Source organism: Staphylococcus sp. CoH_129_LAB_1, assembly GCF_058191515.1.
Window position 1 is genome coordinate 29,719 of record NZ_JBXWKZ010000004.1, and the last position, 57,671, is coordinate 87,389.

At 30.5% G+C, this 57,671-nt stretch carries 56 protein-coding genes and 3 pseudogenes (1 of these 59 running past the window's edge); 44 read left to right on the forward strand and 15 right to left on the reverse strand.

Features of this window, described 5'->3' with window-relative positions:
* Window positions 1-1,201: SdrH family protein (locus AC2FB1_RS02240; RefSeq protein ID WP_490673652.1), on the forward strand; the 1,201-nt coding region annotated here is incomplete at its 5' end.
* 346 nt (window positions 1,202-1,547) lie between these two features.
* On the opposite strand, the gene mroQ is transcribed toward AC2FB1_RS02240, so the two are convergent.
* Window positions 1,548-2,288: an intramembrane glutamic endopeptidase MroQ gene (gene mroQ / locus AC2FB1_RS02245; RefSeq protein ID WP_490673653.1), complete on the reverse strand. Its 741-nt coding sequence runs from the start codon at window positions 2,286-2,288 to the stop codon at window positions 1,548-1,550.
* Between the two features lie 172 nt (window positions 2,289-2,460).
* Here mroQ and groES point away from each other — a divergent pair, with 172 nt between their 5' ends.
* From groES to AC2FB1_RS02265, 4 genes and pseudogenes are all read left to right on the forward strand, one after another.
* Window positions 2,461-2,748: a co-chaperone GroES gene (gene groES, locus AC2FB1_RS02250; RefSeq protein WP_490673654.1), complete on the forward strand. Its 288-nt coding sequence runs from the start codon at window positions 2,461-2,463 to the stop codon at window positions 2,746-2,748.
* A gap of 58 nt (window positions 2,749-2,806) precedes the next feature.
* On the forward strand, window positions 2,807-4,426 hold the full coding sequence (gene groL, locus AC2FB1_RS02255; protein ID WP_490673655.1) for a chaperonin GroEL: 1,620 nt from the start codon (window positions 2,807-2,809) through the stop codon (window positions 4,424-4,426).
* A 607-nt stretch (window positions 4,427-5,033) separates the two neighbouring features.
* A pseudogene (locus tag AC2FB1_RS02260) lies at window positions 5,034-5,312 on the forward strand (NAD-dependent epimerase/dehydratase family protein); the annotation flags it as partial.
* A gap of 370 nt (window positions 5,313-5,682) precedes the next feature.
* Window positions 5,683-6,354: a type 1 glutamine amidotransferase gene (locus tag AC2FB1_RS02265; RefSeq protein WP_490673656.1), complete on the forward strand. Its 672-nt coding sequence runs from the start codon at window positions 5,683-5,685 to the stop codon at window positions 6,352-6,354.
* A 50-nt stretch (window positions 6,355-6,404) separates the two neighbouring features.
* Here AC2FB1_RS02265 and AC2FB1_RS02270 read toward each other — a convergent pair whose 3' ends face one another.
* Window positions 6,405-7,691, reverse strand: coding sequence for an aminotransferase class I/II-fold pyridoxal phosphate-dependent enzyme (locus AC2FB1_RS02270; RefSeq protein ID WP_490673657.1), 1,287 nt, complete (start codon window positions 7,689-7,691; stop codon window positions 6,405-6,407).
* A 192-nt stretch (window positions 7,692-7,883) separates the two neighbouring features.
* Between AC2FB1_RS02270 and AC2FB1_RS02275 the strand changes: the two genes are divergently transcribed.
* The 10 genes from AC2FB1_RS02275 (at window position 7,884) to AC2FB1_RS02320 (ending at window position 14,159) form a co-directional block, all read left to right on the forward strand.
* A complete protein-coding gene (locus AC2FB1_RS02275; RefSeq protein ID WP_490673658.1) occupies window positions 7,884-7,979 on the forward strand; it encodes a Trp-rich small protein in 96 nt (31 codons plus the stop codon).
* 181 nt (window positions 7,980-8,160) lie between these two features.
* Complete coding sequence (locus tag AC2FB1_RS02280) at window positions 8,161-8,337, forward strand: SE1626 family protein (protein ID WP_002455099.1); 177 nt, start codon at window positions 8,161-8,163, stop codon at window positions 8,335-8,337.
* 188 nt (window positions 8,338-8,525) lie between these two features.
* On the forward strand, window positions 8,526-8,906 hold the full coding sequence (pmtR, locus tag AC2FB1_RS02285; RefSeq protein ID WP_490673659.1) for a PSM export ABC transporter transcriptional regulator PmtR: 381 nt from the start codon (window positions 8,526-8,528) through the stop codon (window positions 8,904-8,906).
* Complete coding sequence (gene pmtA, locus AC2FB1_RS02290) at window positions 8,903-9,802, forward strand: phenol-soluble modulin export ABC transporter ATP-binding protein PmtA (protein WP_490673660.1); 900 nt, start codon at window positions 8,903-8,905, stop codon at window positions 9,800-9,802. The genes pmtR and pmtA overlap by 4 nt, the downstream gene beginning before the upstream one ends.
* The gene (gene pmtB, locus AC2FB1_RS02295) at window positions 9,799-10,461 is read left to right on the forward strand and encodes a phenol-soluble modulin export ABC transporter permease subunit PmtB (protein WP_490673661.1); all 663 of its coding nucleotides are present in this window, start codon (window positions 9,799-9,801) and stop codon (window positions 10,459-10,461) included. Before pmtA ends, pmtB begins: the two co-directional genes overlap by 4 nt.
* Window positions 10,462-10,477: 16 nt before the next feature.
* Window positions 10,478-11,350, forward strand: coding sequence for a phenol-soluble modulin export ABC transporter ATP-binding protein PmtC (gene pmtC, locus AC2FB1_RS02300; protein WP_490673664.1), 873 nt, complete (start codon window positions 10,478-10,480; stop codon window positions 11,348-11,350).
* Entirely contained in the window at window positions 11,351-12,079 is a 729-nt protein-coding gene (pmtD, locus tag AC2FB1_RS02305; RefSeq protein WP_490673665.1) for a phenol-soluble modulin export ABC transporter permease subunit PmtD, read from the forward strand.
* A gap of 149 nt (window positions 12,080-12,228) precedes the next feature.
* Window positions 12,229-12,714, forward strand: a complete 486-nt coding sequence (locus tag AC2FB1_RS02310; protein WP_490673666.1) for a hypothetical protein — start codon at window positions 12,229-12,231, stop codon at window positions 12,712-12,714.
* A 48-nt stretch (window positions 12,715-12,762) separates the two neighbouring features.
* Window positions 12,763-13,317, forward strand: a complete 555-nt coding sequence (locus AC2FB1_RS02315) for an HAAS signaling domain-containing protein (RefSeq protein ID WP_490673667.1) — start codon at window positions 12,763-12,765, stop codon at window positions 13,315-13,317.
* Window positions 13,317-14,159: a DUF4097 family beta strand repeat-containing protein gene (locus AC2FB1_RS02320; RefSeq protein WP_490673668.1), complete on the forward strand. Its 843-nt coding sequence runs from the start codon at window positions 13,317-13,319 to the stop codon at window positions 14,157-14,159. Before AC2FB1_RS02315 ends, AC2FB1_RS02320 begins: the two co-directional genes overlap by 1 nt.
* 63 nt (window positions 14,160-14,222) lie before the next feature.
* Here AC2FB1_RS02320 and AC2FB1_RS02325 read toward each other — a convergent pair whose 3' ends face one another.
* A complete protein-coding gene (locus AC2FB1_RS02325) occupies window positions 14,223-15,263 on the reverse strand; it encodes a C45 family autoproteolytic acyltransferase/hydrolase (RefSeq protein ID WP_490673669.1) in 1,041 nt (346 codons plus the stop codon).
* Between the two features lie 251 nt (window positions 15,264-15,514).
* Here AC2FB1_RS02325 and AC2FB1_RS02330 point away from each other — a divergent pair, with 251 nt between their 5' ends.
* Together AC2FB1_RS02330 and pglS are read left to right on the forward strand one after the other, a co-directional pair.
* Window positions 15,515-15,688, forward strand: coding sequence for a hypothetical protein (locus AC2FB1_RS02330; RefSeq protein WP_490673670.1), 174 nt, complete (start codon window positions 15,515-15,517; stop codon window positions 15,686-15,688).
* 123 nt (window positions 15,689-15,811) lie between these two features.
* Window positions 15,812-16,858, forward strand: a complete 1,047-nt coding sequence (gene pglS, locus AC2FB1_RS02335; protein ID WP_490673671.1) for a 6-phosphogluconolactonase — start codon at window positions 15,812-15,814, stop codon at window positions 16,856-16,858.
* A 58-nt stretch (window positions 16,859-16,916) separates the two neighbouring features.
* Here the strand turns inward: pglS and AC2FB1_RS02340 are convergent, their stop codons facing one another.
* The 3 genes from AC2FB1_RS02340 to AC2FB1_RS02350 form a co-directional block, all read right to left on the reverse strand.
* Window positions 16,917-18,335 (reverse strand): aldehyde dehydrogenase, encoded by a 1,419-nt coding sequence (locus AC2FB1_RS02340; RefSeq protein WP_490673672.1) that lies wholly within the window; start codon window positions 18,333-18,335, stop codon window positions 16,917-16,919.
* Window positions 18,336-18,455: 120 nt separating this feature from the next.
* Window positions 18,456-19,385 (reverse strand): manganese-dependent inorganic pyrophosphatase, encoded by a 930-nt coding sequence (locus AC2FB1_RS02345; protein WP_490673673.1) that lies wholly within the window; start codon window positions 19,383-19,385, stop codon window positions 18,456-18,458.
* 48 nt (window positions 19,386-19,433) lie between these two features.
* Window positions 19,434-19,994 (reverse strand): cysteine hydrolase family protein, encoded by a 561-nt coding sequence (locus AC2FB1_RS02350; protein WP_490673675.1) that lies wholly within the window; start codon window positions 19,992-19,994, stop codon window positions 19,434-19,436.
* Between the two features lie 141 nt (window positions 19,995-20,135).
* On the opposite strand from AC2FB1_RS02350, the gene AC2FB1_RS02355 reads away from it, so the two are divergent.
* Window positions 20,136-21,218: a glycosyl hydrolase family 28-related protein gene (locus tag AC2FB1_RS02355; protein WP_490673676.1), complete on the forward strand. Its 1,083-nt coding sequence runs from the start codon at window positions 20,136-20,138 to the stop codon at window positions 21,216-21,218.
* Window positions 21,219-21,432: 214 nt separating this feature from the next.
* A complete protein-coding gene (locus AC2FB1_RS02360) occupies window positions 21,433-22,992 on the forward strand; it encodes an SLC13 family permease (protein WP_490673677.1) in 1,560 nt (519 codons plus the stop codon).
* A gap of 270 nt (window positions 22,993-23,262) precedes the next feature.
* Here the strand turns inward: AC2FB1_RS02360 and AC2FB1_RS02365 are convergent, their stop codons facing one another.
* Complete coding sequence (locus AC2FB1_RS02365) at window positions 23,263-24,063, reverse strand: prephenate dehydratase (RefSeq protein ID WP_490673678.1); 801 nt, start codon at window positions 24,061-24,063, stop codon at window positions 23,263-23,265.
* 30 nt (window positions 24,064-24,093) lie between these two features.
* Window positions 24,094-25,161, reverse strand: a complete 1,068-nt coding sequence (locus AC2FB1_RS02370) for a nitric oxide synthase oxygenase (RefSeq protein ID WP_490673679.1) — start codon at window positions 25,159-25,161, stop codon at window positions 24,094-24,096.
* Between the two features lie 178 nt (window positions 25,162-25,339).
* Here AC2FB1_RS02370 and AC2FB1_RS02375 point away from each other — a divergent pair, with 178 nt between their 5' ends.
* The 11 genes and pseudogenes from AC2FB1_RS02375 to AC2FB1_RS02425 form a co-directional block, all read left to right on the forward strand.
* On the forward strand, window positions 25,340-26,809 hold the full coding sequence (locus tag AC2FB1_RS02375) for a nicotinate phosphoribosyltransferase (protein WP_490673680.1): 1,470 nt from the start codon (window positions 25,340-25,342) through the stop codon (window positions 26,807-26,809).
* Entirely contained in the window at window positions 26,802-27,638 is an 837-nt protein-coding gene (gene nadE / locus AC2FB1_RS02380; protein WP_490673682.1) for an NAD(+) synthase, read from the forward strand. Before AC2FB1_RS02375 ends, nadE begins: the two co-directional genes overlap by 8 nt.
* Before the next feature lie 82 nt (window positions 27,639-27,720).
* Window positions 27,721-28,326, forward strand: a complete 606-nt coding sequence (locus AC2FB1_RS02385; RefSeq protein WP_490673683.1) for a DUF2179 domain-containing protein — start codon at window positions 27,721-27,723, stop codon at window positions 28,324-28,326.
* The gene (locus AC2FB1_RS02390; RefSeq protein ID WP_490673734.1) at window positions 28,307-28,489 is read left to right on the forward strand and encodes an NETI motif-containing protein; all 183 of its coding nucleotides are present in this window, start codon (window positions 28,307-28,309) and stop codon (window positions 28,487-28,489) included. Before AC2FB1_RS02385 ends, AC2FB1_RS02390 begins: the two co-directional genes overlap by 20 nt.
* Before the next feature lie 231 nt (window positions 28,490-28,720).
* Window positions 28,721-30,016, forward strand: a complete 1,296-nt coding sequence (gene purB, locus AC2FB1_RS02395; RefSeq protein WP_490673684.1) for an adenylosuccinate lyase — start codon at window positions 28,721-28,723, stop codon at window positions 30,014-30,016.
* A gap of 105 nt (window positions 30,017-30,121) precedes the next feature.
* Window positions 30,122-30,424 carry a YerC/YecD family TrpR-related protein gene (locus tag AC2FB1_RS02400; protein WP_490673685.1) on the forward strand — a complete coding sequence of 101 codons (303 nt, stop codon included), beginning with the start codon at window positions 30,122-30,124 and terminating at the stop codon, window positions 30,422-30,424.
* Window positions 30,425-30,583: 159 nt separating this feature from the next.
* On the forward strand, window positions 30,584-31,276 hold the full coding sequence (gene pcrB / locus AC2FB1_RS02405) for a heptaprenylglyceryl phosphate synthase (protein WP_490673686.1): 693 nt from the start codon (window positions 30,584-30,586) through the stop codon (window positions 31,274-31,276).
* Complete coding sequence (pcrA, locus tag AC2FB1_RS02410) at window positions 31,276-33,468, forward strand: DNA helicase PcrA (RefSeq protein WP_490673687.1); 2,193 nt, start codon at window positions 31,276-31,278, stop codon at window positions 33,466-33,468. The genes pcrB and pcrA overlap by 1 nt, the downstream gene beginning before the upstream one ends.
* A gap of 3 nt (window positions 33,469-33,471) precedes the next feature.
* Window positions 33,472-35,475 (forward strand): NAD-dependent DNA ligase LigA, encoded by a 2,004-nt coding sequence (gene ligA / locus AC2FB1_RS02415; protein ID WP_490673688.1) that lies wholly within the window; start codon window positions 33,472-33,474, stop codon window positions 35,473-35,475.
* A gap of 12 nt (window positions 35,476-35,487) precedes the next feature.
* On the forward strand, window positions 35,488-36,687 hold the full coding sequence (locus AC2FB1_RS02420; protein ID WP_490673689.1) for a CamS family sex pheromone protein: 1,200 nt from the start codon (window positions 35,488-35,490) through the stop codon (window positions 36,685-36,687).
* A 289-nt stretch (window positions 36,688-36,976) separates the two neighbouring features.
* Window positions 36,977-37,169: pseudogene (locus AC2FB1_RS02425) on the forward strand (hypothetical protein); the annotation flags it as partial.
* Window positions 37,170-37,206: 37 nt separating this feature from the next.
* On the opposite strand, the gene putP reads toward AC2FB1_RS02425, so the two are convergent.
* Window positions 37,207-38,745 (reverse strand): sodium/proline symporter PutP, encoded by a 1,539-nt coding sequence (gene putP / locus AC2FB1_RS02430; protein ID WP_490673690.1) that lies wholly within the window; start codon window positions 38,743-38,745, stop codon window positions 37,207-37,209.
* A gap of 429 nt (window positions 38,746-39,174) precedes the next feature.
* Here putP and gatC point away from each other — a divergent pair, with 429 nt between their 5' ends.
* The 6 genes from gatC (at window position 39,175) to dinB (ending at window position 46,298) form a co-directional block, all read left to right on the forward strand.
* A complete protein-coding gene (gene gatC / locus AC2FB1_RS02435) occupies window positions 39,175-39,477 on the forward strand; it encodes an Asp-tRNA(Asn)/Glu-tRNA(Gln) amidotransferase subunit GatC (protein ID WP_002450027.1) in 303 nt (100 codons plus the stop codon).
* A gap of 1 nt (window position 39,478) precedes the next feature.
* A complete protein-coding gene (gene gatA / locus AC2FB1_RS02440; RefSeq protein WP_490673691.1) occupies window positions 39,479-40,936 on the forward strand; it encodes an Asp-tRNA(Asn)/Glu-tRNA(Gln) amidotransferase subunit GatA in 1,458 nt (485 codons plus the stop codon).
* A gap of 12 nt (window positions 40,937-40,948) precedes the next feature.
* Window positions 40,949-42,376: an Asp-tRNA(Asn)/Glu-tRNA(Gln) amidotransferase subunit GatB gene (gatB, locus tag AC2FB1_RS02445; RefSeq protein ID WP_490673692.1), complete on the forward strand. Its 1,428-nt coding sequence runs from the start codon at window positions 40,949-40,951 to the stop codon at window positions 42,374-42,376.
* Between the two features lie 315 nt (window positions 42,377-42,691).
* Window positions 42,692-43,612, forward strand: coding sequence for a diacylglycerol kinase (locus tag AC2FB1_RS02450; RefSeq protein ID WP_490673693.1), 921 nt, complete (start codon window positions 42,692-42,694; stop codon window positions 43,610-43,612).
* 121 nt (window positions 43,613-43,733) lie between these two features.
* Window positions 43,734-45,101, forward strand: a complete 1,368-nt coding sequence (rlmD, locus tag AC2FB1_RS02455) for a 23S rRNA (uracil(1939)-C(5))-methyltransferase RlmD (RefSeq protein WP_490673694.1) — start codon at window positions 43,734-43,736, stop codon at window positions 45,099-45,101.
* A 126-nt stretch (window positions 45,102-45,227) separates the two neighbouring features.
* Window positions 45,228-46,298 carry a DNA polymerase IV gene (gene dinB, locus AC2FB1_RS02460; protein ID WP_490673695.1) on the forward strand — a complete coding sequence of 357 codons (1,071 nt, stop codon included), beginning with the start codon at window positions 45,228-45,230 and terminating at the stop codon, window positions 46,296-46,298.
* A 27-nt stretch (window positions 46,299-46,325) separates the two neighbouring features.
* On the opposite strand, the gene AC2FB1_RS02465 is transcribed toward dinB, so the two are convergent.
* Complete coding sequence (locus tag AC2FB1_RS02465; protein WP_490673696.1) at window positions 46,326-46,883, reverse strand: 3'-5' exonuclease; 558 nt, start codon at window positions 46,881-46,883, stop codon at window positions 46,326-46,328.
* Between the two features lie 248 nt (window positions 46,884-47,131).
* Here AC2FB1_RS02465 and murT point away from each other — a divergent pair, with 248 nt between their 5' ends.
* Together murT and gatD are read left to right on the forward strand one after the other, a co-directional pair.
* A complete protein-coding gene (gene murT / locus AC2FB1_RS02470; protein ID WP_490673697.1) occupies window positions 47,132-48,442 on the forward strand; it encodes a lipid II isoglutaminyl synthase subunit MurT in 1,311 nt (436 codons plus the stop codon).
* A 2-nt stretch (window positions 48,443-48,444) separates the two neighbouring features.
* A complete protein-coding gene (gene gatD, locus AC2FB1_RS02475) occupies window positions 48,445-49,164 on the forward strand; it encodes a lipid II isoglutaminyl synthase subunit GatD (protein ID WP_490673698.1) in 720 nt (239 codons plus the stop codon).
* Window positions 49,165-49,209: 45 nt separating this feature from the next.
* Here the strand turns inward: gatD and AC2FB1_RS02480 are convergent, their stop codons facing one another.
* Complete coding sequence (locus AC2FB1_RS02480; protein WP_490673700.1) at window positions 49,210-50,199, reverse strand: FUSC family protein; 990 nt, start codon at window positions 50,197-50,199, stop codon at window positions 49,210-49,212.
* Between the two features lie 173 nt (window positions 50,200-50,372).
* On the opposite strand from AC2FB1_RS02480, the gene map reads away from it, so the two are divergent.
* On the forward strand, window positions 50,373-51,125 hold the full coding sequence (gene map, locus AC2FB1_RS02485) for a type I methionyl aminopeptidase (RefSeq protein ID WP_490673701.1): 753 nt from the start codon (window positions 50,373-50,375) through the stop codon (window positions 51,123-51,125).
* A 133-nt stretch (window positions 51,126-51,258) separates the two neighbouring features.
* Here map and AC2FB1_RS02490 read toward each other — a convergent pair.
* Window positions 51,259-52,019, reverse strand: a pseudogene (locus tag AC2FB1_RS02490) (HoxN/HupN/NixA family nickel/cobalt transporter).
* A gap of 218 nt (window positions 52,020-52,237) precedes the next feature.
* Between AC2FB1_RS02490 and AC2FB1_RS02495 the strand changes: the two are divergent.
* The 4 genes from AC2FB1_RS02495 to vraR are packed head-to-tail and all read left to right on the forward strand — an operon-like array spanning window position 52,238 to window position 55,009.
* Window positions 52,238-52,624 carry a hypothetical protein gene (locus tag AC2FB1_RS02495; protein ID WP_490673702.1) on the forward strand — a complete coding sequence of 129 codons (387 nt, stop codon included), beginning with the start codon at window positions 52,238-52,240 and terminating at the stop codon, window positions 52,622-52,624.
* A 21-nt stretch (window positions 52,625-52,645) separates the two neighbouring features.
* On the forward strand, window positions 52,646-53,347 hold the full coding sequence (vraT, locus tag AC2FB1_RS02500; RefSeq protein WP_490673704.1) for a cell wall-active antibiotics response protein VraT: 702 nt from the start codon (window positions 52,646-52,648) through the stop codon (window positions 53,345-53,347).
* A complete protein-coding gene (vraS, locus tag AC2FB1_RS02505) occupies window positions 53,344-54,390 on the forward strand; it encodes a sensor histidine kinase VraS (RefSeq protein WP_490673705.1) in 1,047 nt (348 codons plus the stop codon). The genes vraT and vraS overlap by 4 nt, the downstream gene beginning before the upstream one ends.
* Entirely contained in the window at window positions 54,380-55,009 is a 630-nt protein-coding gene (vraR, locus tag AC2FB1_RS02510; protein ID WP_490673706.1) for a response regulator transcription factor VraR, read from the forward strand. Before vraS ends, vraR begins: the two co-directional genes overlap by 11 nt.
* Window positions 55,010-55,336: 327 nt before the next feature.
* On the opposite strand, the gene AC2FB1_RS02515 is transcribed toward vraR, so the two are convergent.
* The 3 genes from AC2FB1_RS02515 to AC2FB1_RS02525 form a co-directional block, all read right to left on the reverse strand.
* On the reverse strand, window positions 55,337-56,545 hold the full coding sequence (locus AC2FB1_RS02515) for a YihY/virulence factor BrkB family protein (RefSeq protein WP_490673707.1): 1,209 nt from the start codon (window positions 56,543-56,545) through the stop codon (window positions 55,337-55,339).
* A 90-nt stretch (window positions 56,546-56,635) separates the two neighbouring features.
* A complete protein-coding gene (locus AC2FB1_RS02520; RefSeq protein ID WP_490673708.1) occupies window positions 56,636-56,917 on the reverse strand; it encodes a YtxH domain-containing protein in 282 nt (93 codons plus the stop codon).
* 5 nt (window positions 56,918-56,922) lie between these two features.
* Complete coding sequence (locus AC2FB1_RS02525) at window positions 56,923-57,387, reverse strand: low molecular weight protein-tyrosine-phosphatase (RefSeq protein ID WP_490673709.1); 465 nt, start codon at window positions 57,385-57,387, stop codon at window positions 56,923-56,925.
* A 141-nt stretch (window positions 57,388-57,528) separates the two neighbouring features.
* Between AC2FB1_RS02525 and AC2FB1_RS02530 the strand changes: the two genes are divergently transcribed.
* Window positions 57,529-57,671, forward strand: the 5' portion of a protein-coding gene (locus AC2FB1_RS02530; protein ID WP_490673710.1) for a DUF1128 domain-containing protein. 64 nt of this gene lie beyond the right edge of the window; only the first 143 of its 207 coding nucleotides appear in the window; the start codon lies at window positions 57,529-57,531; its stop codon lies beyond the right edge, outside the window.

Sequence of the window (57,671 nt, forward strand, 5' to 3'; positions counted from 1 at the left end):
AACAGAAGAAACGGATGAAGCAAGTGACGAAACGAACAGCCGAGAAGAACCTACAACAAAAGAAACGGATGAAGCGAGCGACGAAACGAACAGCCGAGAAGAACCTACAACAGAAGAAACGGATGAAGCAAGTGACGAAACGAACAGCCGAGAAGAACCTACAACAAAAGAAACGGATGAAGCGAGTGACGAAACGAACAGCCCAGAAGAACCATCAAAAGAAAAAGTTAATGGTAAGAAACAACAAAATAATGAAATAGGAAATATTAATAAAAAAAATACTTCATCTTTTAAAGAGAAAAAAGATGATAATAAATATAAAACATTGCAAAAAAATAAAAATTATCGAAATGATCATTCAACAACTAAGTCTAATAAAAACAATCAGGATTCAACTGTTTTTAATCAAAAAGAACGTCAAAATGTAACTTCTAAATCAACGCAACCAAAGCAAAATCAGAAGATACTTCCATATAAAGAGAATACTTCATCCAATGTTTACTCGAAAAATGCTAATCAAATGAATAATTCTCAAAATAGTTTTTCGAAAACAATGATTAATCAATTTTTTTCACGACACCAATTTGAAAAAAATCAAAACAATTTTGAAATAGCCCATTCAAAAGAAAATAATCTATATTCCCGAAATGATAGAAAACAAGAATACACTTATTCAAATGTATATCAAATAGAGTCCAGATTTTCAGAAAATATCTTAAATAGATTTAATCAATATGCAAAAGGTGCTTACAAGTATAATCCTTATATTATTAATAAGGTTAGTCATTTAGATGATAATGGTGAAAAGATAACGAATAAAGATTTTCATCATTTAATTAAAAAACAAAAATTTGATAATCAAAATCTAAATACACTACAAGAGAATTCTCAATACTTTAGATTTCAATATTTTAATCCACTTAATGCTAAAGAATATTATAAAAATTTAGATGAGCAAGTTTTATCATTAATTACAGGTGAAATTGGCGCCATGCCGGATTTAAAGAAGCCAAAAACAAATCATAATAATGAAATTGAGGAAGAACAACATAAAGAAGTCATTACTTCTTCTAGTAAAAAAACAGAATCAAAATCATATACAAAAACTTTGAGTATGATTTTGATTCCTACTTTAGTTTTAATATTTTTTACTATATTAATAATTTATGTATATCAATATTTAAAAACGAAAAAAAATTAAAAGGGAATGGGAAAAAATTCATTTTGATTCGTCATCCCACACCGGCTTCGAACCCCAACTTTCGTTGGACGTAGACTTTTTTTAAAAAAGTCATTATGTTGGGGCCCCGAACCCCAACTTTCGTTGGATGTAGACTTTTTTTGAAAGGCTTTATGTTGGGGCTCCGAACCTCAACTTTCGTTGGATGTAGACTTTTTTTGAAAGGCTTTATGCTTGGGAACCACTAGTATTGATGAAAAGATTGATACAAATACATTTAAAACTCAGTCATCGACTGTCGACATAAAAAACGCTTGAAACAATCCATTATGTTCCAAGCGTTTTTTTTAATTAAGATAAAAATAAACTAATTAAAAAAGTGAATAATAAAATGGGCTTGTTGTTTTAAATGATTTAATGTATCGCCAAGGAAAAATTGCATTATTACAACGAAACCATTTTGAAGCATATGAATAAGTATTGGAACAGAAATTCTCTTTGTTAATGTATAGGCTAATGAAAGAATCATTCCCATGCCAAAATAAATAAGAATAAATTTAATATCATTATGGGCTAAAGCAAAGAGTAAAGAACTTATAATAGAAGCAATCAAAAAAGCAATGATTCTATTTCCTTTAATTCGATCATAAAGTTCACCAAAGAACACTTTTCTAAATACATATTCTTCTAAAATAGGGCCTACAAACGAGATTAAAATAATAAAAATAGGGAGCTGTTTTGTTACAGCCATTATTCGTTGCGTATTTGGACTTTGCTGAGGGTGTCCAAAAATCCAAATATTAATTATTCCAGCAATAACTTGATACAACATAACTATGAAAAAGCCAAGTATAGCCCATGGAATAATATAACGCTTCGGTTCTTTATGTCCTTGTTCTAAGTTTGTAGGATTCTTAATGTTGAAATGAAGAGAGATAATTAAAATTGCTGCAATTATAAATAAGATAACTTGAGTATATACACCAGCTCTAGCTAAAGCCATACCTGATAAACGACTAAATATAGGCGTTTGTGCTAGAACTAAGGGTAAAAATTGTGCTAAAGCATATATAATTAATGTTAGTATTGCCACCCAAATTCTTGCCATTTGAAACCTCCAGATTAAATATCAATAATCATTATTTTATCGTAAAAAACTCAGATGTAAAAGTAAGAGAAGTTTTTTACTTGAAATATTGACCAAATTTGATTATTATAAAAATTAGATTAGCACTCATTATATTAAAGTGCTAAATAGACCCTGCTAAGGAGGAACAATCATGCTTAAACCATTAGGAAATCGTGTGATTATCGAAAGAAAAGAACAAGAACAAACAACTAAAAGTGGAATCGTTTTAACTGATAGCGCAAAAGAAAAATCTAACGAAGGTGTTGTAGTTGCAGTAGGCAACGGACGTCTTCTTGATAATGGTGAGACAGTTGCTCCCGAAGTAAAAGAAGGTGATTCAGTAGTATTTCAAGAATATGCTGGATCAGAGATTAAACGTGGAGAAGAAACCTATTTAATTTTAAATGTAGAAGATATATTAGCAATTATAGAAAAGTAAAAATAACAATATAAAAATTGTCAAAAAAACATGATTTATATTATTGGAGGTTGTATAAATGGCTAAAGATCTTAAATTTTCAGAAGATGCACGACAAGCAATGTTACGTGGTGTGGATAAATTAGCAAACGCTGTTAAAGTAACAATTGGTCCTAAAGGTCGAAATGTTGTATTAGATAAAGAATATGTTGCACCTTTAATTACAAATGATGGTGTAACAATTGCTAAAGAAATTGAATTAGAAGACCCATATGAAAATATGGGCGCAAAATTAGTTCAAGAAGTTGCAAATAAAACAAATGAAATTGCTGGTGATGGTACTACAACTGCTACAGTATTGGCACAAGCAATGATTCAAGAAGGTTTAAAAAATGTAACAAGTGGTGCAAATCCAGTTGGTTTACGTGAAGGTATTGATAAAGCAGTAAGAGTAGCAGTTGAAGCATTACATGATATTTCTCAAAAAGTTGAAAATAAAAATGAAATCGCACAGGTAGGCGCAATTTCTGCTGCGGATGAAGAAATTGGTAAATATATTTCTGAAGCAATGGACAAAGTAGGTAATGACGGTGTTATTACAATTGAAGAATCTAATGGACTTGATACGGAATTAGAAGTTGTAGAAGGTATGCAATTTGATAGAGGGTATCAATCTCCATATATGGTAACAGATTCTGATAAAATGATTGCTGAATTAGAAAGACCATATATTTTAGTTACAGATAAGAAAATTTCATCATTCCAAGATATACTACCTTTATTAGAACAAGTTGTTCAATCAAGTCGACCAATTTTAATCGTGGCAGATGAAGTTGAAGGGGATGCATTAACTAATATTGTATTAAATCGAATGAGAGGTACTTTTACTGCTGTAGCTGTTAAAGCGCCTGGATTTGGTGATCGTCGTAAAGCAATGTTAGAAGATTTAGCAATCTTGACAGGTGCCACAGTGATTACTGACGATTTAGGCTTAGAGTTAAAAGATGCTTCTATCGATATGTTAGGTACTGCAAATAAAGTAGAAGTAACAAAAGATAATACAACTGTTGTAGATGGTGATGGAGACGATAACAGTATTGATGCACGTGTAAGTCAAATTAAATCACAAATAGAAGAAACAGATTCGGACTTTGATAGAGAAAAATTACAAGAACGTCTTGCTAAATTAGCTGGTGGCGTAGCAGTCATTAAAGTTGGTGCTGCCTCTGAAACTGAATTAAAAGAACGCAAATTACGTATTGAAGATGCATTAAATTCTACACGTGCTGCAGTTGAAGAAGGTATTGTCGCAGGTGGCGGTACAGCATTAGTTAATATATATAATAAAGTAGAAGAAATAGAAGCAGAAGGTGATGTTGCGACAGGTGTTAATATAGTTCTTAAAGCTTTATCTGCACCGGTGCGTCAAATTGCTGAAAATGCTGGATTAGAAGGATCAGTCATTGTTGAAAGACTTAAACATGCTGACGCTGGTATTGGATTCAATGCTGCTACAAATGATTGGGTAAATATGCTTGAAGAAGGCATAGTCGATCCTACTAAAGTAACACGTTCAGCTTTACAACATGCTGCAAGTGTTGCTGCAATGTTCTTAACTACTGAAGCGGTAGTTGCAAATATTCCAGAACCAGAAAGCAACGATAATGCTGCAATGGGTGGCATGCCAGGAATGATGTAAAAAGACCATTAAACAATGTAAAATCAATGTTTACGATATCCAATGGTCATAATTTGGTCATAGAAAATTTAAAAATATAATAAAATACCGATAGATTCATTCAAACCTATCGGACATTAAAATAATTCTTTATTGACGTTTTCCATGAGTTTCAAAACTTTTGGAAAACGTCTTTTTTTGTATAAGTTCTTAAAAGTTCAATATGGCTTTGAATAAACATTACTTGTTTTAATGACACGCTGTACAATTAATTATATTAATAAACATAAATAGATAGGTGGACAAGGAATCATAGTCAAGATATAGACAATCATATTATCAACGACATTTATGAAGACAGTTCACTTTGTGATATATTTTTGGAGGTTAAAGATAAATTTAATTATATTTTAAAACTGAGTCAGCACATGATTGATAAATTTATTGACAAGTTTATCACGCCACATGTTGTGTTTGACTGATTGAACCAAAACCTATAATAAAATTTCGTAAAATAATCGAGCTTTTTAGTTATATAGAGTGTTAAAATACAAGAAAAATAAAGAGAAATTGTAATGTCAAAAAAATATGAAGAAATATTAGGATGGATCGCAACCACTTTATCTATAATGATGGTATTCAATCATTTATTCACATAGATGATGCAGTAGAAATAGCGATTCAAGCTTTAAACTTTGACTCAGGTGTTTATAATATCGTTGATGATGATCCCGTTGAAGGTGATGAATTTGCTGAATGGTATGCAAATTTATTAAATGTTAATCCTAATATAAATATTGAATCTGCACCTTCTTTCGAACGTGGTGCAAGTAATAAAAAATTCAAAGAACAAGGTGGAACATTGATTTATACTACATGGAAGGATGGAATGAATCCTATTAAGTAGTTTAAAGTCATGTTAAATAAGTAATAATTCTTTATATTAGGAAGAGTAAGACAGAATTCACTTTGAATTGGTCGTCACATCTTGGATTCGAATTCCCAACTTATGTTGAACAGAGATTTTTTTGTTCTTACTAGCATTGAAAAAAGCTTGGTACAAGTGTATTATCAACTCAATCATCGATGGCTAACGTTTAAAAATGTCTAAGACAATTCATTATGTCTTAGGCTATTTTTTATTGATAATTATTTACTAAAATAAACATATGATTATAACGTTTATTAAACAACTAATATATATAAATTAATAAAAATTGAAGTATAATGTAATTAAATGAAGTATTTCGATAATACATTTTAAAGGAGGATCATCAATGAGAATTAACATTCTACAGCACACACCTAATGAGGGTCCTGGAGTAATTAGAGATTGGGCTATTGAGCATCATCATGAACTTTTTACTTACCATCCTTATTTTAATGGTGGCATACTACCTAGTGACGAAGAAACAGATTTACTTGTTATTTTAGGTGGACCAATGAGTCCGAATGATGGTGATAAATGGATTCTTGAAGAAAGAGAATTAATTAGAAATTTAATGCAACAAAATAAACCAATATTTGGTGCATGCTTTGGTGCTCAACAAATTACAAAAGCACTTGGATATACAGTCACTAAATCTCCTGTGAAAGAAGTGGGGTGGGGAAAGGTATATCTCGAGTCATCTATCATTCCTGATATTCCAAAAGAACTGATAGCGTTACATTGGCATGAAGAAACATTTTATATTCCTGAAAATGCTCAATTATTATTTTCAAGTCAATATTTAAAAAATCAAGGATTTATTTTAAATGAAAATATTATAGGCTTACAATTTCATTTTGAGCCAGCATCTAATGATATAAAAGAAATCGTTATAAATGATGCCTCATATGTGGTTGACTCTGTGTTAAAGCAAACACCTGCACAAATTATTAATCAAGAAGTACCAATAGAAAATAAAAAAGTGATGTTTAAAATGTTGGATTTTATTACAAGTCACTAAAAAATAGCGAGAGACATAGTCGAAATGTTTCTCGCTATTTTACTAATTAATTATTTTAAGTCATCAATTGCTTTAGCAATTGAATCAAAAACATGTGGAATATCATTTTTTTCAACGCAACTAAAAGCAATACGAATATCTGTATCATTAAGTGCAATAATACCGATTGAATAGTTATCAATTAAATGAACACGAAGTTCTTCAGGATTAACCCCTATTACTTTAAGTGCCATAAAATATCCAGAATTGAAATCATATGCTTGCCAATATTGTTTATATTTTTTATCGTAAACTACTTCTTTTGTTACTTCATAACGCTCTTGTAATGTTTTTACATTATCTTGAATTTCTTTATCAAATTGTTCATGATTCTCAAGTACATATTTAATTGCACTTTGAGAAGGCATTGCTCCACTTGAGATATTACTTCTAATTAATCCTTTTACTTTAGCCTCTAATACGTCTTTAGCTGTTTGATTACTTAAACCAAATGTGAGGAAGCCAACACGTAACCCCCATGCAAAAAATTCTTTTGTTGCACCGTCAAGGCGTATTGGTAAAATATTTTTTGAATCTAATTGAGTTATAGCAGTGAAAATAGATTGTGAATAGACATCTTCGTAAAATAAACCATAGTATGCATCATCGACAACTGTAATTACTTTAGTGCCTTTTTCTGATAGGCGTTTAATTGCTGAGACAATGGTATGAACTTCATCAGTATTAGGTGTATAGCCTGTTGGATTATTAGGATAATTTAAGATAATAATTGCTTTATCTTGTTTGAAGTTATCTAAAGTAGATACAAGAGAGTTCGTTGTATAATGTCCATCTTGATCAAAAATAGTATAAGTTTCAATATTTGCATTGTGTCTTGTATTAAAAATAAGTTTATAGTTACCCCAATTATGTGTTGGTAATAAAATTGTATCTTCAGCATTGACAAATAAATCAGCAACTAAAGATAAACCATGTGTTAATGCATTCGTCACAATTGGACGGCTTATAGATGAAGCTGTTAAATCAGGATTTTCTTTTAACATTTTTTGTTGCCATACATCTCTTAAAGATTCAATCCCTTGTGGTGGAGCATATGGGAAAATTTCATCAGGAGAAAGATGATTATAGACATCAAATAACGTGTCTGCATACATTTTTCCTTTGTCATTAGTTGCCATACCAATTGTTGCATTGTATTTTGTTGCTTTAGCTTCTGCAGATTGAGACAAAATACCTTTTGGATAGAACATAGATTGACCTAAATCTGATAACATACTTAATATTGCAGGACTTTCGTCGACTAATTGATCATTTAACTTTTGTGCTAAAGGGTTCATATTCATAACCTCGCTTTAAATTGTTATTCACATTATATATTATCTTGAATTTAAAAAAATATAAAGTTTTCTAATAGAAAATAGATAAAAAAAGAATATCATCCAAAATAAGAACATACGTTCTGTTTATATGTTAAAATATATTTAGGTCATCATGAGATATGACACTTTACTTTGTGGAGGTGTAGTGTAATGTCGTGGTTATTAGAAGGTTTAGTTACACTGATAACAGGGAGTATTCTTGTTATATTTAGAGTATGGTTAGAAACAAAGTGGAAAAATAAATAAGATGACCTTACACAAAAAATCCCTAACTTGTTGTGGCGAGTTAGGGGTGTGCCGTTTAATTTATGGATACACATGTATTTTAACATAAGATATATACAATTCAATTTTAATCAAATTAATGATTAATACATAGAAAATAATAAATTTGATATAATTACAATAACGAGGTGACTAAAAAATGATGAAACACCTAACAAAAATTTTTGTAGGTTTAGCTATTGTTTTGTTTGTCATTGGATATTATCTACAAGCTACAGGACACGAAAGTCAAGGTATAAAGTTATTATTAGCTGCCATTATGTTTATGATATGTGCATTTATTAATCGTAGCAATGACAGACGTAAAAATAAAAAGTAATCCATAAAAAACTATGATGCCATTACCAATTTAATGTCGTATCATAGTTTTTTTGTTTAACTGTATTTGTAATATATATACAATTTTTACCACATGAGTACATATTCAATCTTATTTTTATTGTTATTCTTTACAAACCTGTATATACTGTGTATATTAATTATATACAGTTTTTAAGGGGGACATCAATGAAAGTTATTTTGAAAAATACCAGTGAACAGCCCATTTATGAACAAATAAAGCAACAAATTAAAGAAAATATATTAAAAGGTTATGTTGAAGCTGGTAGTCACTTACCATCTATGAGAGAACTAGCTAAGGATTTACAAGTAAGTTTAATTACAACAAAGCGTGCCTATGAAGATTTAGAAAAAGAAGGGTTTGTCACAACAATAAGAGGTAAAGGAACATTTGTAAAAGAACAAGATAGTTCAATTCTAAAAGAAAAACAATTTTTTGTAATTGAAAATCTTGCACGTTCAATGGTAAAAGAAGCCAAAACAATTGGTATGCCTCTAAAAGAATTGAATGAAGTGTTAGCTTTAATTTACGAGGAGGAAGATGAATGAAAGCGATAGAAGTTGAACATGTAAGTTATAACACTAAAACTTTCCAAATTGAAAATCTTTCATTTACTATTCCTCAAGGATTTGTTACAGGCTTTATTGGGAGTAATGGTGCAGGAAAGACAACAATGATTCGATTAATAATGGACTTACTTGAACCTAATACTGGAGAAATTAAAATTTTAGGACGACAAATGAATGAATCAGCAAAATGGATAAAAAATAAAATTGGCTTTGTATACTCAGAGATATATTTTAACCAACAATGGAATATAAAAAAACTAGAAAATATTATTTCTCCTTTTTATTCTAGGTGGGATAGTCATATATTTCATCAATATTTAAAGCAATTCAATATACCAAGTCATCTTAAAATTAAACATTTCTCTAGTGGAATGAAAATGAAGTTATCTTTAGCAATTGCTTTAAGTCACCATGCCGAGTTATTTATATTGGATGAACCAACAGCAGGTTTAGACCCCATTGTAAGAAATGAAGTCCTAGAAATACTTCAACAAGAATTAATAGATGAAAATAAAACTGTTTTTATTTCTACCCATATTATTTCTGACTTAGAAAAAATAGCTGACTATCTTGTATATATAAAAACAGGTAATCTTGTACTTGAAGGTTATTGTGATGATATAAAAGAGGATTATTTTATTATAAAAGGCGATACTAAGGATTTAGATGATGAATTAAATCAACTCCTTTTATATAAAGAAGAAAAACATACAGGTTATGTTGGTTTTACAAAGCAAGGCCAAGTATTTAAGGAACTATTTGGAAATCAAGTAGAAATAAAGCATCCAACAATTGAAGAACTAATGATTTATCTTGAGAAAATTAAAGAAACCAATGACGTTCAAACTCAAAATAGAAATGGGTTGATGGCATGAAGCAACTTTTAATAAGAAATTTTAAGTTAAGGTATTGGACACTTATCATTTATTTAGTGCTTATTGTTATTAATCCTATTTATACACTATTTTTTTCAAAAACAAGTTATGGCTTTGCTTTTTATATACCACTTGCCATTACATTAATGATTATAAGCATCTTAGATTCAGGTCAATTATTTAGAGTACATAGAAGGTTAGGTGGAAAAGAAGCTTATCTTTTCTATGAAAGTTTGCCAATAACTAAGAAAGAATTGCTTAATGCGAATTATTTAACATGTATAATATTAACGGTTTTAGGAACATTGATTATTGGATTATATAATTTTCAATCAACAAATATTCAGGTAAACGAGTTGCGTTATTCAACAGCACTTTCATTTTTGAGTGTAAATTTATTTAGTATTCCTATTGCCTTTAGTAAAAGTACAGAAAGAAAAAGAGAATATATTTCATACACTGTTTATATCATTTTAATGATGCTGGTTATACCGATGGCAATTGCATTTATCTTTTTAGCTATTAATTTATTTATCTTTCATAATGCACTTGATTTAAATATATTTAATAAATATTTAAGTATTGGATTGGTTATTATAAGTGTGATTTGGCTAGTTATAAATTATTTTATTCAATTAGCACGCATTAATCGTAGTTAGAATAAGGAGGGCTTTTATGAAATTAGAAAATATTACTAAAACGTATGGTAATAATAATGTATTAGACCATATAGATTTTGATTTTGGAGATAGCAAAATTGTAGGACTCATTGGTAAAAACGGTGTGGGTAAAACTACACTAATGAAAGTTATGAATGGAAATATTATTAATTACAAAGGTAAAGTTAATTTAAAAGATAATGAAAATATTGGCTATCTCATTGAACATCCAAAACTTTATGATAATAAAACGGGTCTTTATAATTTAAGACTCTTTGCTCAAGTGCTCGGTCAAGGATTTGATAAAGCATATTCAGATAAAATTATTGATGCTTTTGGCATGCGTCCTTATATTAAGAAAAAAGTTAAAAAGTATTCAATGGGTATGAAACAAAAGTTAGCGATTGCCGTCTCATTAATGAATAAACCAAAATATCTTATTTTGGATGAACCTACAAATGGCATGGATCCAGATGGTTCAATTGATGTTTTAGAAACTATCCAATCTTTGGTAAATGAATTAGATATGAAAATTCTTATCTCAAGTCATAAATTAGAAGATATTGAATTAATTTGTGATAGAGCTGTCTTTTTAAGAGATGGAAATTTCGTTCAAGATGTCAATATGAAAGATGGTAGTACAGAAGAAAGTACTTCTATTACATTGGGCAATGATGATTTTGATCATGCGTTGAATTATTTAAAAGAACATTTTAATGTTATTCATTCTTATAAACAAAATGGAGTAATTCTTATTAAAGCTCAACGAGATTATCAAGCATTGCTTAAATCGCTTGCACATATTAATGTGTATCCTAAATATATTGAAACACGTAAAAGTTCCCTTCGAGATACGTACTTTAATATTAATCAAAGAGGTGACCATTAAATGAAAAGTTTACAATTAGTTAAATATGATATTTTAAGTTTCTTTAAAAGTTATTTAACATACATCGCGCTTATATGTATCTGGGGTATCATAATAGCGATGACTGTGTTATTAGCCAAAAATAATGATAAAGTCGATTATTCTATGATATTACCAATGGCAAATTGGATGTTTCTATTCTTTGGTTTACTTGTTGTTATTAAAACAATTACACGTGATTACTCTCAAGGAACGATTCAACTTTATATGAATAAAGTGAAAAATAGAGTAGGTTATGTGATAGCAAAAACAATTTCAATTATTATCTTTTCGTTCATATTTACACTGATTACGTATATTACCCTTGTAGTTATTCAAGCTTTGACAGATGGTAAAAATTTAAATGGAGATAAATTCTTAACGAATATTTGGTTCTATCTTATCTTTTTACTATTTTTTGGGCTATTATTGTTCTTAATTACTTTAATTGTTCAAAAACCAGCAGTGATTTTTACTTTAGGTATTTTTTTAGTATTTATCGTACCATTTTTACAGCCATTTTTAGGTTTAATTCCTGAATGGGGAGATAATATTCAAAAATCACTTAAATATATACCTTTTAGTTACTTAACAGAAAAATCATCATCAGATACTATTAAATTTACGAATTGGCAATGGTTCATCTCTATTGCATCTATCGTTATCTTATTTATTGCTAATGTACTTTATAGTGCTAAACGAGACATTTAATTTAATAAATTTTTTAATTAAACTGGCGACAATATATTTAATTTTTGTTGCCAGTTTTTATATGCATTGTAAGAGGATTTAATAATTTTTGTGAAGATAATCTTAGTTATGATATATTTAAAAAAACAAGTACATAAGTGGTGATCCTATTGCATATTAAAAATAGATGGGTTATCTCATTTTTATTTATTGTCATTTCTTTTTTAGTTGTCCTAGGATTGACAATTTATAACAATGAAAAAACGGTTGATTTAAGTGACGTAGAAATAAATCATTTGAAGCTTAATGAAACATTTGATAACTCAGAATATAGTTTAAATAAGCATGTGAAAATAGATAGATATGTTTTTTATAATCATAAGAAACACACAAATTTAACCATAAAAGTGAAGGAAAAGCATCATAAAGTTAAAGGAATTATATTAGTTAAAGATACTTCTGTTAATACAAATTTTGGTGTTCATATAGGAGACCAAATTGATGTAGTTATAGATAATCTAGGAGATAATTATGATAAAGATAAGATAGGTAAAGGTTATGATGCTTTAGTATATCTTGATAAAGAGCATCACATGAAATTATCAATTTTATATAAAGATAATATCGTTAAGCGAATTGAAATCTTTAGTCGTTGATAGCTAATAAAATTAAATTTATATGTTAAGAAAGTATGTGAAATAGAAATGGACAAAATTACTTTTTTGAATGAACTAGAAACGGAGCTTGATGATTTACCACGTAAAGAAAAAGATAAAGTGATGAATGAATATGAAGATATTTTCTATAATCAAGAAACAAAAGGCAAAACAGATGCTCAAATATTAGATGATTTAAAAAATCCTTATGCTATTGGAAAAGAAGTAAAAGCTAAAGAAGCAATCTCACATGCTAAAGTTACACCTAGTTTTCGCAATATTATAAAAGCTATTATGGCATCATTAAGTTTGGGTGTTATTTCGTTTTTTCTAATTGTTATTCCAATCGTTATATTTTTAATATTTTTAGCCTTTATTTTCGTCATTTCAATTGTGCTTACGTGTTTACCTATTTTATTAATTATTATTAGTATTCTTAAAGATACTCCTGACTCATTTAGTAATTTTCTTTACAGTATTTCTTATGCTGGTATAGGTATTCTAGTGTTAGTTGCAATAATAAAGATTGTTCAAAATTTATATAAACTTGTTTTGAAATATTTGTCATGGTATATAAAAATAATTAAAGGAAGAATCCAATGATGAAAAAATTAACAATAAGTGGATTAGTTATATTTGTTGGTTTTTTTATAGCAGCAACATTAGTATGGTTTGTTCATGATAAAGGTATATATAAACGACTAAAATATAATGAAACGTTTCATCAGTCAGCTATCTCAAAATTAAATATAGATAGTTATAGTTCTGATATCACTATTAGTCAAGGACCTGTATTTAGAGTGAAATATTATGGGGACAATAGTATTAAAGTGAACACTCAAAAAAATAGCTTAAATGTTAAAGAATCACGTTCATCTAAAAGAGGATATAGTTTTAATTTAAATCCTTTTAAAAGAAGTAAGTTCAACATACATATAACCATTCCACCTGATAAATTAAAACAGTTAAACATTGATGCTAAGTTAGGAAAATTAAATATCAATAATATAGATATTAAAAAAGCTAGAATTAGAAAAGATGGAGAAAATTTAAATATTAAAGAAGCTAAGCTAGATCATATAGATTATTATAGTGATCATGGAAGAATTAATATTATGAATAGTGACATTAAAAATAGTCAATTTAAAGTAAAAAACTCTAATATTTTGGTGAATAATTCTACGTTAAAAAATGGATTATTCATTTCAGACGAAGGAAAACTTGATTTTAAAAACATGCCAAGTCAAATTGATATGAAGTGTTCAAGTAAAAAAGGTGATATAAATATTGATTATAAAACTAAGCCTGAAGACACCTTGTTAAAACTACATCCTGGAATGGGTGAAAGTAACATTAAGAATCCTTATTTTAAAGATAGTAAAGTAGGTAATAGTCGTAATATTATAGAGTGTTACAATATTAAAGGTGATATAAATATTAAATAGTATGAAAAAGATTAGACAAACGTTTACTAATTAAAATTTAAAACGTTTGTCTAATCTTTTTTATTAATGCGTAGCAAAAGTTAAAGAAGTATCTAGTCGTCCAGTAAATTCTGTTAAGTCAAGGTCATTACCATCTAACCATGATTGAAAGTCAATGGAAAGAGGTGGTTTATTCTCACCTAATGTCATCCAAGCCTTTAAATATTTAGGTTCATACATTGATGTATGAATCGTTCCCGACCAACTTTTAAACAACTTACTATAAATTTCATATTTAGGATCGTTAAAAAGTTTAAAAGCAGTATGTTTATCTAAATCTTGTGAAGTTTGACTAATTGTACGCTTAAGACGTTCTCTAGATTCTTTAGTATAGTTACGATTTTCGTGTGTCAATATTTCAAAGTGATTAGTACAAACTTTATCATATCTAACATCAAATGAGCGTGGCGTAATTTCTACAATTGCATGATTTAGATGCTTATCCATTAAAATATAACTAAATGAACTTCTATGGGGTAACTCTTTTAGAAATTGAATTGCCTCTTTTACGTCTTTACAATATTCTAAGATAAGTCGTCCTACCATATAACATACAAATCCATTTGCAGGATGCTTACGGTGCATAAAATTATATCCCATCACAAGACCTGCTTCATTCATACCATCCATTCGTCCGGTGACTCTAGAAGTTGGACCTATTTGTGCGAGCCCACCATCGTTCGGTTGATATAGAAGGTATCTACCGTCATATGTAGAAGGGTGATAATCATAGTTACGAACCATATAATCTTTCCCTTGAAAAATCGTACAGCCACTTTCTTTTAAATCAGTAAAACGATAGTGACCAAAATTTAAAATCATTTGTTTAGTCGGTAAATTTAAAATCTCTTGCATTCCTAATAATTCTTCCCATATTTTTGGTGCATACATTTGGAAAATACTGTAAGTTTCATTAACATCAATGTCAAAACGAGGCATACGCTTTTTCCATTCACGTTCTCTATTTTCTAATAAGAGCGTCTGTTTTAACCATTGAGCAGTTTTAATACCTAAATCAAAATGAGATCCACGAAAGGTCATAATATCTGACTTAACTTTTTGCATCAAAAATCCTCCTGCCATTTGTTTTTATAATTTATATTGAACAATAGTTTAAATTGAATTTAAAGTCATATGATAGAAATCCACTATATCATTAAAAATAAAGTAATTTGTTAAAATATTTTGATTTTAAAAAAATCTTTAATTTTAGGTTTGAATAATATATAAAAAGGTATATGTTTAATCATAACGTTAACTATGGTAAAATTAATTAATGTAAACGTATTTATTTTAAGTACAGAGGTGAAAGATAAATGTGGAATTTTATTAAAGGTTTATTTAAATTCTTATTAAGCTTTACAGCTATTACAGCATTAGTTGTTGGCGTGGTAGTAGTAGTATTTGGCTTTATTTTCAAAAAAGACTTTGAAGATATCGAAAGAAAAACAAAAGAAATCGTATCTGATATTGAAAGTAATAACGCTTAATTAAAAGATATGGAAATATTCCAGTAATTTCATTTGAAGTTACTGGTTTTTTTTATTACTCTAAAATAAATACTGTTAGCTAATATAAAATTTAAATATATTGAATATAATGGAGGCATTGGAATGACAACCAAAGGTTATATTGGGTCTTATACAAAAAAGGAAGGTAAGGGTATATATTTATTCGAACTTAATGAAGATAGTGGAGAAATACAATCAGTAGATACAGGTTATGATATCGAAGCATCTACGTATCTTGCACAAACCGAACAATTTTTGTATGCAATTACTAAAGAGAATGAGGCATGTGGCATAGCTGCATTTAAAAAAGATGAGGATGGTCAACTTACACTTATTAATAAGTGTTTAGATTCAGAGAACGGAACAGGTTGTTATATTTCTGTTTCAAGTGATTATAACTTCTTGTTTGAAGCGGTTTATACTGCTGGAATAGCACGTATATATCAACTTAATCCTGACACAGGCGAAGTGGTAAAATTAATTGAAGAGTTAGAACATAGTTATCCAACTGGAACACATGAACGTCAAGATCATAATCATGTTCATTTCATTAAAGAAACTCCTGACCATAAATATGTAGCTGTGACTGATTTAGGTGCAGATAAAATTGTAACATATACATTCGGAGTTGAAGGTTTTAAAGAACATGCGGTATCAGAATTTCATACTGAAGATGGACCACGTCATATTGAGTTCCATAATAATGGAAAATACGCGTATGTTGTTCATGAATTATCTAATAGAGTAAGCGTCGTACAATATCATGACGGAAAATTTGAGGAAATTGAACGTCATTTAACAATTCCTGAAGATTTCACTGGAGAAACTAAATTAGCAGCTGTGAGACTTTCCCACGACGAACAAAATCTATATATTAGTAATCGGGGACATGATAGTATAGCAATATTTACAGTAGTCGATGATGGAAAAGGAATCAACCCAGTTGAAATAGTAAAAAGTGGGGGAGAATTTCCGAGAGATTTCAATATAACTGAATCTGATGAATACCTTGTATGTGCACATCAAGAAGGAGAATACGTTTTGACAGTATTTAGACGTGATACACAAAGTGGTATGTTGACTGCTACTGACAATCAATATACTGCACCTGAAGGCGTATTTGTTGATTTCTTAAATCCATCGCTATAGATAAAAATCATCCCTATAATGTGTACATGTATGAAGTAAGTCATTATAGGGATGATTTTTATAAGTTTTTAAAAAATGTTCTAATATATTTAAATTTACCTTTGTAAGGTGGATAGATAATACTTGAATCTAAACGGGTAGATTTAAAAATATATGATTTCATATGACTAAATGTATTAAATGAATATTTGCCGTGATATTCGCCAATTCCTGAAGCACCTACGCCACCAAATGGTAAATTTGGATTAGCTAAGTGCATTAAGGTGTCGTTGATTGCACCGCCACCAAATGATAATTCTTCTAGTACGCGGTTCGTCGTATTTTCATCTTCACTAAACAAATATAAGCTTAAAGGTTTAGATTTACTTTGAATAATATCCATAGATTCATTAAAATCATCGTAGACGATTATTGGTAATAATGGACCGAAAATTTCTTCTTCCATAATTTTAGATTGTGGTGTAATGTCATCTAAAATTGTAGGTTCAATATATTGTTCATTTTCATCAGTATGGCCACCGAAAATGACTTCATTATGATGTATTGCTAATAATTCAGAAAGGCGATTGAAATGTTTTTTATTAACAATACGTCCAAAATCAGGGCTATTCTGAATATTCTTACCATAGAATTCTTCAATAGATTGTTTAAGTGCTTGAATTAATTCATTTTTAACTTTTCTATTCACTAAAATGTAATCTGGTGCTACGCAAGTTTGACCAGCATTAGTGAATTTACCAAAGCTAATACGATCACTTGCTACTTTAATATTAGCAGTTTCATCTACAATGACTGGCGATTTACCGCCAAGTTCAAGTGTGACGGGAACTAAATTTTTACTTGCAGCTTCATAAACAATGCGCCCCACATTTTCGCTACCAGTAAAGAATATATAATCAAAAGGAAGATTAATTAACGTTTGAGTTTCTTCAATGCCACCTTCAACGACAGCTATATAATCGCTTGTAAATACATCTTCAATAACTTTTCGTACTACTTGGGCAACATGCGGAGTAAGTTCAGAAGGTTTAATAATTGCGTTGTTACCAGCCGCTATAGCACCAATAAGAGGTTCGAATAAAAGTTGCACTGGGTAATTAAATGGACCGATAATTAATACTGTTCCATAAGGCTCAGGCTTAATATAGCTCTTTGATGGGAACATAAATAGTGGTGTATCTACTTGTTTAGTTTTAGACCAGCTTTTCAATTCTTTACGAGCTGTTTTTATACTTTTTAAAAGCATACCAATTTCAGTGGCATATGCTTCTACTGAACCTTTCCCTAAATCTATTTTTAACGATTCTAATAAATCTGTTTCATGGGCTTTAATACTTTTACTTAATAGTTTTAATTGTTGTTTACGGAATTTTATATCTTTAGTTTTATGTGTTCTAAAAAACTGTTTGCTTTCTTGAAATTGTTTTTCTATTGAATTCAAGTGTAGTACCTCCTGTATAGTAAAACGGAATACCATCATAGTGTGTTTTATTATATCATTTTAATTATATTTACCCAGATTAAAAAAATCTAAAAAAGGCTGAGATTTAATTAACATAATATCTCAGCCTTGTTATATATGAATTAAAGTAATTAATTATTTAGTTAAAATTTCAGTGATTTGAGGTACAACTTGTTTTTTACGTGAAACTACACCAGATAAGAATGCCATACCGTCATCTAATTGAACATTGAAAGCTTGACCTACTTTATCTTTTTCAGCACCGACAACTAAAATTTTAGAATCACTATTAATAATATCAGTGACAACTAATACAAATAAATCATATTTTTCGTTTGTACTTGTTTCTAACATCGCTTTTTCTAATTCATCTTTACGATTTAAAACTTCATCAATATCAACAGTATTGACTTGTGCGATACGAGTAACATAATCCCCCATATTAAATGATTTAGCATCCATATTTAATAATTCTTCGGCAGATTTATCAGTTGTTGAAGCACCTGCTTTTAACATTTCTAAACCATACTCATCTAAGTCAACATTAGCGATATCTTTTAAAGCTTTAGCAGCATTTACATCTTCTTCTGTACATGTTGGAGATTTAAATAATAAACTATCTGAAATAATAGCTGAAATCATTAACCCAGCAATTTCAGGTTTAATGTCAAAGTTACGTTCTTTATACATTTTATAAAGAATTGTAGCAGTACAACCTACAGGTTCTGCACGATAGTATAATGGACCTGCTGTTTCAAAGTTAGCAATTCTGTGATGATCTACTACATTCACGATATTCGCTTTAGCAATAGTTTCAGCACTTTGTTGGAATTCATTGTGATCAACTAAGATAACGTCTTGGCCTTCTAAATCATCATTTAATAAAGCTGGTGCTTCAACTTTAAAATGATCTAATGCATATTGTGTTTCAGCACTTACTTCACCTAAGCGATATGCAGTTGCTTCAGAATTTCCAGTTTGTTGTTCAAAATCAGCCATAATGATAGCTGAAGAAATTGCATCTGTATCTGGATTTTGATGTCCAAAAATATAAGTTTTTGCCATTGATTTATTCACCCTTATTTCTTAAATTTATCCTTATTTTAGCATGTTTTAATTGATAACTTCTACCTTTGCACCTAATGAGTTTTTGAAATGAGATAAAGCAAACTGATGACCTTCCTCATTAAATGATGCAACGCCTTGTTCAGGGATGATAATATTATAACCTAAATTATAAGCTGAAATTGCTGTATGAAGTACACATATGTCTGTACATACACCTACAATTTCAACAGTATCAATATGTCTTTCTCTTAATAAGCTATCTAAAGCCGTACCATAAAATGAGTCATAACGACGTTTATTTAAATAATGTACATTGTTTTCATTTTTATATTTATCAAAAAATGATTTTACTTCACCATATAAATATCGACCTGAAGTACCTTCAATGTTATGAGGCGGGAATAATTTAGTTTCAGGATGATATGGGTCCTCTTCAAAATGTAAATCCATCATGAAAAAGATATTATCATGATGATTTTGATATTGTTTGAGTCTTTCTACAATAAAATGCTCAATATTTTGGCCTGGTTTACCACAAGTCAATCGGCCGTCATCAGCGATAAAATCATAAGAATAATCTACAACAATCAATGCTTTATTAGTCATATTAAACATCCCTTTCTAAATAAATGTTTGAAACTCTTAACAAATGTATAATATTAAACTATAAATATAGTATATCTATACACCATTATGGTTACAAATAAATAGTTAATAACAACATAAGATTAAGATAGGGGATATAACATGTTGATCAATGCACAGGATTTTGGCTTGAAAGGAAATCATAAACGAAGAGACACTAAAGCTATACAAAAAGCGCTTAATGTCGCAAGATACGGAGAACACACAGTATATATACCATCTGGGACTTACTATATTAGTAAAGCATTAGTGATATATGATCATACAACTTTAATATTAGAAGATGATACTATTTTGCAGCGTCATTCTAGAGATGCATTATTAAAAAATGGGAGAAGATTTGGTTTCTACCATGGTTATCAAGGAAACGGACATATTAAAATAAAAGGTGGTATATTTGATATGAACGGTTCGAAGTATCCTTACAATAATACTGCAATGTCAATTGGTCACGCTGAAGATATTGAACTGATAGATATTACAGTACTTGATGTTGTAGGTGGACATGCACTTGATGCATGTGGACTCAATGGTTTATATATTAAGAACTGTAACTTTAAAGGCTTTTTTGATGTAAATGGTGACCGCTCATTCTCTGAAGCGATTCAATTAGATATACAAGTCCCCGGATCTTTTCCTAAATTTGGTACTACAGATGGAACGATTACCAAAAATGTCGTCATTGAAGATTGCTATTTTGGAAATTCAAGTCAACCTGGAATGCAAGCTTGGAATAGAGCGATAGGCTCTCATGCAAGTCGTTATAATCGCTTTTACGAAAATATTCATATTAGAAAAAATGTGTTTGATGGAATAAATGAATATGCATTAACTCCGTTAAAATCAAAAACAATGTTTATCTCTAACAATACATTTAAAAATTGTAATGGTGGAATTCGTTTTCTCGGAGTTAAAGATGGTAAAAATGCTGCTGACGTTTCTACTGGACAAGTTCAAAAAACTCAAGCTGGAGATAATTTTACTGTTACCGGTAATCATTTTGAAGGAGAAATGAAAAGAGACGCTATACATGTGAGAAGTTATAATAATGTAAAACATACAAATGTTTTTATTGCAGGAAATTCATTTGATCATACTACTCAAAGAATACATTTAGAAGATATTTCTAATTTGACATTTAATCAAAATGATAAAGTTAAAGTAAAAAAAATTAATATTGAATAGTATTTAAATTAAAATAATCAGCGCTTTATTGTAACTTTCAATAAAGCGCTTTCTTTTGTGTTATAATATTAATATGTATTTCAAAATAGTCAGATTTTCTATGGAATTTATTTGTAACATAACAGGTATTAAATTAAGTTTACTGAGATTGTGCCATATTTCTAAAAAAGAAATATATTGATTTAAGTTTCTAATTTTAAAAGGGGGGAATTAGATGACTAAACAATCAGGTTTTCAAAGAACTACACAACATTTAACATTTTTTTCTAAAAAGAATAATAAAAACAAATCTTATTCTATAGGTCAATTAGTGGGTCTTATTTTAGGTCCACTATTGTTTGTACTTATTGTATCATTCTTTCATCCAACAGAACTTTCTTTCAAAGGGGTATATGTATTAGGAATTACAGTATGGATAGCTATTTGGTGGATTACAGAGGCGATACCAATTGCAGCAACAAGTTTTTTACCACTCGTTCTTCTACCATTAGGACATATACTTTCGCCTGAACAAGTGTCTTCTGAATATGGTAATGATATTATCTTTTTATTTTTAGGTGGTTTTATTCTTGCAATCGCTATGGAAAGATGGAATTTACATACACGAGTAGCATTAACTATTATTAGATATATTGGCGCAAGCACAAGTAAAATATTATTAGGATTCATGATTGCTACAGGATTTCTGTCAATGTTTGTATCAAATACAGCTGCGGTTATGATAATGATACCTATTGGTTTAGCAATTATTAAAGAAGCAAATGAGTTAAAAGGTGAGGACGTTAAATCAGATAGTATTTCGAAATTTGAAAAATCACTTGTTTTAGCTATCGGTTATTCTGGGACAATAGGGGGTCTAGGTACACTTATTGGCACACCCCCTCTCATTATATTAAAAGGTCAATTTGAGCAGCATTTTGGACAAGAAATAAGTTTTGCTAAATGGATGATTGTTGGTATTCCCACAGTCGTTGTTTTAATTGCATTAGCATGGGCTTATTTAAGATTTGTAGCATTTAGACATGATTTGAAGTATTTACCGGGTGGTCAAAAATTGATTAAAGATAAATTAAATCGCCTCGGTAAAATGTCTTATGAAGAAAAAGTGGTTCAAGCCATTTTTATTCTTGCAAGCTTATTATGGATAACAAGAGAATTCATTTTAAAAAATTTCTCAATAACGTCTGAAGTTGCTGACGGTACAATTGCAATATTTATTTCTATTTTACTTTTTATATTTCCAACTAAAAATAAAGAAAAACATAAACGAATTATTGATTGGGAAGTGGCAAAAGAATTACCTTGGGGAGTACTTATATTGTTTGGTGGTGGCTTAGCTTTAGCAAAAGGAATTTCAGAAAGCGGTCTAGCAAAATGGCTAGGTGAACAACTAAAAATGTTAAACGGGGTACACCCACTAGTAATAGTAATTGTTATTACAATATTTGTATTATTTTTAACAGAGGTGACTTCGAATACAGCAACTGCTACAATGATTTTACCTATTCTTGCTGCGCTATCTGTAGCCGTAGGTGTGCATCCATTATTACTAATGGTGCCAGCAGCTATGGCAGCAAATTGTGCATATATGTTGCCAGTCGGCACTCCACCGAATGCTATCGTGTTTGGGTCAGGAAAATTAAGTATTAAAGAAATGGCTAAAGTAGGATTTTGGGTTAATTTAATTTCTGCAGTCATAATTATAGTAGTAGTCTATTTTGTTATGCCTCATATTTTAGGTTTCAATATGACTGATACATTAAAATTAAAATAAAAATTAGAGTATTGTAGTAAAGAATTTAAAAATAATGTCTATTTTAATTAATTTAAATTCGAAAGTAAAAGATCCTGAGACATCATGAATTATCTCAGGATCTTTTACTATATTGGTCATTGATGATTAATTTAAATAATCGTTTAAATTAGCTTACTTCAACTTTAGTAAGGATAAGCAATGAAACTTTTACGAAGAACATTGACTTTTAACGTAAGCTAAAATTTTGGAAAAGATGTTAAATTCAAAGTGAATGCTATTCATTCTCTTTTATTGACGATGAAAAGCACCAATAATTTTCACTGAGAAATCTAATGTTTCTAATATCGATATAACTTTATTCAAATTATCTGATAGCCCGGTATCTGCTTGTACGAAGAAGCGATACATACCCAGTTGAGTTTTCAGTGGTCTTGATTCAATCCATGATAAATTAATATCAAATAATGCAAATGTAGTCAGTATACTTGCAAGTAATCCAGCTTTGTCATACTTAGGGGTAATTAATAGCATTGTGTTATTAGTTTTAGACTCAAAGTTATTATCATTTTTTATGACTAAAAAGCGTGTAACATTATGTGGATAATCTTGAATATTACTATCTATAGCAGTATAACCGTACATTTCACCACTACCGACAGGGACAATAGCAGCCACACCAAAAGAGATTTTTTCTAATCCTTGAATCGTACTATCTACATAATCGTAAGAAAATTGATGTTGCTGAATATATTGGCTTGTTTGACTAATGGCGGGTGCTATAGAGTATACCTTTTTAATATCTTCTATTTTTGAGTCACTTGTCGTATATAAACCAAAATTAATATCTAAATGAATTTCTCTGTGTGCAAAAACATGTTGTTGTGCCAGTGCATCCGCCACAATATTTATAGTTCCTTCAATTGAATTTTCTATCGGTACAATTGCTATAGATTGATCGTCATTATTTACTGCCTTGATGACTTCGTATAAATTAGATTTTGGTGTGAAATCAATATAATCTTTTGTAAAATATTTTTTAGCAGCAAGATATGAAAATGTACCTTTAGGACCTAAATAATATAAATGCATGATAATTTGTCACCTCGTGAATCTTGTACACTAGTGAAATGGACATTTCAACGGGCTAGCTTTTTTATAATGGAAATTAGGATCTTTAATAATATTTTTGTATCCATGATGGTAATTAGCGGTTAACGTTGGTGATAACGGTGGTGCTAACCACGACCATTTTCCAGTAATATCACGATAATGCTGTTTCTCTTTTTCTTCAAATAATTCAAATTGTTTAGCAGCAGTTAAGTGGTCAACAATAGAAACACCTTGAGATTTAAAAGAATGATAAACTGCATAATTTAATTCTACTAATGTACGATCTTTATTAAATGAATTATTTTTAAGTGTACCAAATTCAAACATTTCTGCAACTTTTTCAAGTAAATTATAGCGGTAAGTATCAGTGAAATTACGTACTGCAATTTCGGTAACCATATACCAACCATTAAAAGGCGCAGTTGGATATGTAATTCCACCTATTTTTAAATCCATATTAGAAATAATAGGCACAGCATACCATTTCAAATGTAAATCTTTCAGTTTTGGAAATTTCTCATGTTCTATATCCACTTCTTTAATCAGTGAAGATGGGAATTCATGATATTTTATAGGTGAATTTGGTAATTGATAAATAAGAGGAAGTACATCAAAATCTGAACCATGACCTTTCCAACCTAAATGATAAGCTAATTGAGTTATCTCACGTTCTGATGGGTCTCCTTTATCTTCATACCCTGCGTAACGAATCAATTGATTATTATATATTTTAGGGGCGTTGGTTGAAGAAAATATAGTAATATAAGGTTTGATTTTTCCTCCGTTTGTTGCTTCTCTTAAGTGATGATGAAGAGCATCTAAGAAATCTTGTTCCATATAAATATCTCGAGCATCCACAACATTTAATGATTCCCAGAATAAGCGTCCGATACATCGATTGGAATTACGCCACGCCATTTTTGCACCATAACTCAGTTCTTCATAGGTATGTGTATAGGTACCTGTTCGCTTGATTTCCTCTTCTATCTCAGCGATGCGTTCGGAAATATTATGATTTGAGTAATTTAATTCACCATACATAGTTTGTATAAAGTTTTTAGCTTCTTCTAATAGCATATAAACACCTCAATAATATTATAAGCGTGTAAATGATATAACACATACAATAAATACTTATGTCACGAATTTGTCGAATTGAAAAGATTTGGTTTTTAAAATAAATCATATTAGGGAAAATACTCACTATTATTGAATTGTGATAAAATATACAAAAAGGTTGTTAGGAGAGATGAGGGTGTATCGTTACGAAGATGATAGTTTAATGTTACATAATGATTTATATCAAATAAATATGGCAGAAAGTTACTGGCATGACGGTATTCATGAAAGAAATGCAGTGTTTGACTTGTATTTTAGAAGTATGCCATTTGGAAGTGGATATGCTGTTTTTAATGGTTTGAAAAGAGTCATTCAATTTATAGAAAATTTTCATTTTAGCGATTCTGATATCGAATATTTACAGTCTTTAGGATATAAAAATGACTTTTTACAATACCTTAAAAATTTGAAATTTACAGGTAATATTCGCGCGATGCAAGAAGGAGAATTGTGTTTTGGAAATGAACCGTTATTACGAGTAGAAGCGCCACTAATTCAAGCTCAACTGATTGAAACAATTTTACTTAATATCGTGAATTTTCACACGCTTATTACAACTAAAGCAAGTAGAATTCGTCAAGTTGCACCACAGGATACGTTAATGGAATTTGGGACAAGACGTGCACAAGAAATAGATGCTGCAGTTTGGGGAGCACGTGCAGCATATATTGGGGGATTTGATTCAACAAGTAATGTTAGAGCTGGTAAATTATTTGGTATTCCTGTTTCTGGAACTCATGCTCATGCCCTAGTTCAAACATATGGTGATGAATATAAAGCATTTAAGATTTATGCAGAGCGTCATAAAAATTGTGTGTTTTTAGTTGATACGTTCCATACTTTAAAATCAGGGGTACCAATTGCAATAAAAGTAGCAAAGGAATTAGGAGACGCTATTAATTTTGTAGGCATAAGATTAGATTCTGGTGACATTGCATATTTATCTAAAAAAGCTCGTCGTATGCTTGATGATGCAGGTTTTAAAGATGCAAAAATTATTGCTTCAAATGACTTAGATGAGCAAACAATTACAAGTTTAAAAGCACAAGGAGCAAAAGTAGATTCTTGGGGTGTAGGTACTAAACTTATTACAGGTTTTGATCAACCTGCCTTAGGAGCAGTGTATAAACTTGTTGCTGTTGAAAATGATGAAGGTAAGTATGTAGATCGCATCAAACTATCAAATAATGCGGAAAAGGTAACTACACCTGGTAAGAAGAAAGTATATCGAATTATTAACACTAAAACTGGAAAAGCTGAAGGCGACTATATCACGCTTGAACATGAAAATCCAAATAAAGAAAAACCATTAAAAATGTTCCATCCAGTTCATACCTATAAAATGAAACATGTTAAGCATTTTGAAGCGATTGATTTACATCATTCAATTTTTGAAAATGGTAAGCTAGTTTACGACCTACCAAGTGAAAAAGAAACTCAAGATTATTTAAAACAAGCATTATCTCAATTGTGGGAAGAAAATAAACGTTATTTAAATCCCCAAGAATATCCAGTAGATTTAAGTACAAGTTGTTGGAATAATAAACAAAAGCGCATTCTTGAAGTGACAGAACATGTTAAGGAAATGGAGGAAGACAATGACTAATTTACAAGAAATTGTAGTAAAAGAAATGAAAGTAAAAAAAAATATTGATAGTCAAAAAGAAATTCGTGAGATAATCCGATTTATTAAAAATTATGTTCAATCTCACACATTTATTAAATCCTTAGTACTTGGCATTTCTGGTGGTCAAGATTCAACACTTACTGGTAAATTAGCTCAATTATCTGTTGAAGAACTTCGTAAAGAAGGAAGAGAATGTCAATTTATAGCAGTTAAGCTTCCTTATGGTAAGCAAAAAGATGCAGATGAAGTAGAAGATGCACTTCAATTTATTCAACCTGATGAAGTAATTACGGTTAATATTAAACCAGCAGTAGATCAAAGTGTTGCATCATTGAAAGAAGCTGGTATTGAACTTACAGATTTTCAAAGAGGAAATGAAAAAGCAAGAGAACGTATGAAAGCACAATTTTCTATTGCTTCAAATCGTAGTGGTATTGTTATAGGAACAGATCATTCAGCTGAAAATATTACGGGCTTTTATACTAAATACGGTGATGGTGCTGCTGATATTGCACCTATTTTTGGATTAAATAAACGTCAAGGTAGACAACTTTTGGAATATTTAGAAGCGCCATCACATTTATATGAAAAGGTACCTACTGCTGATTTGGAAGATGATAAGCCTCAATTACCTGATGAAGAAGCATTAGGGGTAACATATAATCAAATTGATGATTATTTAGAAGGAAAAGAAGTACCGAGTGATGCAAAAGAGACGATAGAGAAACATTATGTTAAAAATGCACATAAAAGAGAATTAGCATATACTCGATACACTTGGCCTAAGAATTCACAAGCTAAAGAATAAATAACTATTAGTTTTTAGTGACAAAATTATTTTTGACTGATAAAATTATTTCGAATTTTAGTTAAATGAAATGAGGAATAATATGTCAGTAATAACGTCAAATCCATGGATAATGGTATTAGCGATATTCATAATTAACGTTTTTTATGTTACGTTTCTAACAATGCGTACAATTTTAACGTTAAAAGGATATCGTTATATGGCAGCAGTAGTAAGCTTCCTTGAAGTTTTAGTGTATGTTATTGGATTAGGTCTAGTGATGTCTAGTTTAGATCAAATTCAAAATATAATTGCGTATGCATTTGGATTCTCAATAGGAATTATTGTTGGAATGAAAATTGAAGAAAAGCTTGCACTAGGCTATACAGTTGTAAATGTAACGTCTGCAGAATACGAGCTAGATTTACCTAATGAGTTACGAAATTTAGGTTATGGTGTTACTCACTATGAAGCACATGGTAGAGATGGAAGTCGAATGGTAATGCAAATTTTAACACCTAGACGTTATGAGCGAAAATTAATGGAGACGATCCGTGGTCTAGATGAAAATGCATTTATCATTGCGTATGAACCTAGAACCATTCATGGTGGATTCTGGACTAAAGGTGTTCGAACTAAGAAAGTAAAAGCATATGAAGTAGAAGAAATAGAAAGTGTTGTGGAACATGGTGAAATTCAAGGTAAATGAAAATGAAACCATTTCAGAATGTATTGCACGTATGAGAAAAGAAGGATATATGCCAGTTAGACGTATTGAAAAACCTGTTTACATTGAAGATAAACAAGGAAATATAGATGTTTTACGACAAGATATTCAATTTGTTGGTAAGAAAATAGAAAACGATATATAATAGTTGCTTATCTTATATAGAGGTCTTTGACGATTTAAAAGTCAGAGGCCTTTTAATATATTTTATATTATAAAGTTCGTAAACCTATATTCAATTAGTGTTAAAAAGATTTATACTTTTAGTATATAATCTGTTAAACTATAAATATAGAGTTAAATACGAACTATTTTGTTTATAAATGATTTAATGTACAGTTTTTATAAAATAATTACATAGGATAGGAGTTTAATAATGATTGAACGTTATTCAAGAGAAGAAATGTCTAGTATATGGACAGACCAAAATAGATATGAAGCATGGCTAGAAGTTGAGATTCTTGCTTGTGAAGCATGGAGCGAATTAGGTTATATCCCTAAAGAAGACGTAAAAAAAATTCGAGAAAACGCTAAAGTTGATGTTAATCGTGCAAAAGAAATTGAACAAGAAACACGTCACGATGTAGTAGCATTTACAAGACAAGTATCTGAAACACTTGGAGAAGAACGTAAATGGGTTCATTATGGATTAACTTCTACAGATGTTGTAGATACTGCATTAAGTTATGTCATTAAACAAGCTAATGAAATTATTGAAAAAGATATTGAACGCTTTATTAAAGTACTTGAAGAAAAAGCTAAAAAATATAAATATACATTAATGATGGGTCGTACACATGGTGTTCATGCTGAGCCAACTACTTTTGGAGTAAAAATGGCATTATGGTATACAGAAATGAAACGTAATTTAAAACGTTTTAAAGAGGTACGTAAAGAAATCGAAGTTGGGAAAATGAGTGGCGCAGTAGGAACATTCGCCAATATTCCACCTGAAATTGAAAGATATGTTTGTAAACATCTTGGAATTGACACAGCACCTGTATCAACTCAAACACTTCAACGTGATCGTCACGCTTATTATATTGCAACTTTAGCATTAATTGCGACATCATTAGAAAAATTTGCCGTAGAAGTTCGTAACTTGCAAAAAACTGAAACAAGAGAAGTAGAAGAAGCATTTGCGAAAGGTCAAAAAGGATCATCAGCAATGCCACATAAACGTAATCCAATCGGTTCAGAAAATATTACAGGTATTTCAAGAGTTATTCGTGGTTATATTACAACTGCGTATGAAAATGTTCCATTATGGCATGAACGTGATATTTCCCATTCTTCAGCAGAGCGCATTATGTTACCAGATGTCACAATTGCCTTAGATTATGCTTTAAATAGATTTACTAATATAATCGATCGTTTAACTGTATTTGAAGACAATATGAAAAATAATATTAATAAAACTTTTGGTCTTATATTCTCACAACGAGTTTTACTTGCATTGATTAATAAAGGTATGGTTCGTGAAGAAGCGTACGACAAAGTACAACCTAAAGCGATGGAATCTTGGGAAACTAAAACACCTTTCCGTGAACTTATAGAACAAGATTCAACGATTACAAACGTTTTATCTAAAGAAGAATTAGATGAATGCTTTGATCCAAAACATCATTTAAATCAAGTTGATACTATCTTTAAACGTGCGGGTTTAGAATAGTTTACAAATATACTTCTTGCATTTTCAATGGAAACAACTACACTTTAATTAATTAATGCGTTAAAATATAGTTATATTTTAATTTGAAAATAGGAGTTGCTTGAGATGCAAATTGAAAAATTAAGAGGAGAAGCATTGGATGAGTTATTTGATGCTATCTTAACACTTAAAGATAGAGAAGAATGTTATCAATTCTTTGATGATTTATGTACAGTCAATGAAATTCAATCTTTATCTCAAAGACTTCAAGTTGCTAAAATGATAAAACAAGGTTTTACTTATGCAACTATAGAAAAAGAATCTGGTGCTTCAACAGCTACAATATCTAGAGTTAAGCGCTCGTTGCAATGGGGTAATGACGCGTATACAATGATTTTAGATAGATTAAATGTTGAAACAAAAGAATAAATGAAAAGAGACAATTGCTTAGCTAAAAAATAGCAATTGTCTTTTTTTGTGATTATAATTTTTGCATTAAATACTAGGATAAACTTAGTATATTGATTTAGAATTGAGAAAGTAAAAATGCTATAATTTAGTGTATGTTAAAAGAAGGAGTTATGGATAATGTATGACATTAGAAAATGGCAGCATGTATTTAAACTGGATCCTGCCAAAGATATTAGCGATGAAAATTTAGAAGCCTTATGTATGTCAGATACTGATGCCATCATCATTGGTGGGACAGACGATGTAACTGAAGATAATGTCATTCATCTTATGAGTAGAGTTAGAAGATATCCATTACCTTTAGTACTTGAGGTTTCAAATTTAGATAGCGTAATGCCGGGCTTTGATTTTTATTTTATACCTTCAATATTAAATAGTAATGATGTAACATATCATAATGGTTTGCTTCATAAAGCATTGAAACAATATGGTCATATGATTAATTTTGAAGAAATTATGCTTGAAGGATATGTCGTTCTTAACCCAGATAGTAAAGTAGCCCAACTTACGCAATCAAATACTCAGTTAGATATAGAAGATATTGAAGCATATGCTCAACTCGTTGAAGAAATGTATAAGTTACCAATTTTATATTTAGAATATAGTGGTATATATGGAGATAAGAATATCGTAAAAGCCGCTTCTCAAATGTTAAGCAATACACAACTATTTTATGGTGGCGGTATTAGTTCTTTAACAGAAGCTAAAGAAATGAAAGAGTATGCCGATACAGTTATTGTAGGTAATATTATATACTCGGATATTAAAAAAGCTTTAAAAACTGTCAAAATAAAGAAGGAGTCGAAATAATGAATTCTTTAGTAAGTAACATGAATAAAGAACAAAGTGAAGCAGTTAGAACTACAGAAGGTCCTCTGCTTATCATGGCTGGCGCAGGTTCAGGTAAAACAAGGGTATTAACACACCGCATAGCTTACTTATTAGATGAAAAAGATGTTTCTCCGTATAACATTTTAGCTATTACTTTTACTAATAAAGCTGCAAAAGAAATGAAAGAACGTGTTGAACACTTGGTTGGCGAAGAAGCTCAAGTGATTTGGATGTCAACATTCCATTCAATGTGTGTAAAAATTTTAAGAAGAGATGCTGATCGTATTGGAATTGAACGTAATTTTACTATTATTGATCCAACTGATCAAAAATCTGTGATTAAAGATGTACTGAAAAATGAAAATATTGACAGTAAACGTTTTGAACCAAGGATGTTTATAGGTGCAATCAGTAATTTGAAAAATGAATTGAAAACACCAGAAGATGCTATGAAAGAAGCAAATGATTTTCATTCACAAATGGTTGCAACAGTATATAGTGGATACCAACGTCAACTGTCTAGAAATGAAGCATTAGATTTTGATGATTTAATCATGAAAACGATTCGTTTATTTGAACGTGTACCAGATGCACTGGAATACTATCAAAATAAATTTCAATACATCCATGTAGATGAGTATCAAGATACAAATAAAGCACAATATACACTTGTTAAATTACTTGCAAGTAAATTCAAGAATTTATGTGTAGTAGGTGATTCTGACCAATCAATATATGGCTGGCGTGGTGCAGATATTCAAAATATCTTATCTTTCGAGGAAGACTATCCTGAAGCAAAAACTATTTTTTTAGAACAGAATTATCGTTCAACAAAAACCATTTTAACAGCTGCAAATGAAGTCATTAAACATAATACTGAACGTAAGCCGAAAGGTTTATGGACTGCAAATAATGGTGGAGAAAAAATTAAATACTATGAAGCAATGACTGAACGTAATGAAGCAGAATATGTAGTACGTGAAATTATTAAACATCGTAATTCTGGAAAAGACTATAGCGACATGGCAATTCTGTATCGAACAAATGCACAATCACGTGTGTTAGAGGAAACATTTATGAAATCAAATATTCCTTATACGATGGTTGGAGGCCAAAAGTTCTATGATCGTAAAGAAATTAAAGATTTACTGAGTTACTTAAGAATTGTGGCGAATAGTAATGATGATATTAGTCTACAAAGAATTATTAATGTTCCTAAACGAGGTATAGGCCCATCATCAGTTGATAAAATTCAACGATATGCGCTAGATAACAATATTAGTATGTTTGACGCCTTAGGAGAAGTCGATTTTATAGGACTCTCTAAAAAAGTCACACAAGAATGTATACAATTTTATGAAATGATTCAAAACTTAATTAAAGAACAGGAATTTTTAGAAATTAGTGAAATCGTAGAGGAAATACTTGAAAAATCAGGGTATCGTCAAATGTTAGAACGTGAACAAACAATTGAATCACGTAGTCGTCTTGAAAACATTGATGAATTTATGTCTGTACCTAAAGATTATGAAAAAGATACACCTTTAGAAGAACAATCATTGATTAACTTTTTAACTGATTTATCACTTGTCGCAGATATTGATGAAGCGCAAATTGATAGTGGTGTGACGTTAATGACAATGCATTCTGCAAAAGGGTTAGAGTTCCCAATTGTATTTTTAATGGGTATGGAAGAATCACTTTTCCCTCACATTAGAGCAATTAAAAGTGATGACGAACATGAGATGGAAGAAGAAAGACGTATTTGTTATGTAGCCATCACACGTGCAGAAGAAATATTATATATTACACACGCAACTTCTCGCATGTTATTTGGACGTTCACAATCAAATATGCCATCACGCTTTTTAAAAGAAATCCCTGAAGAACTATTGGAAACGCCTGAAAAATTAAAACGACAAACAATCACTTCTAAGTCAGCTACACCGTCAAAACGTGGTTTCAGTAAACGTACGTCTTCTACTAAAAAAAGAGTATCAGCTTCAGATTGGAAAGTAGGAGATAAAGTGACACATAAATCATGGGGGGAAGGTATGGTGAGCAATGTAAGTGAAAAAAATGGCTCTGTTGAGTTAGATATTATATTTAAATCTGAAGGTCCTAAGCGTTTATTAGCTCAATTTGCACCTATCGAAAAAAAGGAGGATTAGTAAATGGATAACGTTCAAAATCGTGTCAATGAACTGCATGATTTATTAAATCAATATAGCTACGAATATTATGTGAAAGATAATCCTTCTGTACCTGATAGTGAATATGACAAATTATTACGTGAATTAATTGATATTGAAAATGCACATCCTGAACTTAAAACAGATGATTCACCAACAGTTAGGGTTGGTGGAGAAGCCCAATCATCATTTGAAAAAGTAAATCACGAGACGCCAATGCTTAGTTTAGGTAATGCTTTTAATGAAGAAGAACTAAGACGTTTCGATGAACGTATTCGAGAACATATCGGTAAAGTGGAATATATGTGTGAGCTTAAAATTGATGGATTAGCAGTTTCTTTAAAGTATAAAGATGGTCGATTTGTTCAAGGACTGACACGAGGAGATGGTACAACAGGAGAAGATATTACAGAAAATCTGCGTACTATTCATGCTATTCCTCTTAAAATTAAAGAACCGTTAAATGTTGAAGTTCGTGGAGAAGCATATATGCCGCGTCGTTCCTTTATAAGATTGAATGATGAGAGAGAAAAAAATGAAGAACAACCATTTGCTAACCCACGTAATGCAGCAGCAGGTTCTTTAAGGCAATTAGATCCTAAATTAGCTGCTAAACGTAAACTAAGTGTCTTCTTGTATAGTGTGAATAATTTTACAGATTTTAATGCTACTACTCAAAGTGATGCATTAGATGAATTAGATCGTTTAGGATTTAAAACTAATCATGAACGTGCACGTGTAGAAGATATAGAGGGGGTATTAAAATATATTAAAAAGTGGACTAAGCAACGTGAGCAATTATCTTATGATATTGATGGAATTGTCATTAAAGTTAATGATCTTGACCAACAAGATGAAATGGGATTCACTCAAAAATCGCCACGTTGGGCAATAGCCTATAAGTTTCCAGCTGAAGAAGTTGTCACAGAACTTAAAGATGTTGAATTAAGCATTGGACGTACAGGTGTAGTTACACCGACAGCAATCTTAGAACCTGTTCGTGTTGCTGGTACTACAGTTTCAAGAGCATCACTTCATAATGAAGATTTGATTAAAGAGCGCGATATTAGAATCGGTGATAGTGTTATAGTAAAAAAAGCAGGGGATATTATACCTGAAGTCGTAAGAAGTATTATTGATCGTCGCCCAAATGATGCAAAACCATACCATATGCCAACACATTGTCCAAGTTGTGGTCATGAATTAGTACGTATCGAAGGAGAGGTTGCTCTTAGATGTATCAATCCGAAATGCCAAGCCCAACTTGTAGAAGGATTGATTCATTTTGTTTCTCGTCAAGCGATGAATATAGATGGTCTGGGCAATAAAATTATTCAACAATTGTATCATCATCAGCTTATTAAAGATGTGGGTGATATTTTCTATTTAACTAAAGAAGATCTATTACCTTTAGAACGAATGGGGACTAAAAAAGTAGAAAATTTATTAAGTGCTATTGAACAAGCAAAACAAAATTCTTTAGAACACTTATTATTTGGTTTAGGTATACGTCATCTTGGTGCAAAAGCAAGTCAAATTCTAGCTGAGAAATTCGAAACTATGGATCGTTTACTCAAAGTAACAGAAGAAGAACTGGTAGCTATTCATGATATTGGAGATAAATTAGCACAATCTGTAGTAACGTATTTAGATAATGAGGATATCAAAGCGCTTATTGAAAAATTAAAAGTTAAAAACGTCAATATGACATATAAAGGTGTTAAATCCTCTGAAATTGAAGGACACCCAGAATTTCAAAATAAAACTATTGTTCTTACTGGAAAGTTACACCAAATGACTCGTAAAGAAGCAACGTCATGGTTAGAAATGCAAGGCGCTAAAGTAACAAGTAGTGTAACTAAAAGTACAGATTTAGTAATAGCTGGTGAAGATGCTGGATCAAAACTGTCTAAAGCTGAACAATTTGGTACAAAAATATGGTCTGAGGCACAATTTATTGAAAAACAAAATGAAATATCAGAATAGAGGAGAACGATAATGAAGCGGTTACTATTATTAGTTATAACGTCGCTTATAATATTGACAGCGTGTGGCAATGGAAATGATAAAAATAGTCAGTCAAATAATAAGCAACAAGAACAAAATTCGAATAATGTAAAAACAGTTGCCACTGATCAAGAAGTCCAAGGAGATAATTATCGTACAATATTACCATTCAAAGAAAGTCAAGCTCGTGGAGTCTTACAAGATAATATGGCTAATAGTTACAACGGTGAAGATTTCGAAAATGGTTTATTACACTTAAGTAAGTCTGTATTTCCAACTGACAATTTTTTATATCAAGATGGACAATATTTAGACAAAAATACAGTGAACGCATATTTAAGTCCTAAATACTCTAAAGACGAAATTGATAAAATGAGTGAAAGTGAAAAGGAATCTAAAAAAGCTACTGAAAATTTAGGACTTAATCCATCACGCGATGGAGAAACTAAACCAGAAAAAATTGCTGAGACATCTCCTGCATATTTATCTAATATCTTAGAACAAGATTTTTATGATACAAATGATGCAAAAGGAAAAAATATTAAAGGTATGACAATTGGTCTTGCTATGAATAGTGTTTACTATTATCAAAAAGAAAAAGATGGAGAAACATATAGTAAATCTCTAGATAATAAAGAAATCGAAAAACAGGGTAAAGCAATGGCTCAAGAGTTACTTACGCGCCTTAGAGCAAATAAAGATTTAAAAAATATACCAATTCACTTTGCAATATATGTTCAGTCGAGTCAAGATGCAATTACTCCTGGACACTTTATTGCTAATACTACTGTTGATGATAAACAAACTAAAATTAATAAATGGAATAAAATTGATGAGATTTCAGCACTTTTACCTTCAACAGAAGCAGAAAAGTATGACAAAAATCTAAATAATAACTTTAAGCAATTTAATGATGACCTTCAATCTTATTTCTCTAATTTCACTCAAGCAATTGGAAAAGTTAAATTTGTAGATAAGAAACCAAATAGATTAGTGATTGATTTGCCAATTGATTATTATGGACAAGCTGAAACAATAGGAATTACACAATATGTAACAGAACAAGCTAAGAAATATTTTGATAATATTGATAGTTACGAAATTCGAATAAAAGATGGTAACAATTCAAGAGCACTTATTAGTAAAACAAAAGATGACAAAGAACCACAAGTCCATATATATAGTAATTAATAGAGGGTGGGATATAATTCCTAGCAAAATAGCCAGTAAATGAGTGTATTATAAATTCATTTACTGGCTTCTTTATTTACAATACTACGTATTGTTAGCTTGCTTCCTTAGGGGACAGCTTCAGCTTGTTCTGTTCACACAAGAGTCTCGCCAAAACACTTTGTGTTTATATGTAATTTTACATTGAATTACTTAAAAAATAAGGGTCTTTCGTATCAATTAATAAATACTAATAAACTAAATTAACAGGTTCCTTATATATAAAGAATATAACGTGAATCTACTTACTCTACTAATGGCACTCAATATAAGAAAACGAGCAACCCAACGAGTTGAAAATAATCAAAAGTTTATAAAAAAGACAAGTTCTATATTATTTCAATAGAACTTGTCTTTTTTCACTTGTCCAGAAACTTTATGTCCCAGGTTCATTTTTAATATGTTGGAGCCGAGGGGGAGTTGGGACGAAAAATTCAAAATGAGATTTGAACCATCCTTTTAAATATTTAATTAATTAGATTATTTTTCACGAACAATCATTTTTACTTGATTTAACTGTTGTTCAATAGCATAGTCTGATTTATAAGTGAAGATGCTAACAAGGTACGTCACAATAACACTACTAATAAAACCAGGTATAATTTCATACATACCAAATAATTCATTAATATTTGCAAATGGTTTAACCCAGACAATCCAAATAATTACTACGAGTGCCCCAGCAACCATACCACTTATCGCACCTGCACGTGTTAACTTTTTCCAATATAAAGAGAAAAGAACAAGTGGACTAAACGCTGCACCAAAACCAGCCCAAGCATTTCCAACTAAATTAAGTATGGTGTCATTTGGAGACCATGCAATGGCAAGAGCTACAATGGCAACCGCTAACACAGATAGTCTACCAACAAGTACAAATTCTTTTTGATGTGTTTGAGCACGTTCTTCACCGCGAATGAGTTTATAGAAGTCTTCGGTAAGTGAGCTTGAAGTCACTAATAATTGTGAAGAAATTGTACTCATAATTGCAGCTAAAATGGCAGCCAATAAGAAACCACCTACTAGCGGATGGAAAAGAACTTGGCTCATTATAATAAATAATGTTTCAGGATCGTTCATTTTAATGTGATTTTCTGAAATAAATGCAATTCCAGTTAAGCCTACACCAACAGCTCCAAGTAAACCTACAGTCATCCAACTTATCCCTAATCGACGTGCCTTAGGTAAAAGTTTGTGGGATTTAATAGACATAAATCGTACAATAATATGAGGCTGACCAAAATAACCTAATCCCCATGAAAATAATGAAATAATACCTAAAAATGTCGTACCTCTAAATAAATCCATATTAGTTGGTTTCATTTCAGCCACTTGATGGAATGTATCCCACCCACTAAGTTGCATCAAAGCAACAATTGGAACCATTACCATTGCGATAAGCATTATGACTCCTTGGAAGAAGTCAGTAATAGAAACAGCTAAATATCCTCCAAAGAAGGTATACAAAATGACTATAATTGCTACTAGGATAAGCCCAAAATGGTAATTTAATCCAAATGCACTTTCAAACAATTTACCTCCAGAAACGAAGCCAGAGTGCGTATATAAAGTGAAAAAAACAACAATGATAAAACCAGAAATAATTTTAATGATATTATGTGTATCATTCAGACGGTTTTTGAAAAAATCAGGGAGCGTAATTGCATCTCCAGCAACTTCTGTATATACTCTAAGCCTTGGTGCAACAACTAGATAGTTAACATAGGCACCAATAGTTAAACCAATCGTAATCCATATTGCCGATAAACCTGTGCTATAAACTGACCCTGGAAGTCCCATAATCATCCAACCACTCATATCTGAAGCACCGGCTGATAAAGCAGTAATATATGGGCCTATATTTCTCCCACCTAACATATACTCACTTAAATTGCCGCTTGCCTGTTTATAACCATAGTAACCAATCACTAGCAGAATAATAAAATAGATTGCAATCATAATATAAGTCTGCCAGCTTATATTAGCATGATTACCTAAACTTGCGCCTAATACAAACATTGTAATAACCCCCTTTGAAACTTTAAATTTTGTTTTCCTTAACATTATTAGATTGAGAAAAAGAAAGTAACATCCCTTAAATTAGTTACATGTAATATTATACAATGATATTAATAGTTTAGAGAAGTGAAATTTTATCTAAAAATAAATAATCGTTTATTTAATAATTTTGTAAGCGTTATCTAAAAACAAAGAGTTAGTTTAAAAACAAATTTTTTATTATATAAAATTAATATTAATAAATTATCAGGAAAATTTCAGATATATTAATAGATTATTATATGAATGAGTTACATAATTTGTTGTTTTAATTTCCATTTTTTCTAAAGAATGTTTAATTCATTGTATGGAATAATAAATATTTAGATTTTTAACTGAAAATTTGATACAATTTTATGATGAATGAGTGATAAGGAGGCTTTTTTAATAATGACTAAAGTTACACGCGAAGAAGTTGAACATATAGCACATTTAGCAAGACTTCAAATTTCTCCTGAAGAAACGGAAGAAATGGCTAACACACTTGAAAGTATCTTGGATTTTGCAAAGCAAAATGATTCAGCAGACACTGAGGGTGTGGAACCAACATATCATGTCTTAGATTTGCAAAATGTGTTACGTGATGATAAAGCAATCGAGGGTATTCCTCAAGAACTTGCATTAAAAAATGCGAAAGAAACAGAAGATGGTCAATTTAAAGTACCAGCTATCATGAATGAGGAGGACGCTTAAGATGAGTATTCGTTATGAATCTGTTGAAACACTTTCAGAAATGATTAAGAATAAAGAAATTAAACCTTCTGAAGTAGTTAAAGATATTTATGATGCAATTGAGGAAACAGATCCAACAATTAAATCATTTTTAGCTTTAGATAAAGAAAATGCAATTAAAAAAGCTAAAGAATTAGATGAATTACAAGCTAAAGATCAATTCGAAGGTAAATTATTTGGAATCCCAATGGGAATTAAAGATAATATCATCACTAAAGATGTAGAAACGACTTGTGCAAGTAAAATGTTAGAAGGTTTTGTACCGATTTATGAATCTACAGTGATGAATAAATTGCATCAAGAAAATGCAGTGTTAATTGGTAAATTGAATATGGATGAATTTGCAATGGGTGGTTCTACAGAAACATCTTATTTTAAAAAGACTGTAAATCCATTTGATCATCAAGCAGTTCCAGGTGGATCTTCTGGTGGTTCAGCTGCAGCAGTAGCAGCAGGATTAGTACCATTTAGTTTAGGCTCTGATACTGGTGGCTCAATTAGACAACCAGCTGCATATTGTGGTGTAGTAGGTATGAAACCTACATATGGCCGCGTATCACGTTTTGGGTTAGTTGCTTTTGCATCTTCATTAGATCAAATTGGACCAATTACTCGTAATGTCAAAGATAATGCGATGGTATTAGAAGCCATTGTAGGTGTGGATAAAAATGATTCTACAAGTGCACCGGTTGAAGACATTGATTTTACATCTGAAATTGGTAAAGATATCAAAGGCCTTAAAATTGCACTTCCTAAAGAATACTTAGGAGAAGGTGTTAGTGAGGAAGTAAAAACATCCGTAAAACAAGCAGTAGAAACACTGAAATCACTTGGTGCAGAAGTTGATGAAGTGTCATTACCAAATACTAAATATGGTATTCCTTCTTATTACGTAATTGCATCATCTGAAGCATCTGCGAACTTAGCACGTTTTGATGGTATTCGTTATGGCTACCACTCAAAAGAAGCGCAAACATTAGAAGAATTATACAAAATGTCTCGTTCTGAAGGGTTTGGAGACGAAGTTAAACGTCGTATCTTCTTAGGTACTTTCGCATTAAGTTCTGGTTATTATGATGCATTTTATAATAAATCTCAAAAAGTTAGAACATTAATTAAAAATGACTTTGATAAAGTATTCGAAAATTATGATGTTGTTGTAGGACCTACAACTCCAACAACGGCGTTTAATTTAGGTGAAGAAATTGATGATCCTTTAACAATGTATGCAAATGACTTATTAACTACGCCTGTTAACTTAGCTGGTTTACCTGGTATTTCTGTTCCATGTGGCCAATCAAACGGACGTCCAATCGGTTTACAACTTATTGGTAAACCATTTGATGAGAAGACTTTATATCGTGTTGCATATCAATATGAAACACAATTTAACTTACACGACGCATACGAAAAATTATAAGGAGTGGAAATAATGCATTTTGAAACAGTTATCGGACTTGAAGTTCACGTTGAATTAAAAACAGACTCAAAAATGTTCTCTCCATCACCAGCGCATTTTGGGGCTGAACCTAACTCAAATACCAATGTTATTGATTTAGCTTATCCAGGTGTATTACCTGTTGTAAATAGAAGAGCAGTAGATTGGGCGATGCGTGCGTCTATGGCTCTAAATATGGATATTGCTACAAATTCTAAATTTGATCGTAAAAACTATTTTTATCCAGATAATCCGAAAGCATATCAAATTTCTCAATTTGATCAACCAATCGGTGAAAATGGATATATTGACATTGAAGTTGATGGTGAAACTAAACGTATTGGTATTACTCGTCTTCATATGGAAGAAGATGCAGGTAAATCAACTCATAAAGATGGTTACTCATTAGTAGACTTAAACCGTCAAGGTACTCCATTAATAGAGATTGTATCTGAACCAGATATTCGCTCTCCTAAAGAAGCATATGCTTATTTAGAAAAATTACGTTCAATCATCCAATATACTGGTGTATCTGATTGTAAAATGGAAGAAGGTTCACTACGTTGTGATGCTAATATTTCATTACGTCCATACGGCCAAAAAGAATTCGGTACTAAAACTGAATTGAAAAACCTCAACTCATTTAACTATGTAAGAAAAGGTTTAGAATATGAAGAAAAACGTCAAGAAGAAGAATTATTAAATGGTGGCACAATTGGTCAAGAAACACGTCGTTTTGATGAATCAACGGGTAAAACTATCTTAATGCGTGTTAAAGAAGGTTCAGATGATTATCGTTACTTCCCAGAGCCAGATATTGTCCCTTTATACGTAGATGATGAGTGGAAAGAGCGTGTACGTCAAACCATTCCAGAATTGCCTGATGAACGTAAAGCTAAATATGTTAATGAATTAGGCTTACCTGAATATGACGCACATGTATTAACGCTAACTAAAGAAATGTCTGATTTCTTTGAAGGTGCGATTAAACATGGTGCAGACGTTAAACTAACGTCCAACTGGTTAATGGGTGGCGTTAATGAGTATCTTAATAAAAATCAAGTAGATTTAGAAGATACTAAATTAACTCCCGAAAATCTTGCTGGAATGATTAAACTTATTGAAGATGGAACAATGAGTAGTAAAATTGCTAAAAAAGTCTTCCCAGAATTAGCCGAAAATGGTGGAGATGCTAAACAAATTATGGAAGATAAAGGTTTAGTTCAAATTTCAGACGAAGCTACATTATTAAAATTTGTTAATGAAGCTTTAGATAATAATCCACAATCTGTTGAAGATTATAAAAATGGTAAAGGCAAAGCTATGGGCTTCTTAGTGGGTCAAATTATGAAAGCTTCAAAAGGTCAAGCTAATCCACAAAAAGTTAACCAATTATTAAAACAAGAATTAGATAAAAGATAATAACTCATCTAATATGATTTATTGGTATAGGTTTGAGATAATAAAAGACTGTTTACAAAGCGTTCGAGCTTGTGAACAGTTTTTTTATTCGTATTTCTAGAGAAAGACTATTGGATTTTTATAGAGTAGATATGTATATTATTTAGCTTGTTACTATTATTAAAAAGATGATATATACTCTACTTCGTTAGTATCTAACAAAACTTGACAATAAAATGATACTTACAAAAATTTAAAAGAATTGGTATAAATACTTTTAACTCATTCATAAATCATTTAATATAGTGTTATGTAAAAAAAGTAGAGGGATAACTTATGAGAAAACGAGCAAGAATCATTTATAATCCAACTTCTGGAAAGGAGCTATTTAAACGCACCTTACCAGATGTTTTAATAAAATTAGAACGCGCAGGTTATGAAACAAGTGCTTATGCAACTGAACGAGAAGGAGATGCTACACTCGAAGCGGAACGTGCACTTAAACTAAACTATGATATTATTATAGCCGCTGGTGGTGATGGCACTTTAAATGAAGTTGTAAATGGAATTGCTGAGCAACCTAATAAACCTAAATTAGGCATTATACCTATGGGGACAGTTAATGATTTTGGACGAGCTTTACATTTGCCTAATGATATTATGGGTGCAGTAGATGTTATTATTGAAGGTCATACGACAAAAGTAGATATTGGAAAAATGAATAATCGATATTTTATAAATTTAGCCGCTGGAGGAAAACTCACACAGGTATCCTATGAAACGCCTAGTCGCTTAAAATCTATTGTTGGACCTTTCGCTTACTATATAAAAGGTTTCGAAATGTTGCCACAAATGAAGGCAGTTGATTTGAGAATTGAATACGATGATGAAGTATTTCAAGGGGAAGCATTGTTATTCTTACTAGGACTTACGAATTCAATGGCAGGCTTTGAAAAACTAGTACCTGATGCTAAGTTAGATGATGGGTATTATACTTTAATTATTGTTGAGAAAGCAAATTTAGCTGAATTAGGTCATATAATGACATTAGCTTCTCGAGGAGAACATACAAAACATCCTAAAGTAATATATAAGAAAGCGAAGTCAATTAATATTTCATCGTTTACAGATATGCAATTAAATGTAGATGGAGAATATGGTGGTAAACTACCTGCAAACTTTTTAAATTTAAAGCAGCATATTGAAGTTTGTACACCTAAAGATATTTATAATGATGAACTATCAAAAAATAATTAAATTATTTGTTAATTAAATTGATTATGGAAAATGAAATAATAAGTTGAAAAGAGGTTATCTATAATTTCTGAGTTAAAAATGTAAGAAGTTATACGTACCTCTTTTTCATATGGAGTGAAAAATGATGATGATTAATAAAAATGATGTATTAAAAGGAAAAGTGATAGACTTAACGCATGAGGGACATGGTGTGATTAAATTGGATCGTTATCCTATTTTTGTTCCTAATGTGTTAATTGATGAAGAAATAGAGTTTAAGATAATCAAAGTAAAGAAAAATTTTGCTATTGGTAAACTGTTAAAAGTATTAAAACAAAGTGCACAAAGAGTAACTCCACCTTGTATATATTATTGGAAATGTGGAGGTTGTCAGTTACAACATATGTCTTATGAAGCTCAACTTAAAATGAAAAAACAACAAGTCGTTAATTTATTTCATAAGAAAGCTAAATTTGATCAAACCGTAATTCACGATACTATAGGCATGGAAAACCCATGGCGATATAGAAACAAATCCCAACTTCCTATAGGTAAAGATAAAGATAATAAAACGATAATGGGATATTACCGTCAAAGAAGTCATGACATAATTGATATGGAAAGTTGCTTAATACAAGATGAGAAGCAACAAGAACTTATGAATGATATAAAACAATGGTTAAATGAATTGAATGTAAGTATTTATAGTGAAAAAAATAAAAAAGGGTTAGTACGTCATGTAGTTATTCGGACAAGCCACTACACAAATGAAATTATGGTTATATTTGTAACAAATGGCACTAAATTTAATGAAGTTGAAACTTTAGTACGTAGACTTACACGCACATATCCTAACATAACAAGTATTAAGCAAAATATAAATAATTCACATTCAAATGTTATTATGGGTAAACAATCGATAACTTTATACGGAAAAGATAAAATTACAGACCAGTTAAGTGAAACTATTTTTGAAATCAGCGATCAATCATTTTATCAAATTAATTCTATTCAAACAGAAAAATTATATCAAAAAGCTATTGACTACGCTCAATTAAGTGGAAATGAAATTGTTTTAGATACATATTGTGGTATAGGAACGATTGGACTTTACATGGCACCAGTAGCTAAACATGTATATGGGGTTGAAATTGTGCCATCAGCAATTCAAGATGCTAAGCAAAATGCTTTAATTAATCATTTTGATAATACAACGTTTGAATGTGGTAAAGCAGAAGAAGTGATAATTGATTGGAAACAAAAAGGAATAGAACCTGATATTGTCATGGTAGATCCTCCTCGAAAAGGGTGCGATCAAGTCTTTATAGAAACATTATTAGAGTTAGCACCTAAGCGCATTGTATATATTTCATGTAATCCATCAACACAACAGAGAGATGCCAAGATTTTAGCTAGTCTATATAATTTAAAGGAAATGACACCCGTCGATATGTTCCCCCACACAACACATATTGAAACTGTGGCATTATTTGAAAGAAAAACATTGTAATTAAATAATGTAAATAAAAAACCTTCATAAGTCTCAATATTCGTATACAATGCATTTATAAAGTGTTTTCTTTTAGGGTGCAGTATACTATTATTGAGGCTTATTTTATTTAAAAGGAGGGAGACAATGGCAGAAAGGAGAATCGTCCATATTGACATGGATTGTTTCTATGCTCAAGTAGAAATGAGAGATAATCCTAAATTACGAGGAAAACCTGTCATTGTAGGTGGAAAAGCGAGTAATCGAGGAGTTGTTTCAACCGCTTCATATGAAGCACGTAAATATGGTGTTCATTCAGCGATGCCTATGTCCCAAGCTCATAAATTATGTCCAAATGGATACTATGTTAGAGCAAGATTTGACGTATATCGTGAAGTTTCTAGTAAGATAATGGAAATTTTTAAACAGTACACTGAAATTGTAGAACCTCTAGCACTAGATGAAGCATATTTAGATATTACTCATTTAGTTAAATCTGATAGACCAGCTTCAAAGATTGCTTCAAATATACGTAAAGATATCTTAAATAAAACAGGATTAACGTCTTCTGCTGGAGTCTCTTATAATAAATATTTAGCTAAATTAGCAAGTGGAATGAATAAACCAAATGGGATGATGATTATTCATTATCAGAATGTACATGAAATACTAATGAACTTAGATATTGGTGATTTTCCAGGGATTGGAAAAGCTTCTAAAAAAATCATGCATGAACATGATATTTATACTGGTAAAGATCTATATAGCAAATCAGAATTTGAATTGATTCGTTGGTTTGGAAAAAAGGGGCGCGGACTTTATCAAAAAGCAAGAGGTATTGATTATAGTGAAGTAAAAACAAGTAGAATTCGTAAGTCAGTAGGTACCGAAGGGACATTTTCAACAGATATTAATGATGATAAAGAGATTTTACAAAAAATATGGGAACTTTCTGGTAAAACTTCTGAGCGATTGAATCAATTACAAAAGTCTGGCACAACAGTTACTGTTAAAATCAAAACGCATCGGTTTGAAACTTACTCTAAACAAAGAAGTTTGAGAGAAGCGGTAAGTAAAGACACTGATATTTATAATATAGCTTATGATTTGTATAATGAATTAAAAGATCCTGATACACCCATCAGATTAATTGGTGTTACAGTAGGGCATTTAGAGCAATCAACACATCAAAATATGACAATTTATGATTTTATTTAAAGATAGAGATAGATAAGACGTTTTAAATTAACTATTTCTATCTTTTAAATTTTTACCATAAAATTGAAGCATACTTTGTAGGCTATCATAGTGTTTTAATAATCTATAAGTAATCATTGCACAAGCTTTTGCGTCATTCAGTGCATCATGATGGCCATGAAAATCTAAATTGTAATGGTTCATTAGATGTTTTAGCCCATATCGATAAGCTTTAATCGTACGTCTAGCCAATTGATAAGAGCAGAAATAGGTGAGTGAGGGAATAGGTATGTTTAAATGTTTTAAACTTTGATGTAATACACTCATATCAAAAGCAGCATTATGTGCCACTACAGGTAACTGATTTATAAACTGCATCATGTATGGAAAGACTTCTTCAAATCCTGGTGAATCTTTAACGTCCTTAGGGTGAATACCGTGAACATACATATTTGTTTCTGAAAAATAGTCATAAGGATTAACAAGTGTGTAAAACGTTTCAACTATCTTGTTATCTACTACCTTTACCATACCGATAGAACAAATACTTGTTCTTTTTTTATTTGCAGTTTCAAAATCCAACGCTATAAATGAATTTTTAACCATACTATATTCCTTTCTAGTAATTAAAATGAATTATTCACAGTTTAACAGATAGGACAGTTTAAATATAAATAATTGCTTTATTCTTCCATAATCTTTATTTTAAATAGGAAAGTAAAAAATAAGATACTGAATTTAAAGTGAAATAGTTATAATTAAAAATGTAATTAGTTATTTTTAATTGAGAATGTTTTTTGTTACCTTAGATACATGGTATAATAATTCGAGTGAATTATGCGAGGAGGAAATACATGAGACAATGGACAGCAACATACCTGGCTAAACTAGCACGCAAGATAAGTATTGCAGCAGGGAAAAAGGGAACTGATTTACCTGGCCAAATTGCTCGCAAAGTAGATCAAAATATTTTAAGAAAGTTAGCATCACGAGTTGATGATATCGTTTTTATCAGTGGAACAAATGGTAAGACAACAACTTCCAATTTAATTGGGCACACTTTAAAAGCAAATAATATAGAAATTATTCATAATAATGAGGGTGCTAACATGGCTGCTGGTATTACTTCGGCATTTATAATGAAAAATAATAAAGATATCAAAGTAGCGGTCATTGAAATTGATGAAGGTTCAATACCAAGGGTATTAAAGGAAGTTACACCTTCAATGATGGTGTTCACTAATTTCTTTCGTGATCAAATGGATCGATTTGGTGAAATTGATATTATGGTTAATAATATTGCGAAATCAATTAGTAATAAAGGTATTAAATTAATTTTAAATGCTGATGATCCCTTCGTAAGCCGTTTGAAAATAGCGAGTGATTCAATTGTATATTACGGAATGAAAGCCTATGCACATGAATTTGAACAAAGTACTATGAATGAAAGTAAATATTGTCCCAATTGTGGTAGATTATTAACTTATGATTATACTCATTATAACCAATTAGGACATTATCACTGTGAATGTGGATTTAAACGTGAAGTGCCTAAATATGAAGTTTCACAATTTAAGGTGCAGCCATTTATCGATATGAATGTGAATGATGCACATTTTGAAATGAAAATTGCTGGTGATTTTAATGCTTTTAATGCACTTGCTGCATATTCAGTATTAAAAGAATTGGGCTTAGATAATGTTGCAATTCGTAAAGGATTTGAAACATACACTTCAAATAACGGTCGAATGCAATACTTTAAACTCGGTCAAAAAGAAGCAATGATTAATTTAGCTAAAAATCCTGCTGGCATGAATGCAAGTCTATCAGTCGGAGATCAACTTGAAGGAAAGAAAATATATATTATAAGTTTGAATGATAATGCAGCTGATGGTAGAGATACATCATGGATTTATGATGCAGATTTTGAAAAATTACGTAATCAAGATATTGAAAAAATTATTGTAACGGGTACAAGAGCAGAAGAGTTACAACTTAGATTGAAATTAGCTGAAGTAGACGTTCCAATTATTTTAGAGAAAGATATTTATAAAGCTACAGCTTTAACTATGAATTATTCAGGCTTTACAGTAGCGATTCCAAATTATACGTCACTTTCACCTATGTTGGAACAACTTAATCGCTCATTTGCAGGAGGACGCTAGATATGTACGAATTAACAGTTTTTCATTTTATGTCGGATAAATTAAATTTATATAGTGATATTGGAAATATTATTGCTTTAAAACAGAGAGCAAAAAAACGCAATATCGATTTAAAAGTCATTGAAATTAATGAAACTGAGGGAGTTACATTAGAAAATTGCGATATTTTCTTTATTGGTGGGGGCAGTGATAGAGAACAAAGCATTGCTACTAAAGAATTAAGCAAAATTAAAACGACATTAAAAGACGCAATAGAAGATGGAATGCCTGGTTTAACAATTTGTGGTGGGTATCAATTTTTAGGTACAAAATATATTACCCCTGATGGCACAGAATTAGAAGGACTTGGAATTTTAGACTTTTATACAAAGTCAAAAACAAATCGTTTAACTGGGGACATCGTAATTAAAAGTGATACATTTGGAACAATAGTAGGTTTTGAAAATCACGGTGGTCGTACATATCATAACTTTGATACATTGGGACATGTAATAGCAGGATATGGAAATAATGAAGATGATAAAAAAGAAGGTATTCATTATAAAAATTTATTAGGAACTTATCTACATGGACCAATCTTACCGAAAAATCATGAACTTACTGATTATTTATTAGAAAAAGCATGTGAGCGTAAAGGAATTCCGTTTACACCACAACAATTAGATAATACTGAAGAAGAAGCTGCGAAACATGTCATTGTAGAACGTTCAGAAAAACAATAAAAACGTTGGATGAATTGAATTATTTCAATTTCATCCAACGTTTTTTTATATTTTATTAAATCGATTATCAAGTAAATTATAAATAAGCAAGATTTCGTAAATAACATGACTTTTAATTTGATTCTTATCGAATTCTTCTAATATTTTCACTGAAGATTTTAAAGTAGATATAGATTGAGGTTCTCTTTTAAAAACTTCATTTAAAGGAATGTTGTTGATACTATTACTAATTTTTATAATTGCCATTTTTTCCTCAGTAGTAAAACGAATATTTACATTTTTTGGTAAATAGATAATATTTGATAAATGCGTAGCAAGAAGTCTATCGATATAAGCTCTATTAGACATATCTTTTAATTGTTTCCATTTATCTTCGTTATTATGATGATAGCGTAATTCATCTCGTTGATAACTCATTAAAGTATCTGTTTTTTTATTCATGTCGGATAATGTTGCTAATGAAGTATTACTATCATCTGAATCAAATTTTCCTAATAATAATTCATGACATCTAGAAGCGAATAGTTTATACAATTTGTATTCTGAATGAATTAGGTTCTCTTCTATTTGATGATAATATTTAGGTGGTAATACTAAAAAGTTTACTAGACCAGCAGTTACCAGACCAATTAAGGCTGTTAAGAGTCTTGAGAAAAAGTTAAAAAGATACGCTTCATGAATACCAGGTATCATAGCAACTGAAGTTAATACTGCGACAGTTGTACCGACTTGGAGATTTAATTTCGTACATACTAAAATAGTAAAAATAGCACTAAATGTATAAGTAAATGGAGATTGGTCGCCAAATATATATGTGAAAATAACTGCAAACAATGCACCAATAACAGTAGCAGGAAGTCGACGATAACCTTTTCGTAAAGAAGCTTTTGCAGTTGGTTCGACTGAAACAATTGCTGTTAAAATAGCAAAAATAGGAGTTAAGTTTAATAGTAAACAAAATAAAGTTGTTAGAAAAGTAGCTAGACCCGTTTTTATTGTTCTAGCTCCTATAATATGTTTATACCATTGATTCATATTGTTAAATCCTCTCAAAAAAAGAACGTAATGATTGTAATGTTAGAATAAGCTTAATACCAATCTTGATTTAGTGATGCATCAATTCTATTGATATTTACGTTTCCCACTTAGTATATCAAAAAATTTTTGGTATAATAAAGAGGAATATTTTTTTAAAGGAACGGGATAATATGATTGTAAAAACAGATGAAGAATTACAAGCGTTAAAAGAAATAGGGTACATATGTGCGAAAGTGCGAGATACAATGCAAGAAGCAACTAAACCAGGTATTACTACAAAAGAATTAGATAATATCGCTAAAGAATTATTTGAAGAACATGGTGCAATCTCAGCACCGATTCATGATGAGAAATTCCCAGGTCAAACATGTATTAGCGTAAATGAAGAAGTAGCTCATGGGATACCTAGCAAACGTGTTATTCGTGAAGGTGACTTAGTTAATATAGACGTTTCGGCGTTGAAAAATGGGTATTATGCAGATACTGGTATTTCTTTTGTAGTAGGAGAAGCGGACAATCCTTTAAAACAAAAAGTATGTGATGTAGCACTTGAAGCTTTCGATGCAGCAATGGCCAAAGTAAAACCAGGTACAAAACTAAGTAATATTGGTAAAGCAGTACATGCTACAGCACGTAAAAATGATTTAACTGTCATTAAAAACTTAACAGGCCACGGTGTAGGACAATCTTTACATGAATCACCAAGCCATGTTATGAATTATTATGATCCTAAAGATAAAACACTTTTAAAAGAAGGCGTAGTTATTGCAGTAGAACCTTTTATTTCATCTAAAGCAACATTTGTTACTGAAGGTAAAAATGATTGGGCATTTGAAACTAGAGATAAAAGTTTTGTAGCTCAAATTGAGCATACTGTCATTGTTACGAAAGATGGTCCGATTTTAACAACAAAAATTGATTAAGAATAAAGAGGCTGGGACATAAATAATGTCTCAGGCTTTTTATATATGTTGAGTCAATGATTGCATTGAACATACGCTTATATCAAGCTTTTTTCAACTCTATGGTGGGATTCATCTCACTCTCTTTTTATGACTAACGTTGTTCTACTTTGCCAAATTTCCAAATTAGTGTAGAAATAAGCAATGTTGTAATTAAGAATAAAACTACTAAAATTTAGCCTAAATAGTCAAATTGAATTGACTGAACAATATTCCAAAAAACACTTTAAGATGAAGTTTGTCTCCCATAGTTTGAAGTAATTCAATTAATCCTATACTCAATGCTATAATTACTGAAATTGCTGTAATGGTAATATTATAGTAAATTTTTCGTATTGGATTAAAGAATGCCAATAAAACGAGTGATGAAACCACGTGATTCCAATAATGCATCTAACTCTTCATTACGTAGTCATGAAAAAGTTTTATTAATGAAATTTTAATGAATAAATTTAATATTCTAATACGTAATAAAAAGAATCCAGATACTAGTATCCCAATGATATCTCCTATGTTCAGGAAATATGAAAGTTCCTCTTTAGCCCATTTTACTGAAATTCCTAGCAAAATAGACATTAAAAACACAACTGTTGAATAGTCGATAGAGAAATAAAAACCAACACCAACAGGATTTCTTTATTGTTGAAGTAATTTACAGACTGTATTATCAATAGCAGCAATATGATTAGTATCGAATACATGATGTAGTCCAAGAGTACAGGATAAAATTTCCATGCTAAATAATAAATGGTTAGTATCAGCAATAAATAAAAAATTAAAGCCAATAATGTGTAGTAAAATGACTATTAAGATATATGGAAGCCAACTTAATTCTCTTTTTTGAATTGTATTCAACTCATATAACCTACTTTCAAACTAAAATATACATCATTATATGCTAATTTTGATTAATAATAAATCGATTTAACTATAAATTTAATTTAGCACTATTTATAGCATACTCTTCGATAAATTACTCCTACTTAAGTATGAGGATAAAATGGTTCCTAGGGCTATATTAATTAAGATTGCACTCATTTATAATAAAGTTTAATCAACGATGAGGTGGTTCTATGAATTATTTAGATTTATATTTACAACACTTTTTAAAAATTATTGTAAAAAATAATATCAACGATTATCGCTCTTTATTAGATGATAAGCTTCAGAGTATGGAGCGATATATAAAGTATTTGAAAAATAAAAAAGAAAAAATGAATACATTAATTGACAGTTTATCTACTACACTAGAGAATAAGTATATTGATATGATAAATATGTATAACATAAAGAATGCTCAAGAAGTTCATAATTATGAAATTGATTTATTAAAACAACGTTTAGATAAATTTGAATCATATTATGCAAAAATTGAAGCAAATATTCATCGATGTACGAAAGAACGTATTGCTACAGAAGAACAATTTGTAATGATTAAACAAATGAGTTACGTAGCTTAATTAAAATCAGGAGGCGACACATTGACACGTAAATACATATCTACAGAATTATTGATTATTTTTACAGCGCTAATGATAATCGCTAACTTTTATTACATCTTTTTTGAGAAAATTGGATATTTATTTATTTTATTATTAGGATGTATATTAATTTATGTAGGATACCTTTACTTTCATAAAGTAAGGGGTTTATTAGCGTTTTGGATTGGAGCATTACTCATAGCGTTTACATTATTATCCAATAAATACACGATTATTATTTTATTTATTTTTTTAGTAATCATTATTATCAGATACTTAATTTTTAAATTTAAACCCTTGAAAATTGTAGCCTCAGAAGAAGAAATGACATCGCCTCAATTTATTAAGCAACGTTGGTTAGGTGAGCAGCGTACTCCGGTATATGTGTACAAATGGGAGGATGTCCAAATTCAGCATGGAGTTGGAGATGTTCATATTGATATGACTAAAGCAGCAAACATCAAAGAAAATAATACAATTGTGGTTAGACATATTTTAGGTAAAGTACAACTCATTGTTCCAGTTAATTATAATATTAATCTGCATATGGCAGCTTTTTATGGTACAGCTTATATAAATGGTCAAGCATATAAAGTAGAAAACAATCATGTTCAAGTAGAAGAGAAGCCTAAAGAAGAAAATTATAGTGTAAATATATACGTATCAACATTTATAGGTGATGTTGAGGTGATTTATCGATGAATCACTATTTAAGAGCAATAGGATCCATGCTAATTTTAGTGTATAGCATGCTAACTGCCTTTTTATTTATAGATAAAGTATTTGTAAATATTATATATTTTCAAGGAATGTTCTATACTCAAATATTTGGTATACCAGTGTTTCTATTTCTAAATTTAGTGATTATCTTACTTTGTATTATCGTTGGCTCTGTATTAGCTTATAAAATAAATCAACAAAATGATTGGATAAAGAATCAAATTGAACACGCAATTGAAGGTGAAACGGTAGGAATTAATGATAAAAACATAGAATTGTATAATGAAACAATTGATATTTATCAAACGTTAGTGCCTTTAATTCAAGAATTACAGCGGTTAAGAATTAAAACTCAAAATTTAACAAATGAAAATTATAATATGAACGATATTAAAGTTAAAAAAATTATAGAAGATGAGCGTCAGCGCTTGGCAAGGGAGTTACATGATTCAGTAAGCCAACAACTTTTTGCAGCAAGTATGATGCTATCAGCGATAAAAGAAACTGAACTTGAACCACCACTTAATCAACAGATTCCAGTACTTGAAAAGATGGTACAAGAATCCCAATTAGAAATGCGAGCACTGTTATTACATTTACGACCTTTAGGACTTAAGGATAAATCATTAGGAGAAGGTATTAAAGATTTAGTCATTGACTTACAAAAGAAAGTACCTATGAAAGTGATTTATGATATACAAGATTTTAAAGTTCCTAAAGGAATTGAAGATCATTTATTTCGAATTACACAAGAAGCAATTTCCAATACATTAAGACATTCTGATGGGACTAAAGTTACAGTAGAATTATTTAACCAGCAAGACTATTTATTATTAAGAATTCAAGATAATGGTAAAGGCTTTAACGTAGATGAAAAAGTAGAACAAAGTTATGGATTGAAAAATATGAGAGAACGCGCATTAGAAATAGGAGCTACATTTCATATCGTGTCTTTACCGGATTCAGGAACTAGAATAGAGGTAAAAGCACCTTTAACGAAAGAGGAGGGTAAATATGACGATTAAAGTATTATTTGTAGATGATCATGAAATGGTTAGAATTGGTATTTCAAGTTATTTGTCTACTCAATCTGATATTGAAGTAGTAGGAGAAGGGGCATCAGGAAGAGAGGCAATTGAAAAAGCACATACGCTAAATCCTGATTTAATTTTAATGGATTTGTTGATGGATGATATGGATGGTGTGGAAGCGACAACACAAATCAAAAAAGATTCGCCACATATCAAAGTAGTTATGTTGACAAGTTTTATTGAAGATAAAGAAGTGTATAGAGCGCTTGATGCAGGGGTTGATAGTTATATATTAAAAACGACAAGTGCTAGTGATATTGCTGAAGCAGTAAGAAAAACTCATCGTGGAGAATCTGTATTTGAGCCAGAAGTTTTAGTGAAAATGAGGAATAGAATGAAGAAAAGAGCAGAATTATATGAAATGCTCACTGAACGTGAAATGGAAATATTGTTACTAATTGCTAAAGGATATTCTAATCAAGAAATTGCAAGTGCTTCACATATTACAATTAAAACAGTAAAAACACATGTAAGTAATATTCTTAGTAAGCTAGAAGTACAAGATAGAACGCAAGCGGTCATTTATGCATTTCAACATAATTTAATTCAATAATAAAAAAACTTATAAATATGAAAGTGAGTCAGAATTTACTTTTGTATTCTTCGTTCAACACTGGCCCTCGAACCCCAACTTGCGTTGCTTGTAGACTTTCTTGATGAAAGTCTCTATGTTGGGGCCCCGAACCCCAACTTGCGTTGCCTGTAGACTTTCTTGATGAATTTTTCTTTAATTGAGTCCCACAATTATTGGAAAAGTTTGAGACGAAGGTATTTTCAATTTAGTCATCGACTGTCAATATAAAAAATGCCTGAGACATTTAATGATGTCCCAGGCTCTTTCACGTAGAGAGTTTTTCATTAGAAAATTACTTTTCTAAATCTATTTATCATTATCTTTATCAAATTTATCTTTAATTTTATCAACAACAGATTCTTGTTTACTATGATTATCATTTGGTGTAGGATCCACATCATAGTTTTTTTCATATTTAGATGATGCTGTAGGATCGTATTCATATTTAGTATTTTCACTATAGTGATTTTCATTATTATCATCATGTTTCAAGGCAGCTTCTTCAGGTGTAGAACCTTTAATGACATGTCTTTGATGAATGATTGCATTAATTTCAGCGCCGATGATGATAATGAAACATGTAATATAAATCCATAGTAATAAAATGATGATTCCAGCAAGACTACCATATGTTTTAGAATAGTTACCAAAGTTAGATAAATACCAACCAAATGCAAAAGATCCTAATAACCATACAATAGAAGTAAAGATTGCACCAGGATATACAGATTTAAACTTAGTCTTAACGTTAGGTGCTACTGAATATAATGTTAAGAATAAGAGAATAATAACGATAAGTGGTAACAATACACGCACTAAATCAAATATCCACGCAACTTGTTGGTCTAACCCTAACGGACCAAAGAGATGTTCTTTAATAAAATTACCAAATGTAGGTAATGTTAGAGCTACAGCTAATACAATAGCCATAACAATTGTAAACACAACGCTTAATAATTTAAGAACAATAGGATTACGAGCATCTTCAACATCATAAGCAACATTAAATGAATTCATAATCGCTGTCATACCATTTGATGCTGACCAAATCGCTAAAATCAAACCAACTGATAATAAGCTACCACTAGAGTTACTTGTAATATCTTTAAAAATTTTAGTAACGATATCCGCAGTTTCAGCAGGTGCATTTTGACTGACTAAGTCTTTAATTTGCTGAGGATCAATTTGAAATAATGGCAATAAAGTTAATAAAAAGATTAGCATTGGGAATAAAGCCAACACAAAGTGATATGTCATTTGAGCCGCTAAGCCTGAAGCATCATCTTTCCCAATACGATAAATAAGGTAAGATAAAAAATTAGAGTTTTTAGTATATTTAGCAGGTTTATTTAACCTAGAAACGAAAAAAACTTGTTTATCTTTTTTAGGCTTCTTTGATTGAAATTCCTGAGGTTCTACGTATGTACGATCAACCTTTATTTTCTCTTTATTTTTTCTCTCTTTTTCCTTAATAGAGTTAAGGTACTTTGAGTTTGATTGATTTTTTTTTGACATAAGCGTCTCCTTAAAATTTAATTCTAAAATAAAGGCAAAACTGCCTAAGTAAAAGGAATATTGCCTTTATTTTATGTCAATTATATTTGATTAGCTAAGACGATTGTTTTTACGATTTACAAATGTATCTTTAGCATCTTTAATTGATTTTTCTAATTCTGGATTATTACGACGAATTTCTTCGATTGTATCTTTCCAATACAATACTTCATTTTTAATTGAAGTAATTTTAGAAGGTTTACGAGAATGATTACCTTCTTTAATATCTTTAAATGATTGTACTAATGCATTACGTGTTGATTTATCTGCTAAAGTAGCAGCACCACCAATGATAGCACCAATGATAATGCCTGGAACAAATTTGTTTTCCATTTTAGTTACCCCTCTTTCAAATTAGCATCTTTAACGATGAAATCTATTAAATTGTCACAAGATGATTGTACCATGTCATATACACCTTCGAAATTATTTGTGTAATAAGGATCAGGTACATCAGTCTCTTCCATGTTACTAAATTCTAGCAGTTTGAACAATTGACCTTTAAGATTAGGATTAATTGATTTAATATTATCTACATTACTTTGGTCCATAGCGATAATATAATCAAAATCATCATCAGGTTCAAATAATTCACTAACAATACCATCAAACGGTATATGATGCTGTTTTAAAATTTTTTGAGTACCTTGATGAGGAGGTTCACCTAAATTCCAACGTCCAGTACCTCTAGAGTGTACAGTAACATCAGAAATACCACGTTCTTTTAATCGTTGACGCATAATTGCTTCAGCCATTGTAGAACGACAAATATTTCCAAGACATACAAAAGCTATATCTACCATCTTGTAATCCTCCAAACTTTAATATATAAACTATTTTATAGTTATTTTTAATATTTATAAAGTCATAATTTTACTATTTTCAATAAAAGTTTAATAAATTTTTATACTTTGATAAAATGTGATAATAAAGAGGTGAAATAAATGACACAGAATAATGAAGAAATGATTAAAAATATTCGAAAGAAATTAAATATTGTCAATCAAGCTTTACTTAATCCAGAAAAATTTAAAGATACAGATACAAAGGATATTAAAGAAATTCATAATTTTGTTATGTCTAAAGA

Coding starts and splice junctions, on each gene's coding strand:
- mroQ (WP_490673653.1), bottom strand. CDS start 2,288: ATGGCAAGAATTTGGGTGGCAATACTAACATTAATTATATATGCTTTA.
- groES (WP_490673654.1), top strand. CDS start 2,461: ATGCTTAAACCATTAGGAAATCGTGTGATTATCGAAAGAAAAGAACAA.
- groL (WP_490673655.1), top strand. CDS start 2,807: ATGGCTAAAGATCTTAAATTTTCAGAAGATGCACGACAAGCAATGTTA.
- AC2FB1_RS02265 (WP_490673656.1), top strand. CDS start 5,683: ATGAGAATTAACATTCTACAGCACACACCTAATGAGGGTCCTGGAGTA.
- AC2FB1_RS02270 (WP_490673657.1), bottom strand. CDS start 7,691: ATGAACCCTTTAGCACAAAAGTTAAATGATCAATTAGTCGACGAAAGT.
- AC2FB1_RS02275 (WP_490673658.1), top strand. CDS start 7,884: ATGTCGTGGTTATTAGAAGGTTTAGTTACACTGATAACAGGGAGTATT.
- AC2FB1_RS02280 (WP_002455099.1), top strand. CDS start 8,161: ATGAAACACCTAACAAAAATTTTTGTAGGTTTAGCTATTGTTTTGTTT.
- pmtR (WP_490673659.1), top strand. CDS start 8,526: ATGAAAGTTATTTTGAAAAATACCAGTGAACAGCCCATTTATGAACAA.
- pmtA (WP_490673660.1), top strand. CDS start 8,903: ATGAAAGCGATAGAAGTTGAACATGTAAGTTATAACACTAAAACTTTC.
- pmtB (WP_490673661.1), top strand. CDS start 9,799: ATGAAGCAACTTTTAATAAGAAATTTTAAGTTAAGGTATTGGACACTT.
- pmtC (WP_490673664.1), top strand. CDS start 10,478: ATGAAATTAGAAAATATTACTAAAACGTATGGTAATAATAATGTATTA.
- pmtD (WP_490673665.1), top strand. CDS start 11,351: ATGAAAAGTTTACAATTAGTTAAATATGATATTTTAAGTTTCTTTAAA.
- AC2FB1_RS02315 (WP_490673667.1), top strand. CDS start 12,763: ATGGACAAAATTACTTTTTTGAATGAACTAGAAACGGAGCTTGATGAT.
- AC2FB1_RS02320 (WP_490673668.1), top strand. CDS start 13,317: ATGAAAAAATTAACAATAAGTGGATTAGTTATATTTGTTGGTTTTTTT.
- AC2FB1_RS02325 (WP_490673669.1), bottom strand. CDS start 15,263: ATGCAAAAAGTTAAGTCAGATATTATGACCTTTCGTGGATCTCATTTT.
- AC2FB1_RS02330 (WP_490673670.1), top strand. CDS start 15,515: ATGTGGAATTTTATTAAAGGTTTATTTAAATTCTTATTAAGCTTTACA.
- pglS (WP_490673671.1), top strand. CDS start 15,812: ATGACAACCAAAGGTTATATTGGGTCTTATACAAAAAAGGAAGGTAAG.
- AC2FB1_RS02340 (WP_490673672.1), bottom strand. CDS start 18,335: ATGGTATTCCGTTTTACTATACAGGAGGTACTACACTTGAATTCAATA.
- AC2FB1_RS02345 (WP_490673673.1), bottom strand. CDS start 19,385: ATGGCAAAAACTTATATTTTTGGACATCAAAATCCAGATACAGATGCA.
- AC2FB1_RS02350 (WP_490673675.1), bottom strand. CDS start 19,994: ATGACTAATAAAGCATTGATTGTTGTAGATTATTCTTATGATTTTATC.
- AC2FB1_RS02355 (WP_490673676.1), top strand. CDS start 20,136: ATGTTGATCAATGCACAGGATTTTGGCTTGAAAGGAAATCATAAACGA.
- AC2FB1_RS02360 (WP_490673677.1), top strand. CDS start 21,433: ATGACTAAACAATCAGGTTTTCAAAGAACTACACAACATTTAACATTT.
- AC2FB1_RS02365 (WP_490673678.1), bottom strand. CDS start 24,063: ATGCATTTATATTATTTAGGTCCTAAAGGTACATTTTCATATCTTGCT.
- AC2FB1_RS02370 (WP_490673679.1), bottom strand. CDS start 25,161: ATGCTATTAGAAGAAGCTAAAAACTTTATACAAACTATGTATGGTGAA.
- nadE (WP_490673682.1), top strand. CDS start 26,802: ATGACTAATTTACAAGAAATTGTAGTAAAAGAAATGAAAGTAAAAAAA.
- AC2FB1_RS02385 (WP_490673683.1), top strand. CDS start 27,721: ATGTCAGTAATAACGTCAAATCCATGGATAATGGTATTAGCGATATTC.
- purB (WP_490673684.1), top strand. CDS start 28,721: ATGATTGAACGTTATTCAAGAGAAGAAATGTCTAGTATATGGACAGAC.
- AC2FB1_RS02400 (WP_490673685.1), top strand. CDS start 30,122: ATGCAAATTGAAAAATTAAGAGGAGAAGCATTGGATGAGTTATTTGAT.
- pcrB (WP_490673686.1), top strand. CDS start 30,584: ATGTATGACATTAGAAAATGGCAGCATGTATTTAAACTGGATCCTGCC.
- pcrA (WP_490673687.1), top strand. CDS start 31,276: ATGAATTCTTTAGTAAGTAACATGAATAAAGAACAAAGTGAAGCAGTT.
- ligA (WP_490673688.1), top strand. CDS start 33,472: ATGGATAACGTTCAAAATCGTGTCAATGAACTGCATGATTTATTAAAT.
- AC2FB1_RS02420 (WP_490673689.1), top strand. CDS start 35,488: ATGAAGCGGTTACTATTATTAGTTATAACGTCGCTTATAATATTGACA.
- putP (WP_490673690.1), bottom strand. CDS start 38,745: ATGTTTGTATTAGGCGCAAGTTTAGGTAATCATGCTAATATAAGCTGG.
- gatC (WP_002450027.1), top strand. CDS start 39,175: ATGACTAAAGTTACACGCGAAGAAGTTGAACATATAGCACATTTAGCA.
- gatA (WP_490673691.1), top strand. CDS start 39,479: ATGAGTATTCGTTATGAATCTGTTGAAACACTTTCAGAAATGATTAAG.
- gatB (WP_490673692.1), top strand. CDS start 40,949: ATGCATTTTGAAACAGTTATCGGACTTGAAGTTCACGTTGAATTAAAA.
- AC2FB1_RS02450 (WP_490673693.1), top strand. CDS start 42,692: ATGAGAAAACGAGCAAGAATCATTTATAATCCAACTTCTGGAAAGGAG.
- rlmD (WP_490673694.1), top strand. CDS start 43,734: ATGATGATGATTAATAAAAATGATGTATTAAAAGGAAAAGTGATAGAC.
- dinB (WP_490673695.1), top strand. CDS start 45,228: ATGGCAGAAAGGAGAATCGTCCATATTGACATGGATTGTTTCTATGCT.
- AC2FB1_RS02465 (WP_490673696.1), bottom strand. CDS start 46,883: ATGGTTAAAAATTCATTTATAGCGTTGGATTTTGAAACTGCAAATAAA.
- murT (WP_490673697.1), top strand. CDS start 47,132: ATGAGACAATGGACAGCAACATACCTGGCTAAACTAGCACGCAAGATA.
- gatD (WP_490673698.1), top strand. CDS start 48,445: ATGTACGAATTAACAGTTTTTCATTTTATGTCGGATAAATTAAATTTA.
- AC2FB1_RS02480 (WP_490673700.1), bottom strand. CDS start 50,199: ATGAATCAATGGTATAAACATATTATAGGAGCTAGAACAATAAAAACG.
- map (WP_490673701.1), top strand. CDS start 50,373: ATGATTGTAAAAACAGATGAAGAATTACAAGCGTTAAAAGAAATAGGG.
- AC2FB1_RS02495 (WP_490673702.1), top strand. CDS start 52,238: ATGAATTATTTAGATTTATATTTACAACACTTTTTAAAAATTATTGTA.
- vraS (WP_490673705.1), top strand. CDS start 53,344: ATGAATCACTATTTAAGAGCAATAGGATCCATGCTAATTTTAGTGTAT.
- vraR (WP_490673706.1), top strand. CDS start 54,380: ATGACGATTAAAGTATTATTTGTAGATGATCATGAAATGGTTAGAATT.
- AC2FB1_RS02515 (WP_490673707.1), bottom strand. CDS start 56,545: ATGTCAAAAAAAAATCAATCAAACTCAAAGTACCTTAACTCTATTAAG.
- AC2FB1_RS02520 (WP_490673708.1), bottom strand. CDS start 56,917: ATGGAAAACAAATTTGTTCCAGGCATTATCATTGGTGCTATCATTGGT.
- AC2FB1_RS02525 (WP_490673709.1), bottom strand. CDS start 57,387: ATGGTAGATATAGCTTTTGTATGTCTTGGAAATATTTGTCGTTCTACA.